At 71.0% G+C, this 43,865-nt stretch carries 42 protein-coding genes; 22 read left to right on the forward strand and 20 right to left on the reverse strand.

All coding sequences use genetic code 11. The annotated features are described in order from the left end of the window. Positions 1-101: 101 nt before the first annotated feature. From DW296_RS12715 to DW296_RS12730, 4 genes are read left to right on the forward strand one after another with little or no spacing between them, the layout of a single operon-like run. Positions 102-1,340, forward strand: a complete 1,239-nt coding sequence (locus DW296_RS12715) for a hypothetical protein (protein ID WP_136052522.1) — start codon at positions 102-104, stop codon at positions 1,338-1,340. A gap of 4 nt (positions 1,341-1,344) precedes the next feature. Further along, positions 1,345-1,677, forward strand: coding sequence for a thiamine-binding protein (locus DW296_RS12720; protein WP_136052523.1), 333 nt, complete (start codon positions 1,345-1,347; stop codon positions 1,675-1,677). A gap of 9 nt (positions 1,678-1,686) precedes the next feature. Further along, the gene (locus DW296_RS12725; protein ID WP_136052524.1) at positions 1,687-2,916 is read left to right on the forward strand and encodes an MFS transporter; all 1,230 of its coding nucleotides are present in this window, start codon (positions 1,687-1,689) and stop codon (positions 2,914-2,916) included. A gap of 9 nt (positions 2,917-2,925) precedes the next feature. After that, entirely contained in the window at positions 2,926-3,531 is a 606-nt protein-coding gene (locus tag DW296_RS12730) for an NUDIX domain-containing protein (protein WP_136052525.1), read from the forward strand. Between the two features lie 6 nt (positions 3,532-3,537). Here the strand turns inward: DW296_RS12730 and metX are convergent, their stop codons facing one another. After that, entirely contained in the window at positions 3,538-4,743 is a 1,206-nt protein-coding gene (gene metX / locus DW296_RS12735) for a homoserine O-acetyltransferase MetX (RefSeq protein WP_136052526.1), read from the reverse strand. 103 nt (positions 4,744-4,846) lie between these two features. Continuing rightward, on the reverse strand, positions 4,847-6,169 hold the full coding sequence (locus DW296_RS12740; protein ID WP_025103077.1) for a bifunctional o-acetylhomoserine/o-acetylserine sulfhydrylase: 1,323 nt from the start codon (positions 6,167-6,169) through the stop codon (positions 4,847-4,849). A 160-nt stretch (positions 6,170-6,329) separates the two neighbouring features. On the opposite strand from DW296_RS12740, the gene DW296_RS12745 reads away from it, so the two are divergent. The 3 genes from DW296_RS12745 to DW296_RS12755 are packed head-to-tail and all read left to right on the forward strand — an operon-like array spanning position 6,330 to position 8,435. After that, positions 6,330-7,112 carry an SDR family oxidoreductase gene (locus DW296_RS12745; RefSeq protein ID WP_205807990.1) on the forward strand — a complete coding sequence of 261 codons (783 nt, stop codon included), beginning with the start codon at positions 6,330-6,332 and terminating at the stop codon, positions 7,110-7,112. Further along, on the forward strand, positions 7,109-7,828 hold the full coding sequence (locus DW296_RS12750; protein WP_136052527.1) for a uracil-DNA glycosylase: 720 nt from the start codon (positions 7,109-7,111) through the stop codon (positions 7,826-7,828). The genes DW296_RS12745 and DW296_RS12750 overlap by 4 nt, the downstream gene beginning before the upstream one ends. Before the next feature lie 4 nt (positions 7,829-7,832). Beyond that, entirely contained in the window at positions 7,833-8,435 is a 603-nt protein-coding gene (locus tag DW296_RS12755) for a GNAT family N-acetyltransferase (RefSeq protein ID WP_136052528.1), read from the forward strand. An 88-nt stretch (positions 8,436-8,523) separates the two neighbouring features. Here the strand turns inward: DW296_RS12755 and DW296_RS12760 are convergent, their stop codons facing one another. The 6 genes from DW296_RS12760 to DW296_RS12785 all read right to left on the reverse strand — a co-directional run bounded on the left by DW296_RS12760 (position 8,524) and on the right by DW296_RS12785 (position 14,457). Then, positions 8,524-9,312, reverse strand: coding sequence for an ABC transporter ATP-binding protein (locus DW296_RS12760; protein WP_136052529.1), 789 nt, complete (start codon positions 9,310-9,312; stop codon positions 8,524-8,526). Continuing rightward, positions 9,309-10,100: an ATP-binding cassette domain-containing protein gene (locus DW296_RS12765; protein WP_136052530.1), complete on the reverse strand. Its 792-nt coding sequence runs from the start codon at positions 10,098-10,100 to the stop codon at positions 9,309-9,311. Before DW296_RS12765 ends, DW296_RS12760 begins: the two co-directional genes overlap by 4 nt. Continuing rightward, complete coding sequence (locus tag DW296_RS12770; RefSeq protein ID WP_136052531.1) at positions 10,097-10,966, reverse strand: ABC transporter permease; 870 nt, start codon at positions 10,964-10,966, stop codon at positions 10,097-10,099. The genes DW296_RS12765 and DW296_RS12770 overlap by 4 nt, the downstream gene beginning before the upstream one ends. Then, a complete protein-coding gene (locus DW296_RS12775; RefSeq protein WP_136052532.1) occupies positions 10,963-11,913 on the reverse strand; it encodes an ABC transporter permease in 951 nt (316 codons plus the stop codon). The genes DW296_RS12770 and DW296_RS12775 overlap by 4 nt, the downstream gene beginning before the upstream one ends. Before the next feature lie 16 nt (positions 11,914-11,929). Then, positions 11,930-13,447, reverse strand: coding sequence for an ABC transporter substrate-binding protein (locus DW296_RS12780; protein WP_136052533.1), 1,518 nt, complete (start codon positions 13,445-13,447; stop codon positions 11,930-11,932). 92 nt (positions 13,448-13,539) lie between these two features. Continuing rightward, complete coding sequence (locus DW296_RS12785; protein WP_240743088.1) at positions 13,540-14,457, reverse strand: alpha/beta fold hydrolase; 918 nt, start codon at positions 14,455-14,457, stop codon at positions 13,540-13,542. A 177-nt stretch (positions 14,458-14,634) separates the two neighbouring features. Here DW296_RS12785 and DW296_RS12790 point away from each other — a divergent pair, with 177 nt between their 5' ends. Genes DW296_RS12790 through DW296_RS12800 form a run of 3 tightly spaced genes read left to right on the forward strand, consistent with a single transcriptional unit; the run spans position 14,635 to position 16,346 of the window. Beyond that, positions 14,635-15,111, forward strand: coding sequence for a carboxymuconolactone decarboxylase family protein (locus DW296_RS12790; protein ID WP_136052535.1), 477 nt, complete (start codon positions 14,635-14,637; stop codon positions 15,109-15,111). Then, positions 15,108-15,842 carry a tyrosine-protein phosphatase gene (locus DW296_RS12795; protein WP_136052536.1) on the forward strand — a complete coding sequence of 245 codons (735 nt, stop codon included), beginning with the start codon at positions 15,108-15,110 and terminating at the stop codon, positions 15,840-15,842. The genes DW296_RS12790 and DW296_RS12795 overlap by 4 nt, the downstream gene beginning before the upstream one ends. Before the next feature lie 33 nt (positions 15,843-15,875). Beyond that, on the forward strand, positions 15,876-16,346 hold the full coding sequence (locus DW296_RS12800) for an SIP domain-containing protein (protein WP_136052537.1): 471 nt from the start codon (positions 15,876-15,878) through the stop codon (positions 16,344-16,346). A gap of 1 nt (position 16,347) precedes the next feature. Here the strand turns inward: DW296_RS12800 and DW296_RS12805 are convergent, their stop codons facing one another. From DW296_RS12805 to DW296_RS12820, 4 genes are all read right to left on the reverse strand, one after another. Then, positions 16,348-16,791, reverse strand: a complete 444-nt coding sequence (locus tag DW296_RS12805) for a Fe-S oxidoreductase (RefSeq protein WP_136052538.1) — start codon at positions 16,789-16,791, stop codon at positions 16,348-16,350. Beyond that, the gene (locus DW296_RS12810) at positions 16,788-17,591 is read right to left on the reverse strand and encodes an arginase family protein (RefSeq protein ID WP_136052539.1); all 804 of its coding nucleotides are present in this window, start codon (positions 17,589-17,591) and stop codon (positions 16,788-16,790) included. Before DW296_RS12810 ends, DW296_RS12805 begins: the two co-directional genes overlap by 4 nt. A gap of 63 nt (positions 17,592-17,654) precedes the next feature. Then, a complete protein-coding gene (locus tag DW296_RS12815; RefSeq protein WP_071328326.1) occupies positions 17,655-18,398 on the reverse strand; it encodes a PspA/IM30 family protein in 744 nt (247 codons plus the stop codon). Between the two features lie 59 nt (positions 18,399-18,457). Further along, positions 18,458-20,491, reverse strand: coding sequence for a TPM domain-containing protein (locus DW296_RS12820; RefSeq protein ID WP_136052540.1), 2,034 nt, complete (start codon positions 20,489-20,491; stop codon positions 18,458-18,460). Between the two features lie 122 nt (positions 20,492-20,613). Here DW296_RS12820 and DW296_RS12825 point away from each other — a divergent pair, with 122 nt between their 5' ends. Genes DW296_RS12825 through DW296_RS12840 form a run of 4 tightly spaced genes read left to right on the forward strand, consistent with a single transcriptional unit; the run spans position 20,614 to position 24,184 of the window. Further along, positions 20,614-21,453, forward strand: a complete 840-nt coding sequence (locus tag DW296_RS12825; RefSeq protein WP_136052541.1) for a DUF3097 domain-containing protein — start codon at positions 20,614-20,616, stop codon at positions 21,451-21,453. Positions 21,454-21,494: 41 nt separating this feature from the next. Then, positions 21,495-22,220 (forward strand): tRNA (guanosine(46)-N7)-methyltransferase TrmB, encoded by a 726-nt coding sequence (gene trmB / locus DW296_RS12830; RefSeq protein WP_136052542.1) that lies wholly within the window; start codon positions 21,495-21,497, stop codon positions 22,218-22,220. Continuing rightward, entirely contained in the window at positions 22,217-23,068 is an 852-nt protein-coding gene (locus DW296_RS12835; RefSeq protein ID WP_136052543.1) for a CPBP family intramembrane glutamic endopeptidase, read from the forward strand. The genes trmB and DW296_RS12835 overlap by 4 nt, the downstream gene beginning before the upstream one ends. Before the next feature lie 39 nt (positions 23,069-23,107). Further along, positions 23,108-24,184 carry a DNA polymerase IV gene (locus DW296_RS12840; protein ID WP_205807992.1) on the forward strand — a complete coding sequence of 359 codons (1,077 nt, stop codon included), beginning with the start codon at positions 23,108-23,110 and terminating at the stop codon, positions 24,182-24,184. A 2-nt stretch (positions 24,185-24,186) separates the two neighbouring features. On the opposite strand, the gene DW296_RS12845 is transcribed toward DW296_RS12840, so the two are convergent. Genes DW296_RS12845 through DW296_RS12855 form a run of 3 tightly spaced genes read right to left on the reverse strand, consistent with a single transcriptional unit; the run spans position 24,187 to position 25,891 of the window. Beyond that, positions 24,187-24,588, reverse strand: coding sequence for a RidA family protein (locus tag DW296_RS12845; RefSeq protein WP_136052544.1), 402 nt, complete (start codon positions 24,586-24,588; stop codon positions 24,187-24,189). A 43-nt stretch (positions 24,589-24,631) separates the two neighbouring features. Next, positions 24,632-25,465 (reverse strand): mechanosensitive ion channel family protein, encoded by an 834-nt coding sequence (locus DW296_RS12850; RefSeq protein ID WP_136052545.1) that lies wholly within the window; start codon positions 25,463-25,465, stop codon positions 24,632-24,634. A 39-nt stretch (positions 25,466-25,504) separates the two neighbouring features. After that, positions 25,505-25,891 (reverse strand): SHOCT domain-containing protein, encoded by a 387-nt coding sequence (locus DW296_RS12855; protein ID WP_025103101.1) that lies wholly within the window; start codon positions 25,889-25,891, stop codon positions 25,505-25,507. Between the two features lie 180 nt (positions 25,892-26,071). Here DW296_RS12855 and DW296_RS12860 point away from each other — a divergent pair, with 180 nt between their 5' ends. The 3 genes from DW296_RS12860 (at position 26,072) to DW296_RS12870 (ending at position 31,500) form a co-directional block, all read left to right on the forward strand. Further along, the gene (locus DW296_RS12860; protein WP_168429035.1) at positions 26,072-27,721 is read left to right on the forward strand and encodes a SulP family inorganic anion transporter; all 1,650 of its coding nucleotides are present in this window, start codon (positions 26,072-26,074) and stop codon (positions 27,719-27,721) included. Positions 27,722-27,844: 123 nt separating this feature from the next. Continuing rightward, positions 27,845-28,825 (forward strand): FUSC family protein, encoded by a 981-nt coding sequence (locus DW296_RS12865; protein ID WP_136052546.1) that lies wholly within the window; start codon positions 27,845-27,847, stop codon positions 28,823-28,825. A 143-nt stretch (positions 28,826-28,968) separates the two neighbouring features. Then, entirely contained in the window at positions 28,969-31,500 is a 2,532-nt protein-coding gene (locus DW296_RS12870) for a LuxR C-terminal-related transcriptional regulator (protein ID WP_275092121.1), read from the forward strand. Between the two features lie 23 nt (positions 31,501-31,523). Here the strand turns inward: DW296_RS12870 and DW296_RS12875 are convergent, their stop codons facing one another. The 4 genes from DW296_RS12875 to DW296_RS12890 form a co-directional block, all read right to left on the reverse strand. Further along, entirely contained in the window at positions 31,524-33,866 is a 2,343-nt protein-coding gene (locus tag DW296_RS12875) for an arylsulfatase (RefSeq protein WP_085607231.1), read from the reverse strand. A gap of 122 nt (positions 33,867-33,988) precedes the next feature. After that, positions 33,989-34,660 carry a GAP family protein gene (locus DW296_RS12880; RefSeq protein ID WP_136052548.1) on the reverse strand — a complete coding sequence of 224 codons (672 nt, stop codon included), beginning with the start codon at positions 34,658-34,660 and terminating at the stop codon, positions 33,989-33,991. Next, positions 34,661-36,376: a SulP family inorganic anion transporter gene (locus DW296_RS12885; RefSeq protein WP_240743089.1), complete on the reverse strand. Its 1,716-nt coding sequence runs from the start codon at positions 36,374-36,376 to the stop codon at positions 34,661-34,663. An 85-nt stretch (positions 36,377-36,461) separates the two neighbouring features. Continuing rightward, on the reverse strand, positions 36,462-37,592 hold the full coding sequence (locus DW296_RS12890; RefSeq protein ID WP_136052549.1) for an AI-2E family transporter: 1,131 nt from the start codon (positions 37,590-37,592) through the stop codon (positions 36,462-36,464). 181 nt (positions 37,593-37,773) lie between these two features. On the opposite strand from DW296_RS12890, the gene DW296_RS12895 reads away from it, so the two are divergent. Further along, positions 37,774-40,227: a LuxR C-terminal-related transcriptional regulator gene (locus DW296_RS12895; protein WP_136052550.1), complete on the forward strand. Its 2,454-nt coding sequence runs from the start codon at positions 37,774-37,776 to the stop codon at positions 40,225-40,227. Positions 40,228-40,240: 13 nt separating this feature from the next. Here the strand turns inward: DW296_RS12895 and DW296_RS12900 are convergent, their stop codons facing one another. Further along, a complete protein-coding gene (locus DW296_RS12900; RefSeq protein ID WP_136052551.1) occupies positions 40,241-40,669 on the reverse strand; it encodes a DUF6325 family protein in 429 nt (142 codons plus the stop codon). 141 nt (positions 40,670-40,810) lie between these two features. Here DW296_RS12900 and DW296_RS12905 point away from each other — a divergent pair, with 141 nt between their 5' ends. The 4 genes from DW296_RS12905 to DW296_RS12920 all read left to right on the forward strand — a co-directional run. Then, a complete protein-coding gene (locus DW296_RS12905) occupies positions 40,811-41,245 on the forward strand; it encodes a DUF6325 family protein (protein WP_136052552.1) in 435 nt (144 codons plus the stop codon). 1 nt (position 41,246) lies between these two features. Next, on the forward strand, positions 41,247-41,597 hold the full coding sequence (locus DW296_RS12910; RefSeq protein ID WP_136052553.1) for an SHOCT domain-containing protein: 351 nt from the start codon (positions 41,247-41,249) through the stop codon (positions 41,595-41,597). 28 nt (positions 41,598-41,625) lie between these two features. Continuing rightward, on the forward strand, positions 41,626-42,972 hold the full coding sequence (locus tag DW296_RS12915; RefSeq protein ID WP_205807994.1) for a hypothetical protein: 1,347 nt from the start codon (positions 41,626-41,628) through the stop codon (positions 42,970-42,972). Positions 42,973-43,052: 80 nt separating this feature from the next. Continuing rightward, positions 43,053-43,865: sulfatase-like hydrolase/transferase (locus tag DW296_RS12920; RefSeq protein ID WP_168429037.1), on the forward strand; the 813-nt coding region annotated here is incomplete at its 3' end.

The following is a 43,865-nucleotide window of genomic DNA, read 5'->3' on the forward strand; positions in this document are numbered from 1 at the left end:
GCCCGCCTCGCCGCCGCGGCGACCGGGGGTGCGAGCGGCCACCCGATCGTCGCGCTCGACGTCGCGGAGGCGCTGCCCCGCGCGGTCGAGGATCTCCTGTCGTGAGGACCAGGGCCCGGAGGAGCGCGCTCGCCCTGTGGATCGCCTTCCTCCTCGTCCATCTCGTGACCGCGTGGCTGGGCTGGGTCTACCCGAGCCAGCCCATCGGGGACGTCGTGCTGGTCTACGAGCCCTGGGCGACGGCCGCGTGGAGCGGCGGGGAGATCGTGGGCGTCACGGAGTCCTGGGTGTATCCGCAGCTCGCGCTCCTGCCGATGATGCTCGCGGCCGTGCTCGCCGCCCCGTTCCTCCCGCTGCTCGGCGTCTCGGGCGCCTACCTCATCGGGTGGGCGCTGCTGGTCACGGTGCTCGACGCCGTCGCCTTCGCCGTGCTCGTCGGGCGCGGACACGTGCGGGCGCGCCGCACCGCCGCGTGGTTCTGGTGCGCGGCCCTGCTCCTCCTCGGACCCATCGCGCTGTACCGCATCGATGCCGTCACCGTGCCGATCGCCGTCGTGGCCGGCCTCTGGCTGGTGACCCGCCCGACCATCGCCGCGGCGCTGCTGACCATCGGCGCCTGGATCAAGATCTGGCCCGGTGCGCTCCTCCTCGCGGCGGTCGTGGCCGGGAGGGCGCGGCTGCGGATGCTCCTGGCCGCCGCGGTCGTCACCGCCGGTGTGGTGGTGGTGCTCCTGCTGCTCGGCGCCGACACCGAGATCCTCGGCTTCCTCACCGCGCAGACCGGCCGGGGACTCCAGATCGAGGCGGTCGCCGCGACGCCGTTCCTCTGGATGGCCGTGACGGAGGCCGCCCGCATCGAGTACAGCTACGACATCCTCACCTTCCAGATCGTCGCGCCGGGCGCGGAGGCCCTCGCGACGATCCTCACCCCGCTCCTGGTGCTCGCCGCCGCCGTCGTCACCGTCGTCGGCGGGGTCAAGGCCGCCCGCGGGGCGTCGTTCGCGCGACTCTTCCCGCCGCTGGCCCTGCTCCTGGTGACGGTGCTCATCGCCCTGAACAAGGTCGGCTCGCCGCAGTTCCAGACCTGGCTGCTCGCCCCCGGGATCCTGTGGCTCGTGCTCGACCGCCGCCGGGCGCGCAGCGCCGCCGCCCTCGTGCTCGCGCTGTGCCTGCTCACCTGTCTCGTGTATCCGCTGAGCTATGACGGGCTGCTGCGTGCCGAAGCCGCCCCCGTCCTGCTGCTCACGATGCGCAACGTCCTGCTCGTCGTCCTCGCCGCCGTGAGCGTCGTCGCGCTCGCGCGGGTCCCCGCCGTCCGTCGTCCCCGAACCCAGGAGTGAACCCATGCTGATCGCCTTCTCCGTCGCCCCCAGCGGCGCGCCCGCCGACGGTGCCGAGCGCACCGATGCCTCCGTGCACGACGCGGTCTCCGCGGCCGTGCGCGTCGTCCGCGCGTCGGGGCTCCCGCACCGCACGACGAGCATGTTCACCGAGATCGAGGGGCCCGACTGGGACACCGTCATGGACGTGGTCAAGCGCGCGACCGAGGCGGTCCTGCCGTTCGGATCGCGCGTGTCGCTCGTCCTCAAGGCGGACATCCGCCCCGGGTACACGGGAGAGCTCGACGCCAAGGTCGAGCGTCTGGAGGCGGCGATCGAGGAGTCCGACGACCGGTAAGCTGAACCGGTGAATCCCTCGACACCTTCGAGGGGTGCGGCGAAGTGGGCGCTCCTCTCCCTCGCCATCGGCAGTTTCGGCATCGGCATGACCGAGTTCGTCGTCATGGGCCTGCTGCCGAACATCGCCGCCGACCTCCTCCCGTCCGTCTGGGCGTCGAGCCAGGAGGAGGCGCTGAGCCAGGCCGGCTGGCTGATCTCGCTGTACGCACTCGGCGTGGTCGTCGGCGCCCCGACCATCGCCGGCTTCGTCGCCCGCTATCCGCGGCATCGGGTGATGATCGTGCTCGCCCTCGCGCTGACCGTCTTCAACGCGCTCACCGTGGTGCTGCCGACGTTCGAGCTCGTCGGCGTCTCGCGCTTCCTCGCCGGACTCCCGCACGGCGCGTACTTCGGCATCGGCGCGCTGGTCGCGGCCGACGTGATGGGGCCGGGCAACCGTGCCAAGGGCGTGGCGTTCATCCTCACCGGGCTCACGGTCGCCAATGTCGTCGGCGTGCCGCTGGGCACCTTCCTCGGCCAGGAGTGGGGCTGGCGCGCGGCCTTCGCGGTCGTCGGGCTCGTCTTCGCGCTCGCCACCGTCTTCATCGCGCTCTTCGTGCCTGCGCACCCGGGGAACCCCGGACGCACGATGCGGGCGGAGCTCGGGGTGTTCCGCATCGGTCAGGTCTGGTTCACGCTCGGCGTCGGGGCGATCGGCTTCGGCGGGTTCTTCGCCGTCTACAGCTACATCGCCCCGCTCGTGACGGAGGTGGCGGGATCCCCGGACTGGGTCGTGCCGATCGTGCTCGTGCTCATGGGGCTCGGCATGACGGGTGGGAACCTCGTCGGCGGTCATCTGGCCGATATCGACCTCCGCCGCACGCTGCTGCTCGGCCTCGCCGCGATGGCCGTCGTGTTCGCCCTCCTCGCCGTGCTCTCGTCCTGGATCGTGACCCTGAGCCTCGTGGTCGTCCTCGTCGGGTTCGTCTCGTCCGTGCTCAGCCCGACGATCCAGACGCGGTTGATGGACGTGGCCGGCGACAACCAGTCCATCGCGGCGGCCATGAACCACTCCGCCCTGAACATCGGCAACAGCCTGGGTGCCTTCCTCGGCGGTATCGTGATCGCGATCGGCTGGGGCTTCACGGCACCGGCGTGGACCGGGGCGGTGCTCGCGGTGGCCGGACTCCTCATCGCCCTGGTGTCGTACCGCGTGGAGGCACGGCGGGTGGCGCAGACGCCGGCCCTCGCGTCGTAGAGTGACGGGGTGACCGCTCCCGACGACGACCTCCCGCTCGCCGGAACCGTCGTGCTGCTGCGCCCGAGCCCCGCGGGCTTCGAGGTGCTGCTGCTACGCCGTCCGTCGCGCGGCTCTTTCGCGGACGCCTGGGTGTTCCCCGGCGGGAAGGTCGAGCCGGGAGACCGTCAGGCGGGCGCCGCGGACGTCGAGGACGCGCGCCGGGCCGCCGCCCGAGAGACCGCGGAGGAGGTCGGACTCGTCGTCGACGACCTGGTGCCGCTGTCGGAATGGCGGCCGCCCGCGGAGGCGCCCGTGCGGATCCGCACCTGGTTCTTCCTCGCCCTCGCCCCGGACGCCGAGCCGTCGCCTGCAGCCGACGAGGTCGTCGAGCTCGCCTGGGTGTCACCGGACACGGCCTTCGAGCGGCACGCGGCGGGGGAGTGGCGGCTCTTCCCGCCCACCTGGCTCACGTTGCACCGGCTCTCCGCCTTCACCGACGTCGAGGCCGCGCTGGCCTCCGGCGGAGCGGTCGAGCTGTTCCAGACGGAGGTGCGCGACGGGGGGCGGGCGTTCGGCTGGGCACAGGGGACTCTGCACGCCCACACCCTGCCGTGGCGGTTCGACCCGGCCTGACGGGGTTCAGGCGTCGAGCAGGCGCCGCAGGTGGGTGCCGACGGCCTCGGTCTCGATGAGGAACCCGTCGTGGCCGAAGTCGCTCGTGAGCACTACCGCCTCGCCGTCGAGCACGTTCCGGATGCTCCGGGCGATCCGCTGCTGACCGTCGACCGGGAAGAGGCGGTCGCTGTCGATGCCGAGGACGAGGGTCGTCGCGGTCACCGCCTTCAGGGCCTCCTCCACGCCGCCGCGGCCCCGGCCGACGTCGTGCGAGTTCATGGCCTCGACGAGGGTGATGTAGCTGTTGGCGTCGAAGCGGCGCGTGAACTTGTTCCCGTGGAAGTCGAGGTAGGACTCCACGGCGAAGCGTCCGCCGTGGCCGAGCGGCGACACGTCCGACTGCCAGGAGCGCTGGAACCGCTGGTTGAGCTCGATCGGGCTGCGGTAGTTCAGCAGCGCCATGCGGCGCGCGAGCGCCAGACCGCGGTGCGGGCCGTCGCCGTCCGCGAGGTCGTAGTACTCGCCGCCCTGGAAGCGCGGGTCCATGCGGATCGTCTCGAGCTGCACGGTGTTGAGCGCGATCTGGTCGGCGGTGGTGACCGGGGGCGAGGAGAGCACGGCGAGGCGCTGCACCCGGTCCGGCTGCGCCACGGCCCACTCGAGCGCGTGCATGCCGCCCATCGAGCCGCCGATCACCGCCGCCCAGCTGTCGATGCCGAGCGCGTCGGCCAGACGCACCTGCGCGGCGACCTGGTCGCGGATGGTGAGGTAGGGGAAGCGCGACGCCCACTCGTAGCCGTCCGGGGCGATGCTCGCGGGGCCGGTCGATCCCTGGCAGCCACCGAGCATGTTCGGCGCGATCACGAACCACTCGTCGGTGTCGAGCGGCGCACCGGGGCCGACGACGTCCTCCCACCAGCCGGCGGTCGGGTGGCCGGCACCGGCGTCTCCGCGCACGTGGCTGTCCCCGGTGAGAGCGTGCAGGACGAGCACGGCGTTGTCGCGCGCGGCGTTCAGCTCGCCCCAGCTCTCATACGCGAGGCGGATGCCGGGGAGCTGGGCTCCGCTCTCGGTGTCGAAGGCGCCGAACGCGGCGAACCGGCGGCCGCCGACGGGGTCGCCGTCGCGCCAGGCGCCGGTGGCCGGTGGCCGGGCACGGAGCAGCCGGACGTCGGCCTCCGTCACCGGTGCCGACGGCACCGTGTCCTCGGAGGTCGTCTGCCAGTCCATGTCTCCATTCTCGCCTGGCCGGTCGGTCCCGGCCCGCAGGTTACGACACCGGAGACGACGAAGGCCCCGGACCGTGCGGTCCGGGGCCTTCGCGGAGAGGGTGTCAGGCGCGCGCGGCCTCGGAGACGGCGCGGGCGGCGGCGAGCGCCTGGTCGAGATCGGCCTTGAGGTCCTCGATGTTCTCGAGTCCCACGGACAGGCGCACGAGGCCGGGGGTCACGCCCGCGGTGAGCTGCTGCTCCGGGGTGAGCTGGGCGTGCGTCGTGGAGGCCGGGTGGATGACGAGCGAGCGCACGTCGCCGATGTTGGCGAGGTGGCTGAACAGGGAGAGGCTGTTGACGAACTCGCGTCCGGCCTCGACACCGCCCTTGAGCTCGAACGACAGCACGGCGCCGACACCCTTCGGGGCGTACTCGTTCGCCTTGGCGTACCAGGGCGAGGACGGCAGGCCGGAGTAGTTGACCGCGGCCACGTCGTCGCGGCTGTCCAGCCACTCGGCGATCTCCTGGGCGTTCTGCACGTGGCGCTCGATGCGCAGCGACAGCGTCTCGACACCCTGGATGAGGTTCCACGCGCTCTGCGGGGCGATGGCCGAGCCGAGGTCGCGGAGCAGCTGCACGCGGGCCTTGATGATGTAGGCGAGCGGGTCGCCGACCGCGGCCGTGTAGCTGGCGCCGTGGTAGGAGGGGTCCGGCTCGGTGAGGCCGGGGAACTTCTCGACGTTCTCCGACCAGGCGAAGGAGCCGCCGTCGATCACGACGCCGCCGATCGTGGTGCCGTGGCCGCCGAGGAACTTCGTGATCGAGTGGACGACGATGTCGGCGCCGTGCTCGAACGGGCGGATGAGGTACGGGGTCGCGATCGTGTTGTCGACGATCAGCGGGACGCCATTCTCGTGCGCGATGTCGGCGACCGTGCGGATGTCGAGCACGTTGATCTGCGGGTTGCCGATGGTCTCCGCGAAGAACAGCTTCGTGTTCGGGCGGACGGCGCGACGCCACTCCTCCGGGTCGTCCTGGTTCTCGACGAAGGTGACCTCGATGCCGAGCTTGGCGAGCGTGTACTTGAAGAGGTTGTAGGTGCCGCCGTAGATCGAGCTCGACGCGACGAAGTGGTCGCCGGCCTGCGCGATGTTGAGGATCGCGAAGGTCGAGGCGGCCTGACCGCTGGAGAGGACGAGGGCGCCGGTGCCCCCTTCGAGCGCGGCGAGGCGCTGCTCCAGGACGTCCTGGGTCGGGTTCTGGATGCGGGTGTAGATGTTGCCGAACTCGGCGAGTGCGAAGAGGTTCGCGGCGTGGTCGGCGCTGTCGAACACGTAGGACGTGGTCTGGTAGATCGGCGTCGCCCTGGCCTTGGTGACGGGGTCGGGGGCGGCGCCCGAGTGGATCTGCTTGGTCTCGAAACGCCAGGTCTCGGGTGCGGACATGTGTTCCCCCTGGAACGGTCGGAAGGTCGGATGGGCTGGTGCCCTTGCAGCGAGAGTACGGAACATCGGTCCGTGTCAACAACGACCGGGAAATGTGACGTAACACGGCGAGGGGGCCGAGAACGGGCGGAACTCCCGCGGACATCGTACGGTGGAGGGCATGGCCAACAGACGTGCAGTGGTGACAGGTGCGAGTTCCGGGATCGGTCAGGCGACGGTGCGGGTGCTGCGGTCGCGCGGGTGGGACGTCGTCGGCGTCGCGCGCCGTGCCGACCGTCTCGCCGCGCTGTCCGCGGAGACGGGGGCGTCGACCATCGCCTGCGACCTGACGGATGACGCGGCGGTGGCGGCGCTCCTCGCTGAACTGGAGCGCACGGGACCGGTGCACGCGCTCGTCCAGGTGGCCGGCGGCGCGCGGGGCACCGACCGCGTCGAGGACGCCGAGCTCGCCGACTGGCAGTGGATGTACGACGCGAACGTGCTCGCGACCCAGCGCCTCGTCGCGGGGTTGCTGCCGCTGCTGCGTCGCACCGCGGACGCGGACGGCCATGCCGACCTCCTCTTCGTGACCTCGACGGCCGCGCAGACCGCCTACCCGGGCGGTGCGGGCTACAACGCGGCGAAGGCGGCCGAGGCGATGCTCGTCCGTGCGCTGCGGCAGGAGCTCAACGGCGAGCCCCTCCGGGTGGCCGAGGTCGCTCCGGGCATGGTGCACACCGAGGAGTTCACGCTGAACCGCCTCGGGGGCGACGCCGTCGCCGCGGAGGCCGTGTACTCCGGCGTCGAGGCGCCGCTCCTCGCCGAGGACGTGGCGGACGTCATCGCCTATGCCCTGGACGCGCCGGGTCACGTGAACCTCGACCTCATCACGATGCGTCCGGTCGCGCAGTCGGCGCAGCACCTGCTCGCGCGGGGGCCCCTGCGGGTCCGGCCTGTCGAGTGACCGGAGGACGCACCCTCGCCGAGCTCGCGGACGAGGGACTGATTGACGCGGGGTGGGCGGAGGCGCTGGCCCCGGTGCAGGACACCGTGACAGCGCTCGGGGAGCGACTGCGCGCCGAGCAGGCGGCCGGCCACGGCTACCTCCCCGCGGGGCCGAACGTGCTGCGTGCCTTCCAGCGACCGCTCGCCGACGTGCGGGTGCTCATCACGGGCCAGGACCCCTATCCGACTCCCGGGCACCCGATCGGGCTGTCGTTCGCCGTGGATCGCGACGTGCGGCCGCTGCCGCGGAGCCTGACGAACATCTACAAGGAGCGGGAGACCGACCTCGGCCTCGCGCCCGCGCCGCACGGAGACCTCACCGCGTGGAGCGATCAGGGCGTGCTGCTGCTCAACCGCGTCCTGACGGTGCGCCCCGGAGCGGCCGCCTCCCACCGCGGCTGGGGATGGGAGCAGGTGACGGAGCTCGCGATCCGTGCCCTGGTCGCGCGCGACCAGCCACTCGTCGCGATCCTCTGGGGGCGGGATGCCGCGAACCTCCAGCCGCTGCTCGGCGACACCCCGGTGATCGCGTCGGCTCATCCCTCGCCGCTCTCCGCCCGCCGCGGCTTCTTCGGGTCCCGCCCCTTCTCCCGCGCGAACGGGCTTCTGGAAGAGCTCGGCAGTGCTCCGGTGGACTGGAGGGTGGAGGGCGAGGGGCCCGGCTCTCTAAGCTGAGCGCATGCAGTTCGAGCCGGGGGACCGCCGCCGCGTTCTCCCACGCCATCTCCGACGGACCACCGTGCCGGACACGTTCTCCTATGTCATCCGTCCTGCGCGGGCGGCGGATCTGCCCCACGTCCGCGAGATCTACAACCACTTCGTCAGCAATTCAGCGGTGACCCTGGACGAGCGACGCAGCAGCATCCCGTACTGGAGGGACAAGTTCACCCTCCTGGAACGTCTCGGGCTGCCGTTCCTCGTGGCCGTGTCGCCGTCCGGTGCGGTGCTCGGGTACGCGCTCGTGCAGCCGTGGGCCGGCAAGAACGCCTACCGCTACACCGTCGAGGACGCGATCTATCTCGGGCCGGGTGCCGCGGGGAAGGGGCTGGGGTCGGCGCTCCTGCAGGCGCTGATCGAGGCCTGCGAGCAGCGGGGACTCCGCGAGATCATCGCCGTGATCAGCGATCAGGGGGCGGAGGCCTCGATCCGGCTGCACGAGAAGCTCGGCTTCGTGGAGGCCGGACGCATGGGGCGCGTCGGTCGGAAGTTCGGCCGCGATCTGGGCACGGTGTCCCTGCGCCGTCCGCTGCGTCCGCGTCGTCGTTCGCTCTTCCCGCGCTGACCCGTCGACCCACCCCCCTTGCGCGCCTCCCACCCCGTTGCGGGCGCACGCAACGGGCCGGAGCGGCCGCAAGGGGGTGGGTCGGCGATCAGGCGTCGGGGATGACGGGGATCGCGGAGAGCAGCGTGCGGGTGTAGTCGGCCGTCGGGTGCAGAAGTACGTCGCGCGTCGGACCGCGCTCGACGATGCGGCCGTCCTTCATGACGACGACCGTGTCGCAGAGGTTCTGCACCACGCCGATGTCGTGCGACACGAGCAGCAGCGTGAGCTCGTCCGCGACCCGCAGCTCCGCGAGGAGCTCGAGGATCTGCGCGCGCACCGTGACGTCCAACGCCGACAGCGGCTCGTCGCCCACGAGGATCCGCGGACGATGGACGAGTGCGCGGGCGAGAGCGATCCGCTGCCGCTGCCCGCCGGAGAACTCGTGCGGATAGCGGTCGCCCATCTCGGGGTCCAGGCCGACCCGGGCGATGACCTCGCGCACCCGGGCGCGGTGGTCGCCGTCGATGCCGAGGGCCCACAGCGGCTCCCGCACGATCTGCCCCGCGGTCATCCGGGGGTCCAGGGACGCGTAGGGGTCCTGGAAGACGAGTCCCGTCTGCCGACGCAGCCAGTGCAGCGACCGGGCGGAGGCCCCCGCGTCGACGATCCGGCCGTCCACGGACACGGTTCCCGCGGTCGGTCGGTCCAGACCCAGCAGCAGCCGCACGAGGGTCGACTTCCCCGAGCCGGACTCGCCGATGATCCCGAGGGACGCCCCCTCGGAGACGTCCAGGTCGGTCGGCTCCAGGGCCGTCTGCCGCCGTGTGCGCTCGAACGCCGTCCGCTTCGGCACCACGAAGTCCCGTGACAGCCCGCGTGCTTCGATCAGGCTCATGCCGTTCCTCCCTCGGGCCGCCAGAGCGTCGCGGTCGCGTCCCGCAGCAGCCCCTGCGTGACGGGAGAGGTCGGCGCGGTCAGCAGCCGCGACACCGGTGCGCTCTCGACGACCCGACCGTGCTCCAGCACGACTCCCTCGATCGCCACCTGGGACAGCACCGCGAGGTCGTGCGTGATGAACAGGAGCGACATGCCCTCGTCGGCGACGAGCCCGAGCAGCAGCGACAGGATCTCGGCCTGGATCGTCACGTCGAGGGCCGTCGTGGGCTCGTCGGCGATCAGCAGCCGCGGACGGCAGGCGAGGGCCATGGCGATCGCGACGCGCTGCCGCTGGCCGCCGGAGAGCTGGTGCGGATACCGGTCGACGATGGTCTCCGGGTCGGGGAGTCGCACGCGGGCGGCTTCCGCGATCGCCCGGTCACGGGCCTCGCGCCGGCCCAGGCCTTCGTGGATGCGGATGGACTCCGCGATCTGGCGGCCGACCGTCCGGATCGGGTTGAGCGCCGTCCGGGGCTCCTGGAACACGATGCCGATGTCGTCGCCGCGCAGCCGGGCGAGCTCACGGTCCGGCATCCCGATCAGCTCGGTGCCGTCCCACCGGATGCTCCCGTGTGCCGTCGCCCCCTCCGGCAGCAGCCCGAGCACGGCGAGCGCCGTGAGGGACTTGCCGGAACCGGACTCGCCGATCACCCCGAGGCGGGTGCCGTCGGGGACCTGGAGCGAGACGCCGTCGACCACCCGGCGTCCGTCGATCTCGATGACGAGATCCTCGACCGTCAGACTCATGCGACCACCGCCGGTGTGTGCGTCTCGGCGGCACGGTGCCGCAGGGTGGGATCCGTCGCTTCGCGGAGGCCGTCGCCGAGCAGGTTGAGGGCGAGCACGGTCAGGGTGATCGTGAGCCCGGGCCAGATCACGGTGAGCGGATGCACGCCGATGTAGCGCTGGAGATCCGCGAGCAGCAGCCCCCAGCTCGGTTCCACGACCGAGGCCCCGAAGCCGAGGTACGACAGGCCGGCCTCCGCGAGGACGGCGACGGCCATCGACCATGAGAGCTGCACGATGAACACCGGAGCCACGTTCGGGAGGAGGTGGCGGACGAGGCTCTGCGCGGGGGTGAGGCCGGACGCGCGCGCGGCGAGCACGAAGTCGCTCTGTTGCACGCGGCGCAGCTCCGGCCGCGTGACCCGCGCGATGTTCACGCCGAACCCGATCCCCACCGCCCAGATCACGACCCAGAGCGATCCGCCCCACACCGACGAGATCATCATCGCGATCAGCAGCACGGGGAAGGCGATGAGGATGTCGACGAACACGGCGACCGTCTCCCGCACGAGCCGGGTGGCCAGGGCGCCGAGGGCGGCGAGGGCGATGCCGACGACGGTGGCCACGAGTCCCGCGCCCACGCTGACGAAGACGGTGGTCCGCGCCCCCGCCATGAGCAGGCTCAGGATGTCGCGTCCGGTGTCGTCCGTCCCGAGCAGGTGCGGCCAGCCCGGCGGCAGCCAGCGGTCGCCGATGTTCGAGGCCCGCGGGTCGAACGGCGTCCAGAAGAGGGACACGACGGCCGCCAGGGCGACGATGGCGATGACGATCAGACCGAAGCGGCCGGTCGAGGTCCGCCACAGCCGAGGGAACCACCGAGCGCTCATGCGGCCTCCCGCTGTCGAGGATCGATCGCCCGGTGCAGCAGGTCCACGAGGAAGCCCACCACCAGGACAAAGCCGGTCAGCACGAGCAGCTCGCTCTGCACCTTGACGAGGTCGCGCGTACCGACGTCGGTCACGAGCATGCGGCCGATGCCCGGAAGCGTGAACAGCTGCTCGATCACGACCGAGCCGACGATGATCCCGGCGACCTGGAGGCCGAGGACCGTGATGATGGAGAGACCGACCGCCGGGATCCCGTGCTGGATGAGGGCGCGGGTCTTCGTCAGACCCTTGGCGGCCGCGGTGCGGACGAAGTCCTGTCCGGCCGCCTGCAGGGTCGCGCTGCGCACGAAGCGCATGAGCATGGCGCCCTCGACGATGCCGATGGTGAGGGCAGGCAGCAGAAGTGCCTCGATCGCTCTTCCCGGCGTGGACCATCCGGTGCGGGGGAAGCCCTGGGGCGGCAGCCAGCCGAGCCACACGGAGAACACGACGATCAGCATCATGCCCGCCCAGACGACGGGTACCGCCGCGAGAGCCTGCGCGCCGACGCTGAGCGCCGTGCCGTCGCGGTGGCCGCGACGCAGGGCGGCGAGGATTCCGAAGGGCACCGCGATGAGCACGGCGATCATCAGCGACATGATCCCGAGGGGAACGGTGACCTGCGCCTTCAGCAGCAGCTCCTCGCCGACCGAGGCACCGGACAGCAGCGAGGTGCCCAGGTCGCCGCGGAGGATCCCGCCGATCCAGTCGGCGTACTGCGTGATCAGGGGCTGGTTCAACCCCAGCGACTCCCGCAGCGCCTCGACCTCGGCGGGGGAGGCCTGGGTGCCGGCGATGAGCTGGGCCACGTCGCCAGGGAAGACGCGCAGCGTGAGGAAGATGAGCGCGCTCGACACGAGGAGCCCTGCGATCAGCAGGGCTCCTCGGACGAGCGCGTAACGCAGCACGGAGCGTCGACCGTCGTCAGCTCGCGGCGGAGACGGTCACACCCGCGAGGTTGATGCGCGAGTTGATCGAGTCCTCCGGGAAGCCGCTGACGACCGGATTCACGGCGGTGATCGTCTGACCGTTGTAGAGCCAGTCCGCCGCGTGGTCCTCGGAGACGATCCGGGCCGCCTCGGCGAGGAGCTTCGCGGAGGCATCCGGATCGACCTCGGCCAGCGCCTGCGCGTAGAGGTCCTGCACCTCGGCGTTGTCGTAGCCGAAGTAGTAGTCCGGGTTGGCGAAGTTGCCGAAGTCCCGCGGTTCGACGTGCAGGACGAAGCTCAGGTCGTAGTCCTTGTTGGTGTACACGTCCTCGAGCCAGGTCGGGAACTCCACGGAATCGACCTCGAGGTTCACGCCGACCTTGTCGAAGTCCGAGATGAGGACCTTCGGGACGGTGGTGCCGTAGAACGACGGGATGGTCAGGGTGAGGTCGAGGTCCTCCTGGCCGGCCTCGGCGAGCAGCTCCTTGGCCCGCTCGGGGTCGTAGGAGATGACGTCGGAGAGGTCCTCGTAGCCGGGGTCGAGCTCGGGGATGGGGCCGTACAGCGGCGTGCCGGCGCCGACGGCCTCGATGAGCGCGTCGTGGTCGATGGCCAGGCGCAGCGCCTCGCGGACCCGGACGTCGTCCAGCGGAGCCTTCTTGTTGTTGAAGGCGAGCGTGGCCTTGTCGGTCGTGCGGCCCGTGGTGAGGGTGAAGTCACCCGAGTCCTCGAGCTGCGGAGCCAGGTTCGGGTCGACGGCGGTGAGGACGTCGACGTCGCCGGCGAGAGCCGCGTTCACTCCGGCCGTGAAGTCGGGGATGTACTGGAACTCGACCTCGGCGACGCCGGCCGGGTCGCCCCAGTAGTCGTCGTTGCGGGCGAAGGTGATCGTGCTGCCCTTGTTCCAGCGGGTGAGGGTGAACGGTCCCGTGCCGTTCTCCGCGGTCTTCAGATCGGTGGTGTCGCCCTTCTTGAAGACGAGGCCGGCCGGACCGGTGAGGGCGAAGAGGAAGTTCTGGTTCGGCTCGGACAGCACGATCTCGACGGTCGTGTCGTCCGGAGCGGAGATCGAGGAGACGGACGCGAACTCCGCGTTGCCCTGCACCGTGTCATCGGTGCGGACGGTCTCGTAGGAGGAGACGACGTCGGCCGCCGTCAGGGGCGAGCCGTCGTGGAAGGTGATCCCGTCGTTGAGGGTGAAGGTGTACGTGAGGCCGTCGTCCGACACCTCGTACTCCGAGGCGAGCCGCTCGACGATCTCGTTCTCCTGGGTGCGGCTGACCAGGCCCTCATAGATGTTGTCGATGAGGATCTGCTCCAGCGCGGCACCGCTGGTGTGACGGATGTCGAGGTTGGTGGGCTCGAGCACGAGACCGACGTGCAGGGTGGCGTCGGGGTCGGGCTCGCCGCCCGTGGACGGGGCAGGCTCGGCGGAGCCGGAGCAGGCGCTGAGGATCACGGCGGTGGCCGCGAGCGCGGAGATCAGCGCGAGGCGTCGATGACGTCGGAACATGGGTGTTTCCTCTCGGTGCGGCAGGTGCTGTGTGCCGGTGGGACGAGCCTAGGGTCGGGCGGGATGCGGCGCGGCGGCCGTGGAACGGAACGTCATATTCCGGCCGCGGCCGCGGAGCCGACGAGGGCAGCGAGGTCTCGAGGCGCCGTCTCCTGGACGTTGTGCGTGGCGTCCATCGCGACGACACGCGCATCGGGGAGGCGGCGCTGGAACTCCTCGGCGTCCGCAGCGCTCACGAAGCCGCGCTCGGCGCGGACGAGCGTGACGGGCGCGGTGACCGCCGCCAGGTCGTCCCAGCCGGTCTCGTGCAGGACGGACGGGGCGGCCGGGGTGCCGGGGTCGTGGGCGGCGAGTGCGGTGGCGGCCAGGTGGGCGAAGTGGTGCTTCCATTCGACGCGGCCGTCGGGGCGGACGCGGGTGTTGAGGAAGACGCCGCGCTCGGTCTCGGGGCGGGTGCCGCCGAACCCGAGGGACATCGCCTTGTCGACGAGCTCGTCGCGGGTCGCGAAATCCGTCGGCCCGGCGTAGAACTGCCGCAGCGCCGCGGGGCCGGCGGAGACGTCGATCCCCGGCGTGATGTCGACGACGATCAGCGCGGCCACGAGGTCCGGCCGGGCCGCGGCGACGGCGGCCCCCGTGAGACCGCCGAGCGACTGTCCCACCAGGATCTGCGGCGAGGAGACCCAGGCGTCCAGTGCGGCGATGACGTCGGCGGCGAGCGTGCGGGGGGAGTAGTCCGCGTCGTCGTGCCAGGAGGAGTCGCCGTGGCCGGCGAGGTCGATCGCCAGGAGCGGCTGCCCCAGCGCCAGCGCCGTCGTGTCCCACGTGTGGGCGTTCAGGCCGGCGCCGTGCAGCAGCGTGATGCGCGGCGGCGCGGACCCGAATTGCAGCCCGCTCACGACGCGGTCCTCAGCGAGGGGGAGCGTCAGGCGCTCGACGGTCGGAAGCGGAACGCCGAGCGCGTCGGCCTGCGCGGGAAGATAGGAGAACTCGCTGGTGTCGATCGCCACGCGGCTATTCTGCGCCCCGTTGCGACCTCGCAGGAAATGCCGGAGCAATGTGACAAGCAGTAAGAGGGATTGACAGGGCGATATGCGGAGTAGTTGCGCTCGCAGGTTCGCAATGTGCATTTCGGCAGCGTCGTGCCTGCACCGTCGTCCGCACCCAGCGCCGAATATCATGGAGGTATGACGGAACAGCGCGTGCACCTGTCCAAGACGGAGCCTGCGGCCTATCAGGCCCTCGACGCCTTCTCGAAGACGGTCGGCACGATCTGTGCCGAGAACGGCATCGACGATCGGCTGAAGGAGATCGTCATGATCCACTGCTCGCAGCTGAACGGGTGCAGCTACTGCACGCGGATCCATGTGGACCGTGCGGTCGCCGCCGGGCTGGATGTCGACACGATCAGCCAGATCGCCGTCTGGCGGGAGAGCGGTGTGTTCAGCGATCGGGAGCGTGCCGCCCTCGAGCTGGCGGAAGCCTTCACCTTCATCGCGGAGGACGGCATCTCGGACGACGTGTACGACCTGGTGGGGAGCGTGTTCACCGAGAAGGAGTACGCCGCGTTGAGTTGGGCGTGCGTCTCGATCAACGCCTTCAACCGCATCGTGATCGCCGGGCGCTACCCGGTGCCCCCGCGCGGCCCCCAGGCGGGGGCGTGACGATCCTCGACGTCGAGGGCGTCACGAACGTCCGGGACGTCGGCGGCATCCCCGCGGAGGGCGGACGCATCCGCAGCGGCATCCTGCTGCGCTCCGGTCAGCTCTCCACCGCGACGACGAACGGCGCCGCGCTCCTGAGGTCGGCGGTACGCCGCATCGTCGACCTCCGCGACGGCGAGGAGGTCGCCGCGGAGCCGAGCGAGATCGAGGGGCCGGAGACGACCCATCTGCCCCTGTTCCTCGGATCCGTGCGCTCTTTCTTCGAATCCGACACGAGCCTCGACGACCTGTACCTGCATCTGCTGGAGGAGAGCGGCGATCGCCTGGTCGCCGCCGTCCGCGTGATCGCGGCCGGGGAGCCGACGCTGGTGCACTGCACCGTGGGCAAGGACAGGACAGGGGTGACGGTCGCCCTGGCCCTCTCGGCGGTCGGCGCGGATCGGGAAGCCGTCATCGACGACTACGCCCTCACCGAGTCGCAGCTGCCCGCCGAACGGTCGCGCCGCATCGCCGCCTATCTGCGGAGCCAGCATCCTGAGGCGGTGCACGCCGTGGACCTGGCCACCCGCTCGCCGGCCGAGGTGATGCGTCGCCTGCTGGCCCAGGTCGACGAGCGCTGGGGGTCGGCCGCCGGCTACCTGCGCGCGAACGGCATGACCGAGGATGAGCTCGCCGCCCTGCGTGAGGTCCTCGTCGAGTCGGTGTCGGGGGACGCCACCCGCGAAGGTTAGGCAAGCCTTCGCTTGGTGTACGATGGGATCACCATGGACACCACGCTCGACACCCGAGGCACGCGTGCGGCTCGCCGCGCGGCGCGCCGTCGCGCACACCACCTGGTGACGGCCGACGAGCACTCGCTGCTCGACCTCGAGGCGTTCCTCGCGACCCTTCCGCTCTGCGCCTCCGGTCGGATCTTCATCGAGGTTCCCGACGCCTCCGACATCGGCGTCATCCATGCACCCGGCCGTATGACCGTCACCTGGCTCGCACGTTCCGCGCGCTCCGGAGCCCCGGGAAGCGGCCGCGGCTGCACGCCCGGTCAGGCTCTAGCCCGAGCCACCTGCGCGTGGGCGGACGAGATGCTGGTGGACGACGAGGTCGAGACGCACGTCACGCTGCTCGGCGGCTACCTCGGCACCGCCGACATCGTCGAGCACCTCACCGACCGCCTCGGCGTGGCCGTGAACCGGATCCGCGTGCCGGAGCGTTTCGGACTGCTCCCCGTCGAGGGCTGAGTCAGCGGGGGCGGCGCACGTAGTTGCCGTCTTCCAGCCCTGCTTCGATCTCGAAGCGGTTCCGTAGAGGGTCGCGTCCCGCGAACAGATAGAGCACCGGCATCAGGAAGCCGTAGCGCAGCCATTGCTGCTTGTGCACGGCCTCGTGGCGCAGCACCGCGTCGGTGGGCCGCGCGTCGCCGGTGAGGAAACACCCGCCCACGCAGACGCCGCCGCGGTGGAAGGTCCATCGGGGCATGCCCCGGAACACCCAGAGACCGCCGCGCCGTTCGATCGGGCCGGTGCTCCACAGAGCGCCCCAGATCCAGCCGACGGCCGTGCCCCAGAGGTAGCCCAGGCGGCTGATCGGGGAGCGCAGCAGGAAGGAGGGGATGCGGCGGTCGGACCGTCGTCCGCGGGCGAGGCGTTCCGCCGCGACGGCCTCCCACTCCGGCGCCGGGCTCACGCGACGGCTCCGACGAGACGCAGGATCGCGCCGAGGTCATCGACGGCGTCGGCCGGAGTGCGGGGCGCGAAGCCCGCGATGGTCGCCCCGGCGAGGGGGACGCGGCTCCGGAGCTCTCGGATCGCCGTGCTCAAGGACGCAGGGGTCACGCCGAAGGGCACGGCGGCGGAAACTCCGGTGAACGACGCCGGGTCGAGGACATCGACGTCGATGTGCACCCAGACGCGCTGTGCCCCCGTGGCCTGCACAGCGTCCGCGAGCGCCCCCGGGTCGTCCAGGTCGGCCACGGTGAGGTTCCGGAGACGGTCCCGCTCCTCGGCCTCGGCGTCGTCCACGTTACGGACCCCCACGGTGACGACACGGTCACGGGGGATGCCGGGGGAGAGGGCCAGCTGTGGTTCTCCCTCTCCGAGGACCGCGCGCAGCGCCATGCCGGAGAACGCCCCGGACGGCGACGTCTCCGGCGTGTGCAGATCGGCGTGCGCATCGCACCAGACCACGGCGAGGTCGTCGGTGCCGCCAGGGAGCGTGTCGAGGGCGGCGACGGTGATGCTGCAGTCGCCGCCGATCAGTACCGTCCCGGCTTCGAGATGACCGGCGACCAGCTCCCGCGTACGTGCGAGCGCGCTGAGCCGCCGGACACCCGTGCCCAGCGCCTCACCGGCTTCGACCGGGACGTCGAGGACGGTCGTCGCCGCACGCGGCAGATCGCCGGCGATGGCCGACGCGCCGTCGACGAGGAGCATCGCGCGCGCGGCGGGCGAACCCTGCCACTGCGGCACGACCAGGAAACGCACCATGGGAGACCTCCCGGAGACGGAACCGCGGATGCCCGGGCGCGCACCCGGGCATCCGCGTCGGTGTCAGTTGCCTTCGAGCGCCTGCCGCGGCGCGCTGCCGCCGGCCTTCAGCTCGGCCAGGCGCGCCTCGACCTCGGTCAGCTCGCCGAGATCCTCGAGGCTCTCGAACTGCGCGTCGAGGCTCGAGGCGGCCAGCTCCGCCTTGCCCTGGGCGAGAGCCTCCTGGCGGCGGACCTTGTCCTCGAACCGGCCGAGCTCGCTGGTGGGGTCGAGCACGTTGATGGAGCTGACCGCGTCCTGCACCTTGGTCTGCGCCTCGGCGACCTTGGCGCGGGCGAGCAGCTCGCTGCGCTTGTTCTTGAGCTCGTTGAGCTTGTCCTTCATGCCGTTCAGGCCGCTCTTGAGCTTGTCGACGATCTCCGTCTGGGCCGCGATCTGCGGCTCGGCGCTCGTCGCCTCCCGCTCGGCGCTGATCTGGCGCTGCAGGGCGATCTTCGCGAGGTTGTCGAACTTGTCGGCGTCGGCGGTGTTGCCCGCGCCGCGCATCTCGTCGGCCTTGCGGCTGGCGGCGAGGGCCTTGTTGCCCCACTCGTTGGCCGCCTGCACGTCTTCCTCGTGGTCGCGCTCCAGCAGCCGCAGGTTGCCGATGGTTTCCGCGATGGCGGACTCGGCGTCGGCGATGCTGTTGGTGTAGTCGCGGACGAGCTGGTCGAGCATCTTCTGCGGGTCCTCCGCAGAGTCCAGGAGGGCGTTGATGTTCGCGCGGACGAGGGTGGAGATCCGTCCGAAGATGGACTGCTTGGTCATGCGTGGTTCCTTTCAGAGGGGCGTCTTCGAGAGCTTGGCGTATGTGTCTGTGCGGGGGATCAGAAGCGTCGACCTCCGGAGCGTCCGCGTCCGCCGCCCCCGCGGGATCCGCCTCCGCCGAAGCCGGAGCTGCGGAAACCGCCCGAGGAGCGCCAGCCGCTGCTGCGCCGGGACGAGCCGCCGCCCCCGCCGCCGGCGAGGAGTCCGCCGATGATCCCGCCGAGGATGTCCCCGCCGATGCCGGAGCCGCCGGAGCGGGACCCGGAGCCGCCGAAGACTCCGCCCCAGCCGTCGTCCGGATAGCCGCCGGGGCTGTACGCGCGGAGATCGGCCTCCGCGGCGGACGTGGCCTGGCGTGCGAGATCGAGGGCGCGCTGCGCCTCGGCCAGGGCGTTCTCGACATCCGACGTGCGCAGGGTGAGGGCCTGGGTCAACGCGGCGTCGGCAGCGGCCAGGCGTGTCCGGGCGGTGGAGCCCACGGTGCCGCGGCGCGTCTCGATGAACTCCCGGGCAGCCCGGATCTCGGAGGCCGCCTGGGTGAGGGTCTGCTCCAGGAGCTGCTGGGCCCGTCGAGCGCGCTCCACGGCTTCGTGTCCGTGCGCGATCGCACCATCGATCTGCGCGTTCGCGGCCGTGAGGGCGTCGAGTGCCCGCTGCGGGTTGCGGGGCGTGGCGACGAGATCGGCCTGTGCCCTCTGCAGCTGTGCGGTCACCGTCTGGGTCGCGCTCGCCAGGGTACCGGTCGGGTCGGGCAGTTGCGCTGCCGCAGCGACATCGCCCTGGAGCTCGGTGACGAGCTCCTGCGCCTGCGTCTCGATCCCGGTCAGCTCGGTTCCGAGCGCGGTGATCGCCTGGACCAGCTGCGCGGCCTGCGCCACCGCCTGCTCGGCCGTGCGGATCGCGAACGCCGCTTCACCGGTGCGCCCGTTCGCGAGGGCCTGGGCCGCGGCGTCGATCGCCCGATCGGCCAAGGCTGCGCGCTCCTGGGCCTGAGCCGGGTTGTCCGTCACGGTGCTCAGGGCGGCCTGGTCGTAGGTCACGACGAGAGCGGCGAGGGAAGGAGCGGCCGAGGCGAGGTGCGGCGTCAGATCGGCGCGCTCTCGCCGCACCCGGTCCAGCTCCTGCGGCGCGTTCTGCTCGAGCCGCCGCAGTTCGTCGAAGGCCTCGGTGTTGTCGTCGAGGATCTCGTCGATCTCGTCGGCCAGCCGGATGATGAGGATGTGCCACGCACGGCGGTCGTGGACGGAATCCTCGATCTCGTCGTCGAGCTTCTGCCGGAGGTCGAACGCCTCGGCGATCTTCGCCTTCGCCTCGTCGACGGCGCGGGAGAACTCCGCGGTCGCGCCCTCGCCGTACTGCGCCACGGCGAAACCCAACTCCTCCCGGCTGGAGGTGATCGCGTCGTCGGCCCGGACGAGTGCGACGCCGGCCTGCTGCTCGACCTGGGCATCGGTGAGAGTCGAGAACGGATCGGCGGGATCCGGGGTCTCCGGCATGGCGCCTCGCTCGCGGATGGCTGCGGCGCGGCGTGCGCGTCGGACCAGAGCGACGACGAGCCAGATGAGCAGGGCGGCCGCGACCACCCCGACGACGATCAGCGTGACGCGGAGCGCCCCGGCGCCCCCGTCCCCCTGGATCTCGTCCGCGGCCAGCGTGATCGCGCCGACCCAGTCGCCGTCTCCGGCGAGCGGGGCGATGGCGTCTTCGATGGCGGCGAGCTGCCCGTCGCTCAACGGCCCCGAGGAGTCGGCGGAGATGTAGAGGCTGCGGCCCTCGACGGCGATCGCGAGGAGGTACTGATCGGGGCCGAGCCGATTGTCGTTCGCGACCTGATCGGCCCAGTCGACGCTGTCGCTCGGGTCGGTGAAGTCGTCGACGAGGACGACGAAGAGATCGGCGGAGGAGTTGTCGGTGAGCTCCTGCAGACGGGACTCGACCTGTTCCTCCTCGGCGGGGGAGAGGACGTCGGCCTGGTCGGTGACGTACCCGGAGTCCAGCGTGAGCGGATCGGTCGCGGACGCCGCCGAGGCGGACAGCGCACCCGCCGCGACCGCGAGGGCCAGAACACCCAGCGTCAGCCACCGTTTCGTCATCGTGTTCCCTCCGACCGGCAGCCGAGCCCCATGTGTCGAGTCTATGCACTGGGTCCGACACGCGACAGCACTCGCGCGCGTCTCGGCGTTCGCCCTCAGCGGAGACACATACGCTGGAAGGCATGGACGACAGGTACGGATCGGACGTGCTGGCGGCGGGCTGGCGCGAGCGCGGCGCGAAGCCGGTGCCGCAGGTGCCCGCCGAGGTCGACCTCGTGGTCGAGGTCGCGGCGGACGGATTCTGCGGCGCCGTGACGAAGGTGCAGGGCGGTGCCGTGGAGCTCGAGGACCGCGTCGGGCGACGGCGGCTGTTCCCCCTCGGCGGCGGCTTCCTCATCGACGGGGCACCGGTGCGCCTCACGGTGCCGACGGCATCCGCGCAGGGACCTCGCCGCACCGCCTCCGGTTCCTTCGCGGTGGCGGATCAGCGGGCGCGGACGGCGCTGCCCAGCCGGATCCTCGTCGAAGGACGGCACGACGCCGAGCTCGTGGAGAAGGTATGGGGGGCCGATCTGCGCGTCGAAGGCGTCGTGGTCGAGTACCTCCAGGGCGTGGATCTCCTCGACGAACTCCTCGCCGCGGAGCCGCCGAGCGCGCGCCGGAGGTACGGCGTCCTCGTGGACCACCTCGTGCCGGGGTCGAAGGAGTCCCGTATCGCGGAGGCGGTCGCCCGCGGACCGCACGGCCGCCATGTCCGTATCGTCGGACACCCGTTCGTCGACGTCTGGCAGTGCGTCACCCCTCGAGCCCTCGGCATCGCCGCGTGGCCCGAGATCCCGCGCGGCGTCGACTGGAAGACGGGCATCTGCCGCGCCTTCGGCTGGCCGCACGAGACGCAGGCCGACACCGCCAGGGCCTGGCAGCACATCCTGTCGAAGGTCACGACGTACCGCGACCTCGAACCCGCACTCCTCGGCCGGGTGGAAGAGCTGATCGACTTCGTCACCGAGCCCGCCAGCTGACCGCGTCCGGCGGCCGGGTTCCCGGCGACTACCCTGGATCCATGCCCGAACCGCGTACCTTCCGCGATGAGCCGGTGTCCTTCGTGCGTCGGAGCGGCCGGATGTCCGAGGCGCAGGAGCGCGCCTTCACCGATCTCGCCCCGCACTATCTGCTGGATGTGCCGCGCGCCGTGGCGTGGACCTCCGTGCACCCCGAGGCGCGGCTCGACGTGGTGGCCGAGTACGGCCGCCAGGCGGATCTCTTCGTCGAGATCGGCTCCGGCCAGGGTCATGCCATCGTCGCTGCTGCGTCGAGCCGTCCGCACGACGACTTCCTCGCCGTGGAGGTGTTCCGCGCGGGGGTCGCCCGGACCATGCTCGACGCCGATCGGGCGGGCGCGCGGAACCTCCGCGTCGTAGAGGCCAATGCGCCCGAGGTGCTGTCCTCCTACCTCCCGGAGGCGGCGGCGGCCGAGGTGTGGATCTTCTTCCCCGACCCGTGGCACAAGAAGCGCCACACGAAACGGCGTCTGGTCCGGCCCGGATTCGGGGAAACGGCGGCCAGGGCGCTGCGCGACGGCGGCCTGCTCCGGCTCGCGACCGACTGGGAGGACTATGCGCTCCAGATGCGGGAGGTGCTCGACGCCGAGCCCCTGTTCGAGCGGGCCTTCGAGGGCGACTGGGCCGAGCGGTTCGACGGTCGGGTCATGACCGCGTTCGAGCGAAAGGGTCTCGCGAAGGGCCGCGACATCCGCGACCTCGTGTACCGCCGACGGGATCGTGCATGACGCAGGCTCCTCCGAGCGCGCCCGTGGGGGTGCGCCTCGTTCCCGCGGCGTTGGTGTGCGCGGCCGCTCCGGCCTTCTTCGTCGCGGCGCTGCCCTGGCTCGGCTGGCTGCTGTTGGCGCTGGGCCTCGGCGCCGCCGTGCTCGTGGAGCGCCGCGACGAGCCGCTCCCCGGGGCCGACGGATCCCGGCGGCCCTCGCTCAGCCGTGACCTCTCGCTGATCGCGCTCGGCATGCTCATCGTGAGCGTCATCCCGCTCGCGGCGGAGCTCGACAACCTGGCCATGCTCCGCTTCACCCTCGCGCTCGGCGGCGCGGTGCTCGTCCCATATCTGATGTCGCGGTTCGTCTTCCGCGACCGGGCTATCCGGTTCCCCTGGCGGACCGGGCAGCGCTGGGGGCTGCTCCACTGGGGCTGGCTCGTCGCCGTTCTCGTGCTCGGCTGGCTGATCCTGCCCTTCTACTTCATCACCAGCGGCGTCTATCAGAACTGGCCGGTGGTGGACACGCCCGATCTCATCGCACGGCTGTTCGTCGGTGTCGGCGCGGTCGGCATCTGGGACGAGCTGTTCTTCATCTGCACCGTCTTCGCGCTGTTGCGGCGCCATTTCCCTGATGCGCTCGCGAACGTGCTGCAGGCCGTCGTGTTCGTCTCGTTCCTCTGGGAGCTCGGGTACCGGGAGTGGGGGCCGTTGCTGACCATCCCGTTCGCGCTCCTGCAGGGGTTCATCTTCCTCCGAACGCACTCGCTGGCCTACGTCGTCACGGTGCACCTCCTCTTCGACGCGGTGGTGTTCGCCGTGCTCGTCCACGCCCACAACCCGGGTCTGCTGCCGGTCTTCCTCGTCTGACGGGGTGACTTCCCCGGCGTCAGCGGCCACACTCGATGCATGGCCGAGTGGGTGCTGCATCTCGACATGGATCAGTTCATCGCCGCGGTCGAGGTGCGGCGACGCCCGGAGCTGGCCGGACGGCCGGTCATCATCGGGGGACGCGGCGATCCGACCGAGCGGGCCGTCGTCTCGACGGCGTCGTACGAGGCGCGCGCCTTCGGCATCGGGTCGGGGATGCCGCTGAAGATCGCGGCGCGCAAGGCGCCGGAGGACGCGGTGTTCCTGCCCGTGGACCACGCGGAGTACGAGCGGGCCTCGGATGAGGTGATGGCAGCGCTGCGCACGCTGCCCGACGTGGTGCTGGAGGTGATCGGGTGGGACGAGTGCTTCCTCGGCGTCGTGACCGATGACCCGGAGGGCGTCGCGCGGGCCGCCCAGCGCGCGGTCGAGGAGGCGACGGGGCTGCAGTGCTCGGTCGGCATCGGAGACAACAAGGTGCGGGCGAAGATCGCGACGGAGTTCGGCAAGCCACGAGGCGTGTTCCGGCTGACGGCCGACAACTGGTTCGCGGTGATGGGTGCCCGGCCGACCCGTGACCTCTGGGGCGTGGGGCCGAAGGTGCAGAAGCGGCTCGCGACGCACGGCATCGACACGGTGCGCGAACTCGCGGCGGCGGAGGAGGAGACCCTCGTCGCGGAGTTCGGTCCGAAGATGGGGCGGTGGTACCTCGGTCTGGGCTCGGGGCTGGGGCCACGGATCGTCGACGACACTCCGTGGGTGGCGCGGAGCCACAGTCGGGAGACCACATATCAGCAGAACCTCACGACGCCTGAGGCGGTGCAGGACGCGCTGCGGGAGCTCGCGGGACACGCGTTCGACGACTGCGCCGCCGAGGGGCGCCCGGTCATGCGGGTGCATCTCAAGGTGCGGTACGCCCCGTTCGAGACGAGGACCTTCGGCCGGAAGCTCTCGGCCCCCACGACGGATCGAGACGAAGTCGTCGCGATGGCGCTCGTCCTCGGTGAGACCCTCGACGCCGACCGCGAAGTGCGTCTGCTCGGGGTGCGGGCCGAGATGACGATGCCCGACGAACCGGACGGTGTCGAGCGCACGCCTGTCCGCGGACGCATCTGACCTCAGTCGCGGATCATCGCGGCGATCGCGCTCACCTCGATGAGCGCTCCCGGCACGCCGAGGCCCGCTACCCGCGCGGCGGTCACGAGGGGCGGAGCGCCGTCCCTGGCGAGGGTGGCGGCCACGGCACCGTACGCCGCGCGCAGATCGGCCTCCTGGTGGATGAGGATGGTCCAGCTCACGACGTCGTCGAGCGCCGCCCCTGCGGACTCGAGCGCGACCTGCGCGTTGTCGAGAGCGCGAAGGGACTGCGTGCCCACGTCGGGGGAGACGACGGCGCCGGAGGCGTCGACGCCGTTCTGCCCTCCGATGTAGACGGTGGTCGCCCCCGCGGGGATGACGACGGCGTGACTGAAGGCGGGGCTGCGGACGAGGCCGTCCGGCTGCAGGAAGGTGATGTCCATGCGCAGATCATGCCCGAGGGCACCGACATCGCGTACCCCGGTGTCACACGGGATCCGACGGTACGAGCGGTGGCGGGGCCGGGACGCTGGTGACCGTGCCGGTCGTGCCGAGGCCGCTGACGGCGTCGAAGACCGCGACCACGACGGCGGCACTCACGACGGCGCCGTGCAGCGGGTGGTGCCAGAACTGCAGCCGCGCGATCAGCCGGTCCCCGCTCACGCTGACCACCAGCGCCCGCACGCCTTCGTGCCGGTGCACGCCCTCCGCCGTCCGCGCCGCATCGACGAGCGGACCGAGCACCCCGTCGATCCCGGCACTCCCGTCGCGTCGCACCCTGATCTCCACCTCGCTGCGTCGGGCGCCGCGGGTGGAGTCGTTGACGACGGGATCGGAGAGCAGACGTGCGTTGGGGATGTGGAGGGTGCGGCCGTCGACGGTATGCAGGATCACCGCGCGGGCGTTGAGCTCCGTCACCGTCCCGGCGATCACGGAGTCCAGCGCCTCCACGACGATCTCGTCCCCGATGCGGACCGTCTGGCGCGCCTGCAGCAGCACACCGGCCGCGAAGTTGTCCGCCACGCCGCGGAGGACCAGGATCGCGACGATGCCGAGGATGACGACGATCGCGAGCAAGGGCTGCACGTTCGCGCCCAGCATGGCGAGCGCGATGCCGAAGCCCAGCAGGAGGATCGCATAGCCGACGAATTGCGCGATCGCAGTCCCCACGGCGGTGGAGATGCCGGGAGCACGCCGGAGCAGGGCTGTCGTGCCCCGGCGTGCGAACCGCGAGATGATCCAGGTCGCGAGGGCGACGAGCAGGGCCAGCACCAGCTGCCACCAGTCGATGTCGGTGGGCAGGAGATCCTGCAGGTCCATGCCGTGGGCTCCTCGCGCCGGTGGGGGCCGGTGCGCGGCCTACTGCAGCGCCTTCGCCTTGATGAGGGAGTACTCGTCCGGCGTGATGGTCCCGGCGTCCAGCAGCGCCTTGGCCTTCGCGATCTCCTCGCTCGGACTGCTGCCGGCCACCTGCTGGATGTACGCGTTCGCGGCCTCCTGCGCTCGACGGGCTTCCGCACTGCTGCGTTCGGCCATGCCGTTGCCCCGGGCGATGAGGTACACGAGCGCCGTGAGGAACGGCACGAAGATCAGGAAGAAGATCCACACGGCCTTCCACCAGCCGCTCAGCTTGTGGTCGCGGAACAGGTCCCCGATGATCGCGAACAGGGCGAAGAGATACGCGGTGAAGGCGAAGATCCACAGGAACCACCAGATGATGTCCCAGAACGATGCCCAAAATCCCATGACTGCTCCTTTCTCGGTGCCACCGTCTCCGGGGCACGCTGGGAACATACCGGCGGGCGCAGCGCCGGCGCACCGGTTCCGTCGGGAGTTCACCCGGGTGACTCGCCGCGGTGAGACGCCTCCGGCCGGTCGCGCCGGGAGCGTCGGCAGTACGCTTCCCTCGACGGCGGAGGGAGTCCCATGAGCACAGTGCACAGACCACCGTGGCTGCTGAGCACTCTGGACGGCTACCAGCGCCGCTGGGTCGTGCGCGACGTGCTCGCCGGCCTCTCCGCGGGTGCGGTCGTGGTTCCGCAGGCCATGGCGTACGCGACGATCGCGAATCTCCCGGTGCAGGTCGGCCTCTACACGTGCATCGTCCCCATGCTCGTGTACGCCCTCCTCGGTGGCAGCCGGGCGATGAGCGTCTCGACGACATCGACCATCGCGACCCTCACCGCGACCACGCTGGTCTCGGCAGGCGTCGCGGCGGGCGCGGACGACGCGATCGGCGCGCTCATGATGCTGACCCTCCTGGTGGGAGCGGTGCTGCTGTTGGCACGAGCGTGCCGGCTGGGATCCCTCGTCGAGAACATCAGCGGCGCGACTGTGCTCGGGCTGAAGATCGGGGTGGGGGCGACGGTCGCCGTCGGGCAGCTCCCGAAGCTCCTGGGGGAATCCTTCGACTTCTCCGGCCACGGCTTCATCCGCTCCCTGGTCGCGGTGGGCGAGGCGCTCGACAGCGTCAACATCCCGACGCTCCTCCTCTCGGCGGGATCCATCGCCACACTCCTGCTCCTCAAACGCTTCGCTCCGCGGGTCCCCGGCACTCTCGTCGTCGTGGCCGCCGGCATGCTGCTCGTGGGGGTCGGAGGGATCGACGGTCTCGGTGTCGACCTCATCGCCCCGGTGGCCGGCGGTCTTCCCGTTCCGGGGATCCCGGACCTGTCCGAGGCCGCGGCGCTCGTACCCGGAGCGCTGGCGATCGCCGTCATGGCCTTCCTCGAGTCCGCCGCCGTCGCACGCAGCCTGCGCCAGGCGACGGAGCCGCAGATCGACAGCGACCAGGAGCTCTTCGCGACCGGCGCGGCGAACACGGTCGGTGCCTTCTTCGCGGCCATGCCCGCTGCGGGAGGGTTCTCGCAGAGCGCCGTCAACCAGGGTGCCGGTGCGCGCTCCCAGCTGGCGACGCTGACCACTGTCGGGCTCGCCGTCCTCGTCGCGTTGTTCCTCGCTCCGGTGCTGAGCCTGCTGCCCGAGGCGACGCTCGCGGCGATGGTCTTCACCGCGGTGGCTGGACTCATCAACATCCCCGAGCTCGTGCGCTGGGCGCGCATCAGTCGGATGGACTTCTGGGTCGCGACCTCCGTGGCGGCCATCGGTCTCACCGCGGGGCTCCTCCCCGCGGTGGCTGTCGGCGTCGTCGTGACGCTGGTGCTCGTGCTGCGAGAGCTCAACATCCCCCGCGTCCGTGTGGTGGGGAGCCGGGGGAGCGCTCTCGGGCTGGAGCCCGAGCGGGGGCTCTACACGGCGAATGCGCTCGCCAACCAGCGCCTCATCGTGCAGACCGTCGCCGCGCAGGCCGAGCCGGTGCGGACGCTCGTGCTCGGACTGCCACAGCAGGTGGTGATGTCCATCACCGTGCTCGACGCGCTCGAAGCCCTCGATCGGGAGCTGGCGCAGCTCGGCGTGGAGCTCCATCTCGCGGCTCTGCCTGCGGACGCGACCGCTGTCGCGGCTCGGACGTCGTGGTACTCCGCCCTGGCGGCGGCCGGACGCGTGCACCCCGCGGTCGATGTCGGGCTCCGGGCCGCGGCGGACCGGGAGGAGCAGCGGCGTTCACCCGGGTGAAGTGGCCGATGAGCGGTGACGTGCGGCCACCGCCTGCCTAGGCTGACGGCACGGAAGGTCCACGGCGATCGAGACAGGGGAGACGATGCCCGACCGCAGCCGGAACCGGAGAGCGAGGCGGGCATGGCGGCACGCGCCGGAGTGACGTGGCGATGGTCCCGGTTCGGTCTCGGCGTGCTCTACGCGATGCCCGCGATCGCGGTCGCGCCGTTCGATCCCGCTGTCGCGCTGGCTCTGAGCATCGGGGTCCTGCCGGCGGCTGTCGTCGGGCTTCCTGCACGGCGACGGGCGCGCTCGGCGATCCCCGTGCTCGGGACGCTGGTCGCGCTGGGGCTCCTGCTCGGTGCCACGCTCGCGCTCGTACCTGTCCTCGCTGTGCTCGCCGTGGCTGTGCTGGCGGTCCTTGCCAGCATGCTCGCCGCGCGGGAGCGCGCCGGTCAGCTCGCTCTGACCCTGGTCCTGCCCATGGTCGGGATCGGTCTGAGCTTCCCGCTGTCGACGACGACAGTCCTCCTTGCCGGTGCGATCGTCGCCGGCTCGGTGTACGCATGGCTCATCGCCCTGCTCTGGCCGGACCACGAGGCGGGCGTGCGGGCCGCGGCATCGATGCCGAAAGGGCGAGCCTTGCTGATGTACGGCTTCCTGCTCGGCGTCGCCGCCGCGACGGCGGCGGCCATCGGCTTCGCGACCGGGGTCGAGCACGTCGGCTGGGCGACCGGCGCCGTGCTGCTGGTGATGCGTCCTGTGCGAGGCCAGCTCGTCCTGCGCAGCGTCGGTCGGGCGGCGTCGGTGCTCGTCGGAGCGCTGGTGGCGGCGGGGTTCGCCCTGCTGTCTCCGAGCGGGGCTGCGATCGGGTTCGCAATCGGTGTCGTGGTGGGGTGTCTCGGTGCAGTCCAGGAGAGCCGGTGGTACGTCGCGCCGGCGTTCACGACCTTCCTCGTGCTCACGTTGCTGCTGTCGACGTCGTCGGAGCCGCCGACCGCGCGTTTCCTGGAGAGGACGCTCGAGACGCTTCTGGGCGTGGCCCTGGCGCTGTTGTTCGGCGCGCTGATCCCCGCTCTGCTGGCGATCCGGCGGCCGACGCACGTGAACGTCTCGGAGTGAGCGCGACGGGCGCTCCCCTTGCGGGACCGCTCCCACCTTGCAATAGACTGCCCGCGAGGGGGAGCAAGATCGAAATCGGGGGGTTTCGAGTGCTGAACAGTGCGTGGACGGCGGGAACGGGCGAGAGCGCGGCACCTGCTGCAGTGAAGGGTGAGGTTCGTCGAGAGCGCCTGCTCTCACGACTGACGGCCGCGATGGACGGGCCGTGGACGCTCACTCTCGTGAGCGCCCCGGCAGGGTCGGGGAAGACCAGGCTGCTGTCGCAATGGGCTGAGGATCTCCGCGCTCACGCAGACATCGAGCTCGTATGGGTAGCGCTGGAGCGCGGGGAGGCGGATCTGCCGCTGGTCCGCGCGGCCCTGGGCAGGGTCGATGATCGTGGCTTGCAGGAGGCGCTGGCACAGGTGCCGTCCGTGCGGTCGGCGGCCTCCGCGCGGGCGCTCGCCAGAGCCCTCGCCGAAGCGAGGAGGCGCATCGTCATCGTCGTCGACGACGTGCACCGCGTGCAGGACGAGGAGACGGCGCAACTGATCTCGACGTTCGTGCAGAACGCGCCGGGCAACGTGCACGTGGTGCTCTCCGGTCGAGGGACCAGGGCCATTCCGCTGGCGCGACGACGCATCGCAGGGGTGGCCCTCGAGATCGACGCCCGAGCGCTCGCGTTCGACCCGGCCGAGGTCAGGGCGTTCTTCCGCATCCGCGGCATCCGGCTCTCGCAGGGAGAGATCAGCTCCGTGCTCTCCCGCACCGAGGGGTGGGCGACAGGGCTGCAGCTCATGATGCTCGATGCTGCAGGGGCGCAGACGGTCCTCGCCCATCCGCTGCGGGGGGACGCCCCTGAGGTCGCGGACTACTTCGTCGAGGAGGTGCTCGGAGACCTCGACGGCGCGCTCCGGTCATTCCTGGAGGCGACCGCGGTCGCGGAGGCCTTCACCGCCGAGCTCGCCGCGGAGCTCTCGGGGGCCGGCGTGGTCACGGCCATGATCGACCGGCTGCTCCGTCTCACCGTGCTCGCCGGCCCTGACACCGCGGAACCACCCCGCTACCACTATCCGCCGCTGCTGCGGGAGTTCCTCCTGGGTCGGCTTCGGCAGGGCGGAGCGGACCGCGAGGAGCAGCTCCATCGCCGGGCGGCGGACTGGTTCGCGACACACGATGAGCCGGTGCTCGCGTTGCGGCATGCCGTGCGCGGCGGAGAGACGGCGTGCACGGCGGGAGTCCTGCGGCGCTGCGGCACGCAGCTCGTGCTGGACGGCCGCGCGGACGAGGTGCGGGAGGTGATGGCCGAGCTTCCGGCCATCCTGCGGGTGGTGCCGACCGTGCGGATGCTCATCGCAGCGGCGGAGCTGTCGTGCGGAGACCCCTCGGCTGCGGTGATCGTCCCGTCCGTCGGCCGGGGGGAGCCCGACGTCGACCGCCGCTGGCGGCAGGGGATCGAGCTGCACACCGCGCTCCGGCGGGGCGGGATCGCCGAGGCGCTGGACGGCGTCCGTGCCGACCTCCGCGACCTCAGCGGCGAAGAGCAGGTCGATGCCTACGTGCTCCTGGAGGCTGCGACGGCGGAACTCTACATCGGACGGCTCGACCGGGCGGAGGCGACGGCGCGCCTCGCCGGGGATCTCGCCAGGGCGATCGGAGCGCGTGCGGCGGAGCTCCAGGCGGAGGCGGTTCTCGCCACCAGCGTGCTCTTCCGGGGGAGGCTCCGGGACGCGACCGAGGCGGGAGCCGCTCTGGAGGGCCGCTGGCACGAGCTCGACGAACCGGACAACCCCTTCTTCGAGGTGACGCGCGTCTGGCGTTTCTGGGCGCCCTACGAGGGCATGCAGAGCCTGGAGGAGGTGCAGACGCTGCAGACGGCCGCACGGGTGATCGACGACGGCGGTGAGACCGCGATCGCCAGGGGCCTGCAGGGGATGCGCGCACTGTTGGCGGCCGAGCAGGTCGCCGACCCCCGCGACGCGGCGGTGGGGCTTCTCGACACCTTGACGCCGCGGAGTGACCTCCCGCTTCCCCCGCACTGGTACGCCATGATGGGGCCTTTCGCCGTCCATGCCTTCGATCGGCTGGGCGAGCCGACGCTTCGTGACCGGTTCATCGCCGACATGGAGGAGATGCTGGGCGACGCCGGGGATGTACTCGTGCTGCGTGCGATCGCCGCCATCCATGACCGCCGCGACGGCATCGCCCGTGGTGCGCTGGCACCGGTGCTGGAGGGGGCGACGCCATGTCTGCTCCCGGCCTCGCTGATCGACGCCTGGCTGGTGGAGGCGGAGCTCGACGTGCACGACGGGGAGCCGGACCGGGCGCAGCTGGCGCTCGCCACCGCCCTCGCCCTTGCGGAGCCGGAGGAGCATGTGCGCCGGATCGCCGAGGCGGGCCCCGTCGTCGCCCGCCTGCTCTCGGCCCGGGCGACGGCCGGAGCCCGCACGCACTTCGCGGATCGGGTGCGGGGGCGGCTCGCCGCCGCCGGCGTGCTCGTGGAGGAGGAGCTGACGCAGCGTGAGCGCATCGTGCTGAGCGCGTTGAGCCGCAATGCCACGCTCCGCCAGATCGCCCAGCAGGAGTACATCTCCCCGAACACGGTGAAGACGCATGTGCGCAACATCTACCGCAAGCTCGGGGTCTCGGATCGCGATGGCGTGACAGCGGCCGCCCAGGCCCTCGGATTGCTCTGAGGGCCTGGGCGGCCGCCGGGTCGTCAGTCGCGGGCCATGGCCGCCGCCAGGTGCGCCTCCAGGTCGATGTAGGCGTCGTCGGCGACGTCGAAAACGACCTGCGTTATGTGGCCGCCGCGGAAGTCGAACCCGTAGCCGTACAGGGACGACACGGGGTCGGCGCTGTCCCGCCCGATCGTCAGGCCTTCGCCGCAGAGCGAGAAGTGGCCGAGAGTGGTGTGGAGCTCCATTTCGCCTACGACGGCGTCATTGATGTGAAGTCGGAGGGGGCCCACGGCCTCCAGCGAGTCTCCAGTGTGCGTTTTCGTGAACTCGATCCCGACGATGTGGGAACCGGGTGCCGGAATCGGTGCAGATACGTGATTCTCAGGAGGGATGCCGAGGTAGTTGTAGACGTAGTGCACTTCGCCGTCCTTGACGAAGAGTGTGTGTCCGCCGAAGCGGGAGCCGTGCGCGAAGATGACGCCCTCGGTGTCTGGCGTGAACTCGACCTCCGCGGCGATCTTGAAGGAGACGCCGTGGGTGTTCGCCGCCGATCGCTCGGGCACCTCACTGGTGCCCGGGTAGTAGACGAATCGACCGGACGGCGGTACGGGTTGGTGGAACTCCATGTTGAGGAAGGTCTGCAGGTCTTCGGGGTTGCCGATGATCTGGAGGTCGTTCAGTGGGAGCACCGCGTTCGCCTTCGCCTCCTCCATCCAGAGGGCCTTGAGCTCCTCCAGCTTGTCGGGATGCTCGGCGGCGAGGTTGACGGCCTCGGCGCGATCGACGTCCGTGTGATAGAGCTCCCACTCGTCGTCGAGAAAGTGGCCGCCCCCGCTCATCGGGCCATGCACGGCCACGGCCTTCCACCCGTTGTGCCAGATGCCGCGCTGTCCAAGCATCTCGTAGTACTGCGTCTCCTTCGCTGTCGGCGCGTCTGGGGCGGCGTCGAACGAGTAGGCCATCGAGACGCCGGAGAGCGGCGTCTGCTCGATGCCGTTGTAGACCTCCGGGAACTCGACGCCGCAGGCTTCGAGGATCGTCGGCACGATGTCGGTGGAGTGGTGGTACTGATGACGCACCTCGCCGCGGGCCTTGATGCCGGCGGGCCAGTGGATCACCAGCGGATCGCACACGCCGCCCTGGTAGGTGTAGCGCTTGAACATCTTGTAGGGCGTGGAGAAGGCCGCGGCCCATCCGGTCGGGTAGTGGTTGTAGGTGTCAGGGGACCCCAGCGCATCCCTCATCGTGATGTTCTGCGTGATGTCGTCAGGTACCCCGTTGAAGAACTTGCCCTCGTTGACGGAGCCGTTGGGGCTGCCCTCGCCGGACGCGCCGTTGTCGGCGCAGTAGATGATGAGGGTGTTGTCGAGCTGCCCGGACTCCTCCAGGTAGTCCACGATGCGGCCGACCTGGGCGTCGGTGTACTCGCTGAAGCCGGCGTAGACCTCCGCCATGCGCGAGAAAAGTGCCTTCTCCTCGTCGTTCAGGGTGTCCCAGGGACGCACCTCGTCGACAGGTGTGAAGGTGCCCTCCGGCATCGGGTTGAGCGCGGTGAGCTCGGTGCCCTCCGGGACGATGCCCTTCTCGATCATCCGGGCGAGGACCCACTCGCGGTAGGCCTCGTAGCCGTCGTCGAACACGCCCTTGTACTTGTCGATGTACTCCTGCGGCGCGTGGTGCGGGGCATGGTTCGCGCCGGGGCAGAACCACATGTACCAGGGCTTGTCCGGCTCGGTCTGCTTGACGTCGCGGATCATCGACAGCGCGCGATCGGCGAGGTCCTTCGAGAGGTGGTAGCCGTCCTCGGGGAGGTAGGGCTGGTCGATGTAGTGGTTGTCCTCGGCGAGGGACGGATACCAGTTGTTCGTCTCGCCGCCGATGAAGCCGTAGAAGCGGTCGTACCCCTGCGCCAGCGGCCAGTGCTTCTTGGACGCGCCGGCCGTCCACTCATCGATCGGGACGTTGTGGTTCTTGCCCACCCAGAACGTCGACCAGCCGGCGTCGCGGAGGACGTGGGCCATCGTGGTGTTCGAGTCGGGGATGTGGGAGTTGTAGCCGGGGAAGCCGGTCGACGACTCCGAGATCGTCGCGAAGCCGTTGAGGTGGTGGTTGCGTCCGGTGAGGAACGTCGAGCGGGTGGGGGAGCACAGCGCCGTCGTGTGCCACTGGGAGTACGTCAGACCGTTCTGCGCCAGGCGATCCATGGTCGGCATGTTGATGCGTCCGCCGTACGGGGACCAGGCCGCCATGCCGGTGTCGTCATAGAGGACGACCAGCACGTTGGGTGCTCCCTCGCGGGGCTTCGCCGGGAGGAACGCCTCCCAGTCGGCCTCCGAATCGCGGACGTCGAGTTCGATTCTGCCCTGGAAGTCACGGGCCATGTCCATCTCCTTCATCTCTGCCGAACCGCCTTTCCCCGCACAGTACTGCCGGGTCAGGGCCGGGGTCACGGGTCCCGTGACGCGTTCATCCGGGTGATCTCCGTGGCGCGGCGGCGGCGCGCTCAGAAGCTGCCGATGCCCTTGCCGATCAGGGACATGCCGATCACGAGCAGCAGCACGGCCATGATGACCGCGTTCTCGGCGGCGAGCCATCCGCGCAGGGCGTCGAGCGGGGCGCGCAGCCGTGCAGCGGCGACGAGGTAGCCGACGACGGGCACGAGCACGGTCGACGCCCCGATCAGGGTGAAGACGGCGATCACGAGGATCGTGGACCTCCCGTCGAGCGCCGCGCCCCCGATGTCGACCCCGGCTCCGGCGGCCAGGAGCAGGTTCTTCGGATTCACCGCCGACAGCAGGAACCCCAGTCCGAGCGCCGTGCCGAACGACATCGTGTCGATCGCCTTCATCCACGACGGCAGGGCCGCCGGTTGCCCCGCCTGCGGGCGCTTGCGCCACTGACCGACCGCCAGCACCAGCAGCAGGAGTCCGAGGACGAGCTGGATGACGCCGCGGATCGGGCGGGAGGCATCCGGATCCTCCTCGGGGAGCACCGCAGACAGCAGGGTGAAGAGGCCGACCGCCACGACGATGCCCGCGATCCAGCCGAGCAGGAATCCGACGCTCGTGACCCGTGCCTTCGCGGACAGGAGCATGAGGATCGCGGCGATGATCGGCACGGGGCTGATCGCGACGCCCACGGCGAGGGGGAGGATCTCCCCGATGACGGCACCCATTCAGCTGCCCTTCCTGTTCGGAGCCGGCGAAGCGGCATCGGTCGGCGCGAGCTCGGTGATGGCGGCGCGGTTGGTCGCGTAGACCGGTTCCCGGTCGAGGATCCCCAGCGAGCGGAGGCGGCGGAGCGTGTTCGGCCGGACGCGGCTGAAGGCGAGGGAGATCGACTGCGTGTCGAGCCACTCCCGCAGCGCCTGGAAGGCCTCGGCGCCCGTGACGTCGACGTCCGTCACCGCCTCCATGTCGACGACGACGTGCTGGACGGCGGACGGGCCTGCGGCGCGGACCGCCTCCTTCACGGCGGCCGAGAACACGGCGCCGTTGGCGAAGAACAGGGGTGCCGCGAGCCGGACGACGATGACTCCCGGCGCGGTCGTCGTGCCGGCGGGAGCGTCCTCCAGGAGGGACTCGCCGGGGTCGCCCGAGGTCTCCAGCACGTCGATGGCGGGGTGGGAGGCGCGTTGCGCGAGGTTGACGAGGGCGAGCACGAACGCCACGAGGATTCCCGCGATCGAACCGACGAACAGGGTCACGAGGAAGCAGACCGCACCGATGACGAACTCGAACCGGTCGAGGCGCCACAGCCGGATGAAGTCGCGGATGCCGAGGAGCGGGATGATCGCGACGCCGACGATGGCGCCGATCGCCGGGGAGGGGATGTCGGCGAGCAGCGCGGTGCCGAAGAGCAGCAGCAGGAGCGTGCCGACGGCGAGCACGAGCGCCGGGAGCTGGGTGCGCGAGCCGGCCTGGTCCATCGCCGCGGTGCGCGACGTCGAGGATCCGACGGCGAAGCTGCCCTGCGCGCCGGCGGCGACGTTCGCGACCCCGAAGGCGAGCAGGTCGCGGTTGGCGTGGAACGGGTAGCGATGCTTCTCGGCGTAGGAGCGCGACACGAGCAGACCCTCCGCGGTGGTCACGAGGGTCAGGGCGATCGCGGAGGGGACGAGAGCGAGCCAGAGGGACCAGTCGATGACCGGCCAGGTGAGCGTCGGAGGGCCGGCGGGGACGTCGCCGAGCACCGCCACGCCACGGCCGTCGAGGCCGGTGAGGACGACGGCCACCGTCGTCGCGACGAGGACGATCAGTGCCCAGGGCACCGCCCGGAGGTAGCGCTGCCCGAGGAGCAGCACCGCGACGGAGCAGGCGGCGAGGAGCACGGACCAGCCGTTGAGCGAGGGGAGACCGGTGACCAGCGCGACGACCTTGTCGACGAACTCCGCCCCGGAGTCGATCTTCACCCCGAGCATCTTCGCGATCTGGCTCACCATGATGTCCAGCGCCAGTCCGCCGACGAAGCCGACGAGGATGGGCTTGGAGAGGAAGTTCGCCAGGAAGCCGAGTTTGAAGACCGCGAGCAGCAGGAACATCCCGCCGCAGAGGATCGCCTGGGCGAGGGCGAGCGTGGCGTAGTCGGCGCTTCCGGCGACGGCCAGCCCGCCGATGGAGGAGGCCACCAGCGCGGCGGCGGCGGCATCGGGGGAGGCGACCAGCTGACGCGATGAGACCACGAGCGCATAGACGACGGTCGGCACGATCAGGGCGTACAGCCCGGCCGTGGCGGGGAGCCCGGCGATCTGGGCGTAGCCGATGTTGAGCGGGATCGCGATCGCCAGGAGGGTGACCCCCGCGGTGAGCTCGGTCGCGAGGTTGCGTCGGGTCAGGCCCGCGAGCGGACGCGGCATGCGCTCTCCCTTCGTCGCCGGCGTGTTCCGGTTCACGATGGCATCGTCGGAAGGCGACGACCAGAGCGGCGGGCAACCTCGCCCTGGTGATTTCGCGCGGCGGCGCCGGCGGTGCGCGGCGTCAGCGCCGCCGGAACCGGCGTCGGGTCGGGGCGGGGAGGGGCTCAGGGCTCGGCTCCGGGAGAGCGTTACGGTCGCCGCTGACCCAGCGCACCCACGTCGATCCCGGGTCGCCCTCGAGTACGAGGGCACGCACGAGCAGGGTCAGCGGGATCGAGAGGATGGCGCCCAGCGGCCCGATCACGAAGGTCCAGAAGATCACCGAGAAGAAGCTGAGCGTGAGGCTCAGGTCGACGGCGTCGCTGACGAACTTGGGCTGGACGAGGACCTGGAGCACGACGTTCACCACGCAGTACACGGCGATGACGCCGAGGAGCAGCGGCCAGCCGCCCACCACGAAGGCGAGGATCGCGGGCGGGATGAGGCCGAGCACGAACCCGATGTTCGGGATGAAGTTCGTCACGAAGGCGAGGATCGCCCAGACGACCGGGGCGGGGACGCCCATCCACCACAGCGCGAGGCCGTCGATGATCGCCACGACGGCGCCGAAGACGGCGTTCACGACGTAATACCGACGAACCCCCGTCTGCAGATGGGAGATGCGCCGCAGGACGGGGCCGTGCGTGGCGCCGAAGAGCGCCGGAGCCGTCCGATAGCGGGCGGCGTCCGCGGCGAGGAAGATGATGTAGGCGCAGACGAAGAACAGCGCTGTCGCCACCCCGAGCACCGCGCTGCCCAGGCTCCCGGCCAGGCCGAGGAGCGTCTCGGGGTCGAGGACCGAGGCCGCGGCATCCGCCGCCTCCTGGTCCAGGCCGAGGGACTGCAGCCAGGCGACGATCTGATCGGCGGCGCGCACCAGGCCGTCCTGCGATGCGAGGTCGCTGACGAGCCGGGCGAACTGGGTGCCGGCGAGCCACAGCAGCGCCGCCATCGCCAGCAGGATCACGTAGGCGAGCACGATCACGGCGGTCGTCCCGATCCAGGCGGGCCGTCCGGGGCGCTGGAAGGAACGACGGACGGGTTCGCAGATCACGACGATGACGATCGCGAGCGCCAGGGGGCCGAAGACCTCGCGCGCCAGCGAGACGCCCGCGAGGACGATCGCGCTCGCCGCCAGGATCAGCAGGGTCCGCAGAGCCGGTGAGATCGCGCGGTCTGCCGCGGGGCCGGGAGGAGTCGAGAGCGGGGTCACGCCGCCAGCGTAGCCCCCGGCACTTTCATCCGGGTGATTGCGGCCTCACCCCCTGGAAGGGGGCGCGGACCCGTGGTTTCGTGTTGCCATGTCGCCTCCCGTACGTTCCACGAGGCCGGGACCGGCGATGCGTTTCCGGCCACCCGCCCCGCCCATCGGCGTCCTCCCGCGGGACCGCGTGATGTCGGCGATCACGGCAGCCGTGGACGCCGACGGGGTGACCGTCCTCAGCGCACCGAGCGGCTACGGCAAGACGACGGCTGCCACGGCCTGGGCTGCGACGCACGACGACGTCGCCTGGCTCACGCTGAGCGCCTCGGACGACGATCCGGCGCTGCTGACGTCCGGGGTCATGAACGCGCTGGCCCTCGCCGCCGAGCGTGCGGGGCGCACGTTCGCCGTGCCCCGTGACGTCGAGGACCCGGTCCGCGCCTACCGGCAGATCTGCGCGGCGCTGCAGGACGCCGAGCATCCGTTGCACCTCATCGTCGACGATGCGCACCGCGCGGGCGAAGGCTGGCGCGAGGGGCTGCTCGGCCTGCTCGCCGATCAGCCTCCGGACGGCCTCCGTCTCCTCCTCGTCGGCACGACGCTGATCGAGGTCACCTTGTCCCGACACCGCCTCATGCACCCCGGATCGTTCGTCGGCGTCGACGTGCTCCGGTTCTCCACCGAGGAGATCCGCCGTCTGATGCTGTCACTCCCCGGCGGACTCGACGCGACCGCGGTCCGAGAGGAGACCGGCGGGTGGCCCATCGCGGTCCGGCTCGTGCTCGTGGGCGGTGCCCTGCCGTCCACCGCCGCATCGACAGCATCCTCCTTCCTCGGCGAGTACGTGCGCGAGCACGTGCTGGCTGCGCTACCGCCGGGACTCGCCGACTTCGTGCTCGACGGCATCGCCTGCGCGGAACTGACTCCGGAGACCGCAGCGGTGGTGACGGCGAGGGAGGACGCCGCCGAGCTCCTCGAGAGCTGCGTCCGGCTCGGCCTGTTCCTCGACCGTTTCGACGGCCCGACCGGCCCGACCTATCGGTGGCATCCGGCGTTCGCCCGTCGGTGTGCCGACCTCGCCCGGACGGATGCCGACCGGTATGCCGCCGCGCACCGCCGCGCCGCCCGTGCTCTGGAGGGTACGGACCCGATCGCCGCCGTGACGCATGCGCGCCGCGCCGGGGACCCGGCCGGTGCCAGGGCCATCCTCCTCCGCCACTGGCTGGGACTCGTGGTCGGCGCGTCGGCGGGGGACGTCGAGCGGACGGTGATCTCCCTCCTGCGTGACACGCCGGATGATCCACAGCTCCTCCTCGTGCGTGCCGGTGCCAGCGACATCCTCGGAGACCATCGCGTCGCCCGAGAGCTGTGTCGCCGAGCCGAGGCGCTCCTCGATCGGACGCCGGGCAAGGGCGACCCGGCGGTCCTGCTCATCGTCCGCCTGCTGCTGGCGGAGTCCTCCGCCGAGACGGCCGTGTCCGGTCCCGAGATCCGCGCGCTCCTCCAGGCCCAGGACGACAGGATGTACGGCGGCCGGGTGGCCCTCAACCATCTGCTCGGATGGACAGCGCTGCGCAATCGGGCGGCGCCGGATCTCGCGATCGAGTACTTCTCCGCCGCGGCGCGGGAGGCGCGGGAAGCGGGGGACCCCGATCTCACCTCCCGCGCGCTCGGTCACCTGGCGTACGGCCTCGCCGCCTCGGGTCGGCTCTCGGAGGCTGCCACCGTCCTGGCCGAGGAGGAGAGCGTCGGAGACACCCTTCTCCCACGGGGCACCTTCGCGAGCGGAAGCGCCGAGGCCGCCGCCGGATGGGTCGCCTACTGGTCCGGCGAGGCGGAGGAGGCGGTGCGGATCTTCGAGGCGGCGCGCGAGGAGGCCGGGGCCGGGCGGGATCTCGCCGGCCACGCGCGCATGATGGGCGCCTACGCCGCCGCGCTCACGGGAGACCCGTCGATCTGTCGCCGGGCGGCCATCAGCGTGCAGGAGCTCCCCATCGACGTCGTGCAGGGTGTGGCGTGGCCGGCGTTCCGAGAATCGTCCGTGGCGCTGCTCGAGGAGGCGGTGGGGCGGAGGGAGCGCGCGCTGCGCATCGCGAAGAAGTACGCGGGCGGTACCGACCTCCCGCTCGTCGGCGTGGCCCTGTCCGGAATCCTGCGTCGCGCCGAGGAGCATGCGGCGGCGCTGGAGATGCTGCGATCGTTGCGGGGCGGCTCCGAGCTGTCGTACGTCAAAGCCGCCACGCTCATCACTGCGGCGGTGCTGCGGCGGGGGACGGGACACCACGAGCAAGCTCATGATCTGTGCGAGGCCGCGCTCGCCGTGGCCTCGCAGGAGAACCTCGTCGTGCTCTTCGGCCCGCGGGAGGTCGCGGTACGGCGCCTGCTGCAGGCTCAGGTGCATCACGGCACGCAGTTCGAGGAGTTCATCGAGAGATGCCTCGCCGTCGACGCCGTGGGTTCAGTGACGGACCGGCTGTCGGAGCGAGAGCGCGACGTCTTCCATCAGATGCAGACCGCACGGACACTGCCGGAGATCGCCCAGGAGCTGCGCGTCTCGGTCAACACGGTGAAGACGCACCAGCGTGCGATCTACCGGAAGCTCGGGGTCTCCTCTCGCCGGGAGGCCGTGCACGCCATGGTCTGAGTCGGGAGGGATGTCAGGCCCGCGCACCGAGCGTCGCCACCAGGGCGGCGTTCGCGACGGCGGAGGGGATCGACTGGGTCGCCAGGATACGGTCGCCGCCGTCCTCGACCTCGCGGACGAAGCGCACGTCCCAGCGCTGTTCGACGAGGATGACGGCGGCGACGGCGCCGGGAGGCACCCACGGGAGGAAGTGTCGGACGTCGTCGAGGGAGATCAGGCCCGGTGCGTACAGGGGCAGGCCGGCGAGCGAGAAGTCGTCGCCGTCGACCTCCGTGATGCGGTGCCCCTCGGCGGCGTCGCGGCGCACGACGAGGAAGTCGAGCACGCGCAGCGTGCCCGCCTCGACCTGACGCAGCAGCGGTTCGAGGACGGGTGGTCCCGGGTGTGCGCTGCGGAGCTCGACCACGACGAACTCCACGTCTCCCAGCACCCGGCTCCTCATGGCCACCCTCGATTCGTTCCGTCCTCCGATGGTGACAGCCGCACCGAGAGGGAGTCCCGAATCCTCACCCGGAGCGGGTGAGGACCGGCGAGCGGGCGACGACGGCGGTGCCATCCTGGACCGCGGATGAAGGGTGGCGACATGAAGGAGTTCCGATTCGGGCCCGTCGAGTTCTATCTCGTGGGCTTCGACGGCGACCGGCCGGATCCGGCGACGTTCGGCGCGTTGAACGACCTCGTGTCTGGCGGCGTCGTTCGTGTGCTGGACTTCGTGCTGGTGACGCGGACGGCGGACGGTGATCTCGAGATCCTCGAGCTGGAGGAGGCTGAGGAGCCCCTGACCCTCGACGGCCTCGAGCCGATCGTGGCCGGACTCGCGAGCGAGGACGACGTCCGCGCCCTGGCGGAGACCGTGCCACCGGGGCGGTCGGCGGCGGTCGTGGTGCTGGAGCTCCTCTTCGCCCGGACCCTCGCCCAGGATGTGGCCGCGGCGGGCGGCCAGGTGCTGCGCAGCGAGCGCGTTCCGGCTCCCGTCGTGAATGCGGTGATGGACATCCTCGAACAGGAAGGTGATTGACATGCCCTTGCGGAGATTCGGTCGGCCGGGGCTCATCGGTCTCGCCGCGCGGACCGCGGTGGTCGCCGGGACGGCGACCGCGGTGCAGGGAGCCGCCATGCGGCATCAGGAGCGCCGTGCGCAGAGCGAGTACGAGCAGCAGCAGTACGAGGCCGCCCAGCAACAGGCCCAGATGGACGACGCGGCTCGGAACGCGGCCGCGCAGTATGCGCCGCCGACGAGCCCGCCTGCCACGCCTCCCGCACCGGCGGACGACCTGATCGCCCGGCTTCAGGAGCTCGGATCGCTGAAGGCCTCCGGCGTGCTGACGGAGGAGGAGTTCACCGCCGCGAAGCAGAAGCTGCTGAGCTGAGCGTCGCGACGATCGAGACGAGACGCCGATGAGCGAGATCGAGGACCTGCGGGAACGACTGCGCGCGCTGGAACAGGAGAACGAGGCGCTCCGACGCCCTCGACGCCGGATCTCGGCCCGGAGCATCATCGCCGGGATCGTGCTCGTCGTCGCCGTGCTCCTGGCGCCGATCGCGGCGATGGGGACGTGGGCGCGGCTGCAGCTCGTGGATGCGGACCGGTTCGTCGCGACCTTCGCTCCGTTGGCCGAGGACCCGGACGTGCAGGACTTCGTCGCCGACCAGGTGACGGCGGCGATCGACGAGCAGGTCGATCTGGATGCGGTGGTCGGCGAACTCTTCGACGGCCTGCGCGCCCTCGACCTCCCGCCGCGTGCCACAGCGGCCCTCGGGTTGCTGGAAGCACCGGCCGCGTCGGGGTTGTCGTCCCTGATCGACGGCGTCGTGCACGATGTGGTCTCGTCGCAGCAGTTCGCCGACATCTGGGCGGAGACGTTGCGCTTCACCCACGAGCGCGCCGTCGCGATCCTGCAGGACGAGCCCGGCACCGCGCTGGAACTCAGCGACGACGGGGTGCTCTCGGTGGACGTGGGCGCGGTCGTCGAACGGGTCAAGGAGGCTCTGGCGGAGCGTGGGGCCGGGGTCGCCGACCTCATCCCGGTGATCGATCGCACCATCCCGGTGGTGCAGGCAGACGCGCTGGTCCTGGTCCGCACGGTCTACCAGATCGCGGTGACGGCGGGGTTCTGGCTGCCGTGGGTCGTGCTCGGCCTCGTCGTCCTCGGTGTCCTGCTCGCGGTGAACCGGCCACGGGCGCTGTTCTGGACGAGCGCGGGCTTCGCCGTCGTCTTCTTCCTCCTCGCCGCCGGGATGGGCGTCGGACGCGGGTTCTTCGTCAGCGCTGTCAGCCCGTCGATCATGACGGCCGCGGCGGCCGAATCCCTCTTCGATCAGCTCACCGCGCTCCTCGGCTCCACCATCGTCGCGCTCGCTCTGGTCGGGGTGCTCATCGCGCTGTGGGCGTGGCTCGCCGGGTCGAGCCGCAGTGCCCGCACGGTGCGCGGCGTCACCGAGAGCGGGTTCGGGGCGCTTCGCGAGGCGGCGGAGGCACGGGGGATCTCCACCGGGCGGTTCGGGCGGGCGGTCGACCGCTATCGCGGTGCGATCCTCATCGCCGGGATGGCGATCGGGGTGCTCATCCTCCTGGCGACGCGTCCTGTGACCTTCGGCGCCGTCCTCGGCGTGGCGATCGGCGTGCTCGTGCTGACGATCCTCGTGGAGCTGCTGCGACGGCCCGGCCCCGCCACGGCGCCGGAGGAGCAGGACGCCGCCGTCGGCGCGGACGCGAGCGACGCGGAGATCACCCGGCGCGGGTGAGGACCCCTGTCGGCACGCGCGCGGGGTCGGAAGACTCAGGCCGAAGAGAGCGCGGACGCGCCAGGAACGAAGGAGAGACGATGTCGGAATTCAACGCAGACTTCTCGGGCGAGATCACGCTGGACGTCCGCGACTCCCGACCCGACTGGTCGCCGTACGAGCTGCGGAAGGCGCCGGACGGAGCGCCGAACGTCCTCGTGGTGCTGTATGACGACACCGGTCTGGCCTCCTGGTCGCCGTACGGCGGCCGGATCTCGATGCCGACCATGGACCGTCTCGCCGCCGGCGGCCTCACCTACACGCAGTGGCATACCACGGCGCTGTGCTCCCCGACGCGGTCCACCATGCTCACGGGGCGAAACCACCACGTCAACCGCGCCGGCGTCATCATGGAGGGCACGAACGGCTTCCCCGGCTTCGCGGGGCGGCTCCCCGCGGAGTGCGCCACGATCGGGCAGGTGCTGCAGGAGAACGGGTACAGCACGTTCTGGCTCGGCAAGAACCACAACGTCCCGGAGGAGGACATCGCTCCGGGCGGCAGCCGCTCGATGTGGCCACTGCAGCTCGGGTTCGACCGCTTCTACGGGTTCCTCGGCGGCGAGACGAACAACTGGTACCCGGACCTCGTGGAGGACAACCACTTCATCGAGCAGCCGTATGGCCCGGATCAGGGGTACCACCTGTCCAAGGACCTCGCCGACCAGGCGCTCTCGATGATCCGGAACCAGCAGGCGTCGAATCCCTCGAAGCCCTGGTACATGTGGTTCTGCCCGGGGGCGAACCACGCGCCGCACCACGCTCCGCAGGAATACATCGACAAGTACAAGGGCGCGTTCGACGACGGCTACGATGCCTACCGCGACTGGGTGCTCGCCCGGATGATCGAGAAGGGC

This window comes from Microbacterium sp. K36 (genome assembly GCF_004794355.1).
GTDB classification, from domain to species: domain Bacteria; phylum Actinomycetota; class Actinomycetes; order Actinomycetales; family Microbacteriaceae; genus Microbacterium; species Microbacterium paraoxydans_D.

Coding starts and splice junctions, on each gene's coding strand:
- DW296_RS12720 (WP_136052523.1), top strand. CDS start 1,345: ATGCTGATCGCCTTCTCCGTCGCCCCCAGCGGCGCGCCCGCCGACGGT.
- metX (WP_136052526.1), bottom strand. CDS start 4,743: ATGGACTGGCAGACGACCTCCGAGGACACGGTGCCGTCGGCACCGGTG.
- DW296_RS12740 (WP_025103077.1), bottom strand. CDS start 6,169: ATGTCCGCACCCGAGACCTGGCGTTTCGAGACCAAGCAGATCCACTCG.
- DW296_RS12745 (WP_205807990.1), top strand. CDS start 6,330: ATGGCCAACAGACGTGCAGTGGTGACAGGTGCGAGTTCCGGGATCGGT.
- DW296_RS12755 (WP_136052528.1), top strand. CDS start 7,833: ATGCAGTTCGAGCCGGGGGACCGCCGCCGCGTTCTCCCACGCCATCTC.
- DW296_RS12760 (WP_136052529.1), bottom strand. CDS start 9,312: ATGAGCCTGATCGAAGCACGCGGGCTGTCACGGGACTTCGTGGTGCCG.
- DW296_RS12765 (WP_136052530.1), bottom strand. CDS start 10,100: ATGAGTCTGACGGTCGAGGATCTCGTCATCGAGATCGACGGACGCCGG.
- DW296_RS12770 (WP_136052531.1), bottom strand. CDS start 10,966: ATGAGCGCTCGGTGGTTCCCTCGGCTGTGGCGGACCTCGACCGGCCGC.
- DW296_RS12780 (WP_136052533.1), bottom strand. CDS start 13,447: ATGTTCCGACGTCATCGACGCCTCGCGCTGATCTCCGCGCTCGCGGCC.
- DW296_RS12790 (WP_136052535.1), top strand. CDS start 14,635: ATGACGGAACAGCGCGTGCACCTGTCCAAGACGGAGCCTGCGGCCTAT.
- DW296_RS12800 (WP_136052537.1), top strand. CDS start 15,876: ATGGACACCACGCTCGACACCCGAGGCACGCGTGCGGCTCGCCGCGCG.
- DW296_RS12810 (WP_136052539.1), bottom strand. CDS start 17,591: ATGGTGCGTTTCCTGGTCGTGCCGCAGTGGCAGGGTTCGCCCGCCGCG.
- DW296_RS12815 (WP_071328326.1), bottom strand. CDS start 18,398: ATGACCAAGCAGTCCATCTTCGGACGGATCTCCACCCTCGTCCGCGCG.
- DW296_RS12820 (WP_136052540.1), bottom strand. CDS start 20,491: ATGACGAAACGGTGGCTGACGCTGGGTGTTCTGGCCCTCGCGGTCGCG.
- DW296_RS12825 (WP_136052541.1), top strand. CDS start 20,614: ATGGACGACAGGTACGGATCGGACGTGCTGGCGGCGGGCTGGCGCGAG.
- trmB (WP_136052542.1), top strand. CDS start 21,495: ATGCCCGAACCGCGTACCTTCCGCGATGAGCCGGTGTCCTTCGTGCGT.
- DW296_RS12835 (WP_136052543.1), top strand. CDS start 22,217: ATGACGCAGGCTCCTCCGAGCGCGCCCGTGGGGGTGCGCCTCGTTCCC.
- DW296_RS12840 (WP_205807992.1), top strand. CDS start 23,108: ATGGCCGAGTGGGTGCTGCATCTCGACATGGATCAGTTCATCGCCGCG.
- DW296_RS12845 (WP_136052544.1), bottom strand. CDS start 24,588: ATGGACATCACCTTCCTGCAGCCGGACGGCCTCGTCCGCAGCCCCGCC.
- DW296_RS12850 (WP_136052545.1), bottom strand. CDS start 25,465: ATGGACCTGCAGGATCTCCTGCCCACCGACATCGACTGGTGGCAGCTG.
- DW296_RS12855 (WP_025103101.1), bottom strand. CDS start 25,891: ATGGGATTTTGGGCATCGTTCTGGGACATCATCTGGTGGTTCCTGTGG.
- DW296_RS12860 (WP_168429035.1), top strand. CDS start 26,072: ATGAGCACAGTGCACAGACCACCGTGGCTGCTGAGCACTCTGGACGGC.
- DW296_RS12865 (WP_136052546.1), top strand. CDS start 27,845: ATGGCGGCACGCGCCGGAGTGACGTGGCGATGGTCCCGGTTCGGTCTC.
- DW296_RS12875 (WP_085607231.1), bottom strand. CDS start 33,866: ATGGCCCGTGACTTCCAGGGCAGAATCGAACTCGACGTCCGCGATTCG.
- DW296_RS12880 (WP_136052548.1), bottom strand. CDS start 34,660: ATGGGTGCCGTCATCGGGGAGATCCTCCCCCTCGCCGTGGGCGTCGCG.
- DW296_RS12895 (WP_136052550.1), top strand. CDS start 37,774: ATGTCGGCGATCACGGCAGCCGTGGACGCCGACGGGGTGACCGTCCTC.
- DW296_RS12900 (WP_136052551.1), bottom strand. CDS start 40,669: ATGAGGAGCCGGGTGCTGGGAGACGTGGAGTTCGTCGTGGTCGAGCTC.
- DW296_RS12905 (WP_136052552.1), top strand. CDS start 40,811: ATGAAGGAGTTCCGATTCGGGCCCGTCGAGTTCTATCTCGTGGGCTTC.
- DW296_RS12910 (WP_136052553.1), top strand. CDS start 41,247: ATGCCCTTGCGGAGATTCGGTCGGCCGGGGCTCATCGGTCTCGCCGCG.
- DW296_RS12915 (WP_205807994.1), top strand. CDS start 41,626: ATGAGCGAGATCGAGGACCTGCGGGAACGACTGCGCGCGCTGGAACAG.